This is a genomic window from Ruegeria sp. H7 (assembly GCF_056532945.1).
Genome location: NZ_JBQFNZ010000009.1, coordinates 55371 through 110290, shown reverse-complemented (window position 1 = coordinate 110290; position 54920 = coordinate 55371). Strand labels below are relative to the sequence as shown.

58 protein-coding genes (2 of these 58 cut by a window edge) are annotated in these 54920 nt (G+C 60.1%); 36 read left to right on the top strand and 22 right to left on the bottom strand.

The annotated features are described in order from the left end of the window. Positions 1–132, top strand: partial view of a saccharopine dehydrogenase family protein gene (locus tag ACR0AC_RS18105; RefSeq protein ID WP_480875280.1) — the 3' portion only. Its footprint begins 975 nt before the window's first position; only the last 132 of its 1107 coding nucleotides appear in the window; its start codon lies off the left edge, out of view; the stop codon is at positions 130–132. A gap of 18 nt (positions 133–150) precedes the next feature. Further along, complete coding sequence (amaB, locus tag ACR0AC_RS18100; RefSeq protein ID WP_480875277.1) at positions 151–1647, top strand: L-piperidine-6-carboxylate dehydrogenase; 1497 nt, start codon at positions 151–153, stop codon at positions 1645–1647. A gap of 36 nt (positions 1648–1683) precedes the next feature. On the opposite strand, the gene ACR0AC_RS18095 is transcribed toward amaB, so the two are convergent. Continuing rightward, positions 1684–3261, bottom strand: a complete 1578-nt coding sequence (locus ACR0AC_RS18095) for a DUF5928 domain-containing protein (RefSeq protein WP_480875274.1) — start codon at positions 3259–3261, stop codon at positions 1684–1686. 141 nt (positions 3262–3402) lie between these two features. On the opposite strand from ACR0AC_RS18095, the gene ACR0AC_RS18090 reads away from it, so the two are divergent. Further along, complete coding sequence (locus ACR0AC_RS18090) at positions 3403–4221, top strand: sulfotransferase family protein (protein ID WP_170455924.1); 819 nt, start codon at positions 3403–3405, stop codon at positions 4219–4221. Between the two features lie 154 nt (positions 4222–4375). Continuing rightward, positions 4376–4780, top strand: coding sequence for a hypothetical protein (locus ACR0AC_RS18085; RefSeq protein WP_480875271.1), 405 nt, complete (start codon positions 4376–4378; stop codon positions 4778–4780). Positions 4781–4906: 126 nt separating this feature from the next. Here the strand turns inward: ACR0AC_RS18085 and ilvD are convergent, their stop codons facing one another. Next, the gene (gene ilvD, locus ACR0AC_RS18080) at positions 4907–6739 is read right to left on the bottom strand and encodes a dihydroxy-acid dehydratase (RefSeq protein ID WP_170634564.1); all 1833 of its coding nucleotides are present in this window, start codon (positions 6737–6739) and stop codon (positions 4907–4909) included. Positions 6740–6846: 107 nt separating this feature from the next. Between ilvD and ACR0AC_RS18075 the strand changes: the two genes are divergently transcribed. The 4 genes from ACR0AC_RS18075 (at position 6847) to ACR0AC_RS18060 (ending at position 9796) form a co-directional block, all read left to right on the top strand. Next, positions 6847–7410 carry a helix-turn-helix domain-containing protein gene (locus tag ACR0AC_RS18075; protein ID WP_480875268.1) on the top strand — a complete coding sequence of 188 codons (564 nt, stop codon included), beginning with the start codon at positions 6847–6849 and terminating at the stop codon, positions 7408–7410. A 4-nt stretch (positions 7411–7414) separates the two neighbouring features. Continuing rightward, positions 7415–7687 (top strand): CBU_0592 family membrane protein, encoded by a 273-nt coding sequence (locus ACR0AC_RS18070; RefSeq protein WP_170455916.1) that lies wholly within the window; start codon positions 7415–7417, stop codon positions 7685–7687. 70 nt (positions 7688–7757) lie between these two features. Continuing rightward, positions 7758–8612 carry a 3-mercaptopyruvate sulfurtransferase gene (gene sseA / locus ACR0AC_RS18065; protein WP_480781901.1) on the top strand — a complete coding sequence of 285 codons (855 nt, stop codon included), beginning with the start codon at positions 7758–7760 and terminating at the stop codon, positions 8610–8612. After that, a complete protein-coding gene (locus ACR0AC_RS18060) occupies positions 8612–9796 on the top strand; it encodes an amino acid aminotransferase (protein ID WP_480585860.1) in 1185 nt (394 codons plus the stop codon). The genes sseA and ACR0AC_RS18060 overlap by 1 nt, the downstream gene beginning before the upstream one ends. A gap of 68 nt (positions 9797–9864) precedes the next feature. On the opposite strand, the gene amt is transcribed toward ACR0AC_RS18060, so the two are convergent. Together amt and ACR0AC_RS18050 are read right to left on the bottom strand one after the other, a co-directional pair. Beyond that, positions 9865–11175, bottom strand: coding sequence for an ammonium transporter (gene amt, locus ACR0AC_RS18055; protein ID WP_480875263.1), 1311 nt, complete (start codon positions 11173–11175; stop codon positions 9865–9867). Positions 11176–11209: 34 nt separating this feature from the next. After that, the gene (locus tag ACR0AC_RS18050) at positions 11210–11548 is read right to left on the bottom strand and encodes a P-II family nitrogen regulator (RefSeq protein ID WP_170434072.1); all 339 of its coding nucleotides are present in this window, start codon (positions 11546–11548) and stop codon (positions 11210–11212) included. 259 nt (positions 11549–11807) lie between these two features. Here ACR0AC_RS18050 and ACR0AC_RS18045 point away from each other — a divergent pair, with 259 nt between their 5' ends. Beyond that, positions 11808–13994, top strand: coding sequence for a transglycosylase domain-containing protein (locus ACR0AC_RS18045; RefSeq protein ID WP_480875260.1), 2187 nt, complete (start codon positions 11808–11810; stop codon positions 13992–13994). Positions 13995–14048: 54 nt separating this feature from the next. Here the strand turns inward: ACR0AC_RS18045 and leuB are convergent, their stop codons facing one another. Then, the gene (leuB, locus tag ACR0AC_RS18040) at positions 14049–15152 is read right to left on the bottom strand and encodes a 3-isopropylmalate dehydrogenase (RefSeq protein ID WP_170738013.1); all 1104 of its coding nucleotides are present in this window, start codon (positions 15150–15152) and stop codon (positions 14049–14051) included. 91 nt (positions 15153–15243) lie between these two features. Here leuB and ACR0AC_RS18035 point away from each other — a divergent pair, with 91 nt between their 5' ends. Beyond that, entirely contained in the window at positions 15244–15771 is a 528-nt protein-coding gene (locus ACR0AC_RS18035; RefSeq protein WP_480875258.1) for a redoxin domain-containing protein, read from the top strand. Here the strand turns inward: ACR0AC_RS18035 and ACR0AC_RS18030 are convergent. Next, positions 15768–16661: a LysR family transcriptional regulator gene (locus tag ACR0AC_RS18030; protein WP_170455902.1), complete on the bottom strand. Its 894-nt coding sequence runs from the start codon at positions 16659–16661 to the stop codon at positions 15768–15770. The two genes, ACR0AC_RS18035 and ACR0AC_RS18030, sit on opposite strands and share 4 nt — an antisense overlap. A gap of 83 nt (positions 16662–16744) precedes the next feature. Here ACR0AC_RS18030 and ACR0AC_RS18025 point away from each other — a divergent pair, with 83 nt between their 5' ends. Next, positions 16745–17659, top strand: coding sequence for a Rossmann-fold NAD(P)-binding domain-containing protein (locus ACR0AC_RS18025; RefSeq protein WP_480875255.1), 915 nt, complete (start codon positions 16745–16747; stop codon positions 17657–17659). Here the strand turns inward: ACR0AC_RS18025 and ACR0AC_RS18020 are convergent. The 6 genes from ACR0AC_RS18020 to ACR0AC_RS17995 form a co-directional block, all read right to left on the bottom strand. Then, entirely contained in the window at positions 17623–18651 is a 1029-nt protein-coding gene (locus ACR0AC_RS18020) for an endonuclease/exonuclease/phosphatase family protein (protein WP_480875252.1), read from the bottom strand. The two genes, ACR0AC_RS18025 and ACR0AC_RS18020, sit on opposite strands and share 37 nt — an antisense overlap. Further along, complete coding sequence (locus ACR0AC_RS18015) at positions 18648–19478, bottom strand: hypothetical protein (RefSeq protein ID WP_170455896.1); 831 nt, start codon at positions 19476–19478, stop codon at positions 18648–18650. The genes ACR0AC_RS18020 and ACR0AC_RS18015 overlap by 4 nt, the downstream gene beginning before the upstream one ends. A 332-nt stretch (positions 19479–19810) precedes the next feature. Then, complete coding sequence (gene leuD / locus ACR0AC_RS18010; RefSeq protein ID WP_170455894.1) at positions 19811–20416, bottom strand: 3-isopropylmalate dehydratase small subunit; 606 nt, start codon at positions 20414–20416, stop codon at positions 19811–19813. A 43-nt stretch (positions 20417–20459) separates the two neighbouring features. Further along, a complete protein-coding gene (locus ACR0AC_RS18005; protein ID WP_170455892.1) occupies positions 20460–21002 on the bottom strand; it encodes a DUF308 domain-containing protein in 543 nt (180 codons plus the stop codon). A gap of 37 nt (positions 21003–21039) precedes the next feature. Beyond that, positions 21040–22443 carry a 3-isopropylmalate dehydratase large subunit gene (gene leuC, locus ACR0AC_RS18000; protein ID WP_170455890.1) on the bottom strand — a complete coding sequence of 468 codons (1404 nt, stop codon included), beginning with the start codon at positions 22441–22443 and terminating at the stop codon, positions 21040–21042. Positions 22444–22495: 52 nt separating this feature from the next. Then, complete coding sequence (locus tag ACR0AC_RS17995) at positions 22496–22594, bottom strand: isopropylmalate isomerase (protein WP_170455888.1); 99 nt, start codon at positions 22592–22594, stop codon at positions 22496–22498. Positions 22595–22826: 232 nt separating this feature from the next. Between ACR0AC_RS17995 and rsfS the strand changes: the two genes are divergently transcribed. The 3 genes from rsfS to ACR0AC_RS17980 are packed head-to-tail and all read left to right on the top strand — an operon-like array spanning position 22827 to position 24188. Continuing rightward, the gene (gene rsfS / locus ACR0AC_RS17990; RefSeq protein WP_058276550.1) at positions 22827–23186 is read left to right on the top strand and encodes a ribosome silencing factor; all 360 of its coding nucleotides are present in this window, start codon (positions 22827–22829) and stop codon (positions 23184–23186) included. Between the two features lie 44 nt (positions 23187–23230). After that, positions 23231–23701, top strand: coding sequence for a 23S rRNA (pseudouridine(1915)-N(3))-methyltransferase RlmH (gene rlmH, locus ACR0AC_RS17985; RefSeq protein WP_480627168.1), 471 nt, complete (start codon positions 23231–23233; stop codon positions 23699–23701). A 1-nt stretch (position 23702) separates the two neighbouring features. Continuing rightward, positions 23703–24188, top strand: a complete 486-nt coding sequence (locus ACR0AC_RS17980; protein WP_480627169.1) for a flavodoxin family protein — start codon at positions 23703–23705, stop codon at positions 24186–24188. Positions 24189–24191: 3 nt separating this feature from the next. On the opposite strand, the gene ACR0AC_RS17975 is transcribed toward ACR0AC_RS17980, so the two are convergent. Both ACR0AC_RS17975 and ACR0AC_RS17970 read right to left on the bottom strand, forming a co-directional pair. Continuing rightward, positions 24192–24539 (bottom strand): hypothetical protein, encoded by a 348-nt coding sequence (locus tag ACR0AC_RS17975; RefSeq protein ID WP_170455882.1) that lies wholly within the window; start codon positions 24537–24539, stop codon positions 24192–24194. Between the two features lie 35 nt (positions 24540–24574). Next, on the bottom strand, positions 24575–25285 hold the full coding sequence (locus ACR0AC_RS17970) for a DUF599 domain-containing protein (protein ID WP_480875244.1): 711 nt from the start codon (positions 25283–25285) through the stop codon (positions 24575–24577). Positions 25286–25367: 82 nt separating this feature from the next. On the opposite strand from ACR0AC_RS17970, the gene ACR0AC_RS17965 reads away from it, so the two are divergent. The 7 genes from ACR0AC_RS17965 (at position 25368) to ACR0AC_RS17935 (ending at position 32237) form a co-directional block, all read left to right on the top strand. Next, on the top strand, positions 25368–26807 hold the full coding sequence (locus ACR0AC_RS17965; protein WP_480875242.1) for an FAD-linked oxidase C-terminal domain-containing protein: 1440 nt from the start codon (positions 25368–25370) through the stop codon (positions 26805–26807). A gap of 67 nt (positions 26808–26874) precedes the next feature. Further along, positions 26875–27975: a glycolate oxidase subunit GlcE gene (gene glcE / locus ACR0AC_RS17960; RefSeq protein ID WP_170455876.1), complete on the top strand. Its 1101-nt coding sequence runs from the start codon at positions 26875–26877 to the stop codon at positions 27973–27975. Positions 27976–27979: 4 nt separating this feature from the next. Beyond that, positions 27980–29299, top strand: coding sequence for a glycolate oxidase subunit GlcF (gene glcF / locus ACR0AC_RS17955; protein ID WP_480875239.1), 1320 nt, complete (start codon positions 27980–27982; stop codon positions 29297–29299). 110 nt (positions 29300–29409) lie between these two features. Further along, complete coding sequence (locus ACR0AC_RS17950; protein WP_480585895.1) at positions 29410–30201, top strand: trypsin-like serine peptidase; 792 nt, start codon at positions 29410–29412, stop codon at positions 30199–30201. Beyond that, complete coding sequence (locus ACR0AC_RS17945; RefSeq protein WP_170455872.1) at positions 30198–31013, top strand: trypsin-like serine protease; 816 nt, start codon at positions 30198–30200, stop codon at positions 31011–31013. Before ACR0AC_RS17950 ends, ACR0AC_RS17945 begins: the two co-directional genes overlap by 4 nt. A 124-nt stretch (positions 31014–31137) precedes the next feature. Beyond that, positions 31138–31605, top strand: a complete 468-nt coding sequence (locus ACR0AC_RS17940) for an Hsp20 family protein (protein WP_480875235.1) — start codon at positions 31138–31140, stop codon at positions 31603–31605. Between the two features lie 218 nt (positions 31606–31823). Then, positions 31824–32237, top strand: a complete 414-nt coding sequence (locus tag ACR0AC_RS17935; protein WP_170455868.1) for a DUF7684 family protein — start codon at positions 31824–31826, stop codon at positions 32235–32237. A 116-nt stretch (positions 32238–32353) separates the two neighbouring features. On the opposite strand, the gene ACR0AC_RS17930 is transcribed toward ACR0AC_RS17935, so the two are convergent. Both ACR0AC_RS17930 and ACR0AC_RS17925 read right to left on the bottom strand, forming a co-directional pair. Further along, on the bottom strand, positions 32354–34537 hold the full coding sequence (locus ACR0AC_RS17930; RefSeq protein WP_480875233.1) for an esterase-like activity of phytase family protein: 2184 nt from the start codon (positions 34535–34537) through the stop codon (positions 32354–32356). Between the two features lie 133 nt (positions 34538–34670). Further along, the gene (locus ACR0AC_RS17925) at positions 34671–36146 is read right to left on the bottom strand and encodes an NAD-dependent succinate-semialdehyde dehydrogenase (RefSeq protein ID WP_170455864.1); all 1476 of its coding nucleotides are present in this window, start codon (positions 36144–36146) and stop codon (positions 34671–34673) included. 283 nt (positions 36147–36429) lie between these two features. Here ACR0AC_RS17925 and ACR0AC_RS17920 point away from each other — a divergent pair, with 283 nt between their 5' ends. The 7 genes from ACR0AC_RS17920 (at position 36430) to ACR0AC_RS17890 (ending at position 43736) form a co-directional block, all read left to right on the top strand. Then, entirely contained in the window at positions 36430–37509 is a 1080-nt protein-coding gene (locus tag ACR0AC_RS17920) for a coiled-coil domain-containing protein (protein ID WP_170524229.1), read from the top strand. Between the two features lie 270 nt (positions 37510–37779). Continuing rightward, positions 37780–38898, top strand: a complete 1119-nt coding sequence (locus tag ACR0AC_RS17915; RefSeq protein ID WP_480875230.1) for a hypothetical protein — start codon at positions 37780–37782, stop codon at positions 38896–38898. 56 nt (positions 38899–38954) lie between these two features. Then, entirely contained in the window at positions 38955–40886 is a 1932-nt protein-coding gene (locus tag ACR0AC_RS17910) for an AAA family ATPase (protein ID WP_480875227.1), read from the top strand. Further along, positions 40883–41479 carry a hypothetical protein gene (locus ACR0AC_RS17905; protein ID WP_480875224.1) on the top strand — a complete coding sequence of 199 codons (597 nt, stop codon included), beginning with the start codon at positions 40883–40885 and terminating at the stop codon, positions 41477–41479. The genes ACR0AC_RS17910 and ACR0AC_RS17905 overlap by 4 nt, the downstream gene beginning before the upstream one ends. Next, on the top strand, positions 41476–42813 hold the full coding sequence (locus ACR0AC_RS17900; RefSeq protein WP_480875221.1) for a DUF6638 family protein: 1338 nt from the start codon (positions 41476–41478) through the stop codon (positions 42811–42813). The genes ACR0AC_RS17905 and ACR0AC_RS17900 overlap by 4 nt, the downstream gene beginning before the upstream one ends. Position 42814: 1 nt before the next feature. After that, positions 42815–43081, top strand: coding sequence for a hypothetical protein (locus ACR0AC_RS17895; protein WP_170455850.1), 267 nt, complete (start codon positions 42815–42817; stop codon positions 43079–43081). Between the two features lie 10 nt (positions 43082–43091). Continuing rightward, the gene (locus ACR0AC_RS17890) at positions 43092–43736 is read left to right on the top strand and encodes a DUF1523 family protein (protein ID WP_170455848.1); all 645 of its coding nucleotides are present in this window, start codon (positions 43092–43094) and stop codon (positions 43734–43736) included. A 6-nt stretch (positions 43737–43742) separates the two neighbouring features. Here ACR0AC_RS17890 and ACR0AC_RS17885 read toward each other — a convergent pair whose 3' ends face one another. The 6 genes from ACR0AC_RS17885 to ACR0AC_RS17860 all read right to left on the bottom strand — a co-directional run bounded on the left by ACR0AC_RS17885 (position 43743) and on the right by ACR0AC_RS17860 (position 50982). Continuing rightward, positions 43743–44840, bottom strand: coding sequence for a flagellar basal body P-ring protein FlgI (locus ACR0AC_RS17885; RefSeq protein ID WP_170634505.1), 1098 nt, complete (start codon positions 44838–44840; stop codon positions 43743–43745). Beyond that, positions 44837–45844 carry a flagellin gene (locus ACR0AC_RS17880; protein WP_170455844.1) on the bottom strand — a complete coding sequence of 336 codons (1008 nt, stop codon included), beginning with the start codon at positions 45842–45844 and terminating at the stop codon, positions 44837–44839. Before ACR0AC_RS17880 ends, ACR0AC_RS17885 begins: the two co-directional genes overlap by 4 nt. A gap of 2 nt (positions 45845–45846) precedes the next feature. Continuing rightward, positions 45847–47298 carry a flagellar hook-associated protein FlgK gene (gene flgK / locus ACR0AC_RS17875; protein ID WP_480875217.1) on the bottom strand — a complete coding sequence of 484 codons (1452 nt, stop codon included), beginning with the start codon at positions 47296–47298 and terminating at the stop codon, positions 45847–45849. Positions 47299–47331: 33 nt separating this feature from the next. After that, positions 47332–48627, bottom strand: a complete 1296-nt coding sequence (locus tag ACR0AC_RS17870) for a flagellar hook protein FlgE (RefSeq protein ID WP_480875214.1) — start codon at positions 48625–48627, stop codon at positions 47332–47334. Between the two features lie 90 nt (positions 48628–48717). Further along, the gene (locus ACR0AC_RS17865) at positions 48718–49557 is read right to left on the bottom strand and encodes a flagellar motor protein MotB (protein WP_170524260.1); all 840 of its coding nucleotides are present in this window, start codon (positions 49555–49557) and stop codon (positions 48718–48720) included. A gap of 87 nt (positions 49558–49644) precedes the next feature. Next, entirely contained in the window at positions 49645–50982 is a 1338-nt protein-coding gene (locus tag ACR0AC_RS17860; RefSeq protein ID WP_480875211.1) for a FliI/YscN family ATPase, read from the bottom strand. 87 nt (positions 50983–51069) lie between these two features. Between ACR0AC_RS17860 and ACR0AC_RS17855 the strand changes: the two genes are divergently transcribed. The 8 genes in view from ACR0AC_RS17855 to flgH are tightly spaced (at most 21 nt apart) and all read left to right on the top strand, a layout consistent with a single transcriptional unit that may run on beyond the window. Further along, positions 51070–51456 carry a FlgB family protein gene (locus tag ACR0AC_RS17855; RefSeq protein ID WP_170455834.1) on the top strand — a complete coding sequence of 129 codons (387 nt, stop codon included), beginning with the start codon at positions 51070–51072 and terminating at the stop codon, positions 51454–51456. Positions 51457–51462: 6 nt separating this feature from the next. Continuing rightward, positions 51463–51849: a flagellar basal body rod protein FlgC gene (gene flgC / locus ACR0AC_RS17850; protein WP_170455832.1), complete on the top strand. Its 387-nt coding sequence runs from the start codon at positions 51463–51465 to the stop codon at positions 51847–51849. A 12-nt stretch (positions 51850–51861) separates the two neighbouring features. Beyond that, entirely contained in the window at positions 51862–52152 is a 291-nt protein-coding gene (gene fliE / locus ACR0AC_RS17845; protein WP_170455830.1) for a flagellar hook-basal body complex protein FliE, read from the top strand. A gap of 3 nt (positions 52153–52155) precedes the next feature. Beyond that, positions 52156–52428 carry a flagellar biosynthetic protein FliQ gene (locus ACR0AC_RS17840; protein WP_170455828.1) on the top strand — a complete coding sequence of 91 codons (273 nt, stop codon included), beginning with the start codon at positions 52156–52158 and terminating at the stop codon, positions 52426–52428. Next, positions 52428–53138: a flagellar hook-basal body complex protein gene (locus tag ACR0AC_RS17835; protein ID WP_480875205.1), complete on the top strand. Its 711-nt coding sequence runs from the start codon at positions 52428–52430 to the stop codon at positions 53136–53138. Before ACR0AC_RS17840 ends, ACR0AC_RS17835 begins: the two co-directional genes overlap by 1 nt. Positions 53139–53159: 21 nt before the next feature. Continuing rightward, the gene (flgG, locus tag ACR0AC_RS17830) at positions 53160–53945 is read left to right on the top strand and encodes a flagellar basal-body rod protein FlgG (protein ID WP_170455824.1); all 786 of its coding nucleotides are present in this window, start codon (positions 53160–53162) and stop codon (positions 53943–53945) included. Next, positions 53945–54361, top strand: a complete 417-nt coding sequence (gene flgA / locus ACR0AC_RS17825; protein ID WP_480875202.1) for a flagellar basal body P-ring formation chaperone FlgA — start codon at positions 53945–53947, stop codon at positions 54359–54361. Before flgG ends, flgA begins: the two co-directional genes overlap by 1 nt. Beyond that, on the top strand, positions 54361–54920 hold the 5' portion of the coding sequence (gene flgH, locus ACR0AC_RS17820; protein ID WP_170455820.1) for a flagellar basal body L-ring protein FlgH. Its footprint extends 172 nt past the window's final position; the window shows 560 of its 732 coding nt (coding positions 1–560); it begins with the start codon at positions 54361–54363; its stop codon lies off the right edge, out of view. Before flgA ends, flgH begins: the two co-directional genes overlap by 1 nt.

Sequence of the window (54920 nt, the reverse complement as noted above, 5' to 3'; positions counted from 1 at the left end):
ATGCGCACCGGCGTTCTGCCTTCGACCGGGTTTGTCCGGCAAGAGCAGGTGAAGCTGTCCGATTTCCTGAACACCGAATTTGGCCGGCTCTATCGGGCCGGTGACGTAACCCCACAGAACAAGGCGGCCTGAGATATGAAAGATGTTGTGATGACTGCAGAAACCACTCTGGCAAACCTCGACCTGACCGCAGCAGACCTGACAGGCGGCACGCTGACGGTGCAATCCCCAATTGACGGGCGCGTTCTGGCCGAAGTGCACGAAACCCCGGCCTCTGAGATGGAGACCATCTTTGCCAATGCCAAAACCGCGTTCAAAGCGTGGCGCACGGTCCCAGCCCCGCGTCGGGGTGAGTTGATCCGACTGCTGGGCGAAGAACTGCGCGCCGCCAAGGACGACCTGGGCGCGCTGGTCAGTTGGGAGGCGGGAAAGATTACGTCCGAAGGTCTGGGCGAAGTGCAGGAGATGATCGATATCTGCGACTTTGCCGTTGGCCTCTCGCGGCAGCTGTACGGTCTGACCATCGCGTCCGAACGCCCCGGCCACCGGATGATGGAAACGTGGCATCCGGCAGGGCCGGTCGGGGTGATCTCGGCCTTCAACTTCCCGGTTGCGGTCTGGTCGTGGAACGCAGCGCTGGCGATTGTCTGCGGCGATCCGGTGATCTGGAAACCGTCCGAAAAATCGCCGCTGACGGCAATGGCCTGTCAGAAAATATTCGAACGCGCACTGGCCCGGTTTGGCGACGCACCCGACAACCTGCTGCAAACCCTGATCGGCGGGGCCGTTTTGGGTGAGACGCTGGTGGCCAGCGAAAACGTTCCGATCATCTCGGCCACCGGGTCAACCCGCATGGGCCGCGCAGTTGCGCCCATCGTCGCGGCGCGGTTCGGCAAGTGCATTCTGGAACTTGGCGGCAATAATGCAATGATCGTTGGCCCCTCGGCGGATCTGGAAATGGCGGTGCGGGCGATTGTGTTCTCGGCTGTTGGAACCGCAGGGCAACGCTGTACCACGCTGCGGCGGTTGATCGTGCATAACTCGATCAAGGATGAACTGGTTGCGCGCCTCAAGAAAGCCTATGCCGGTCTTCCCATTGGCGATCCGTTGGCCGAAGGGACTTTGGTTGGCCCCTTGGTGGACGAGGCATCGGGTGCCGCGATGACTGCTGCGCTGAAGGCGGCTGAGTCCGAAGGCGGCACCGTGTTTGGTGGCAAACGCGTGACCGCAGGGGTGCCTGGCGGTGTCTACATGGAACCTGCCATTGTAGAGATGCCCGGTCAGACAGACGTGGTTAAAACCGAAACCTTCGCCCCGATCCTCTATGTGATGGGCTATGACGAATTCGATCACGCGCTGGACTTGCAAAACGACGTCCCGCAGGGCCTGTCCTCGTGCGTGTTCACTCTGAACATGCGCGAGGCCGAGCAATTCCTGGCCGCAGCTGGATCGGATTGCGGCATCGCCAACGTGAATATCGGGCCGTCCGGGGCCGAGATTGGCGGTGCCTTCGGGGGCGAAAAAGAAACCGGTGGCGGGCGCGAAAGCGGCTCGGATGCCTGGAAAGCCTATATGCGCCGTCAGACCAACACCGTGAATTATTCGGCGGAACTGTCGCTGGCGCAGGGCGTCAAGTTCGACATCTGATCACGGTCCCGGCGGTGCGGATCGTGCCGCCGGGCCTTAGTCTGAAAACAGGTAATCCAGCTTCATGATGGACTGCGCCTTGTCGCTTTCCACACCCAGAAAGCGGGCAATGGCGGCCTCATTTTCGGCGCGGTCGGCGCTTTCGCGCAGGCGCAGATAGCCATCGATCCCGGCCTCGCGGATTTGCTGGGATTCATAGGCCAGATCATTGCGCAAGGTGGGCAACAGGCGGGAAACCGTCTCTGCCGGGCTGTTTTCACCCGCCAGCCCGACGCGGCGGGCGTGGCCAATCAGGTAGTCGTCGGAATAGTCGCACTCGATCTCCAGCACATGAGTCTTGGCCGCGTCACCGCAGAAATCCTGAATGACGTCCAGATTGGACGGGTCCAGACACAGCGCCAGTTGGGTTGACTCGAAATGCTGAAATAGCATTTGGACAACCGCCCGGCGATGGCGCGAGCGTTTGTTGAGTGTCGTCTCGATCCCGCCCAGATCGGGCAGGGGCGTGTCCTGTTCGTTGAACAGATACTCGACGCACGGGATGTCGGTTTCCGAGGCGATCTGATCCACCAGCCGTTTGGCCACGTGCCACTTTTTGCAGACGATCAGAAACAGTTCACGCTCGGGACCCAGCGTATTTCCGGCCTCCCAGAACCGCTGCCCGAACCGGCGGCCGACGCGGCCCCGCCCGGTCAGGAAGGCGTACAGGTTGCGCCCCTCATCCGAGATCGGGAAATCAACACCGGTGCTGGCATACAGCGCGCCCAGCCGGTCCTTCAACTCATGCGCCTCGGGGCTGATTTTGCGGGCAAACAGATAGTTCTGCCCCAACAGCATGTCGAAATGATCGTTATAGAACGTCACCGGCATTCCGTAATCCGAGAACATCAGGAAGGTCGGCGTGCGGTTTTCGATCTCACCCTTCGGGATCAGATGACGGACAAGCGTCTGAAAGAACGTCTCATCCGGGATCCAGGTGGTCGAGAAGAACCGGATCACGTCGCGGCGCTGTTGCAGGAACTCGAGGATCATCTCGACGGTGCGGCGGCGCAGGCACCACCATTGGCTGCCGATCATGACCTGAATGTCCTCGGGAATCTCGCGCGTCAGCTTGAAACGTTTTTGCAACTCGTAGGCCGCATAGAACCGTTTGGCCTGCGTACGTTCGTTGAAATAGTGGCGATAGATCAGCCGGTCTTCTTTCATCCCGGTCTTGATCCAGTTGCTGGCAAAGAAATCGTGGCTTTCGATGAAATCCCTGTCCTGCTCGTCCAGAAAATTATGCGTGTATTCCGCTGTCTTGATCGCCATGCAATCGCCCGACAGCATGTAGAAATGCGTGGCGCGGGGGAATGTCTCGACAGCCGCTTGCAGCGCATAAAGCGTGGCCTGCACCAAAGACCACTCACCCCAACCGCATTTGATGCGCTTGTCGGCGAAGGTGACATTCGGGTTGCCCTTCAGCGCGGTGCGGATCTTGTCATAATCCGCCTCACGCGCGCGGGCATCGAAATGGATCGCCATGCAATCGCCGGCAGCCGTCAACTGCTCGGCCTGCGCGATGATCGCGTCAGGGTCTTTGTGGCACAGCAGGATATAGGCAATCTTTGCCATTTGGTGTCGCGATTTCCGTTTTTGCCCGATTGCACCTGTGATACTGAGGATGAGCGATTGAATAAACAGAGTATTTTTGGTTTTTTGATTTCAAAAGCTGGCCTATCAACCTGATACCCGACCAGCATAGGAGGCACGCAGATGGGGTTTCCCGGCACCTGGATGACCGAGAGCGAAAGCATGGTTTACCGTGTGGTGCCGAAATGCGCGTGCTCGACCATTGGTCAGATCATGTATTACTCGGATCACGGGCAGTTCTTTGACGGCGATATCCACGACGCCAAGGACGGGATGCACAAATGGGCCTTCGATCAAAGCCAGGGTATGATCGCGGAAAATGTGCGCAATCACGGGTCGTATTCCTTTACCTGTGTGCGCAATCCGTACACCCGGATTCTGAGTTCCTTTTTCGACAAGATTTGCGGCATCCAGCGCAATGGCAAGAGGTATCGGGGCAATCTGGTGCCGACGCTGGTGTATAATTACGGGATCGAAGTGGGCGGAGATGATGGCAAGGGTGAGTTCGACCAGATCGCCAGCTTCCGCCGGTTCCTGCTGTTTGCCCGCGATACGATCCGCTGGCGGCGCCCGATGGATCCGGATATTCACTGGTCCGCCATGTCGGGGCATGTGTCGACCTTCATCGTGAATGGCGGGCGGTATGATCGCATCTTTTGGACCGAAAAGTTCAACGATGGGATGCAGGGCGTGCTGGACAGTCTTGAGACCCCACACGCCATTGATCTGTCCGCAATCCCCCGTTTCAACGAATCCGAAGGCCACGGCCCCAAACGCGCGCATCCGGTCGAGGACTATTTCGACGATCTATCGATGCATCTGGTCTATGAAATCTACAAACAGGATTTCGAGCTGTTCAAATACGATTTCGAAAACCCGGCCAACAAGATGCCCGTGGGTGAGATCGATCTGGACGAAGTGCACGCCAAACTGGGTGATTGAGGTGAAATAGTACCTCTGGCAGGGATGCATCTGCTTAGAACATGATTTGCACGTGAGTGTTTGCTTTTGAGCCCTTCGCAACAAATGCTGCGAACGGAACGAATGGCTGGTACTACGATTTGGCTAGGATGCAGTAAGAGGTTTACCAAACTCAATGCTCGAAAAGGTTCTGTGTCTTTGGGCGTGGGGATCACCTGAAACACCTATGCAGCGATTAGGTGCATTCTTGATGATGTTGGTGTCTGTTTTTGCCGCCGCAATCACTTTGGGTGCTGTTTCTCAGGCTCTCGACAAAACTTGGACCGTCTCAGGAGTAGCCACAAGTGTATTTGGTGTCGGAGTGATGTCACTCTTACTACCTACCGGGTTGGCTCACGGTCTTGCGGCGGCTTTTCCTCTGATTTTTGATCGTTGGAAGCATAAGCGAAACATGCAGTTGGGAGACTATGTGATGCTACAGCTGGATGGTCTTAAGTTCTTTTATTCGCTTTTAGGTTGGACTAGCTCACTTGGATTGGTCGCACTTATTGCGCATCAGCTAATGTCCTGGGTCGCATAGACCGTCGCGTTTCGTCAAACACTGCAGCCATTTGAGGGTTTGTTCCAAACGACCGCAAAGTCCGCACAGCAGAACAAAAACAGCCCACCGGATGGGTGGACCGTTTTTTGTTGAGCAGTTTGTAACTCAAACCTGACGCACCGCCCCTTTCGCGGCGCTGGTGGTCAGTTTGGCATAGGCTTTCAGCGCGGTAGAAACCTTGCGCTTGCGTGGTTCTGCCGGTTCCCAGCCCTTTTCGTCCTGCTCTGCGCGACGAGTGGCCAGTTCCTCATCCGACACCGCCAGATGGATCGAGCGTTTGGGGATGTCGATCTCGATCTTGTCACCCTGACGGACCAGACCGATCACGCCGCCTTCGGCCGCCTCGGGTGAGACATGGCCGATGGACAGGCCCGAGGTGCCGCCCGAGAAACGGCCATCGGTCAGCAGCGCGCAGGCTTTGCCCAGACCTTTGGATTTCAGATATGAGGTCGGATACAGCATTTCCTGCATCCCCGGCCCCCCGCGGGGACCTTCGTAGCGGATGACGACCACGTCGCCCTCTTTCACCTTGCCGGTCAGGATGTCACTGACCGCCTGATCCTGGCTTTCGCAGACATAAGCCGAGCCGGTGAAGGTCAGGCTGCTGGCATCCACACCTGCTGTTTTCACGATACAGCCGTCCCGGGCGATGTTGCCGAACAGCACCGCAAGGCCTCCGTCCTGAGAAAACGCGTGCTCCTTGGACCGGATCACACCGCCTTCGCGGTCGGTATCCAACTCCTTGTACCGGTTCGACTGGCTGAACGCCTGTGTGGTGCGCACACCGCCGGGGGCAGCTTTGAACAACTCCTGCGCGGCGGGGTTGTTGGCGATCTTGATGTCCCAATTGGCAATCGCCTCGCCCATGGTTGGCGTGTGCACCGTGCTGCAATGTTCGTGGAACAACCCGGCGCGGCTAAGCTCGCCAAGGATCGAGAAGATGCCACCGGCGCGGTGGACGTCCTCCATATGCACGTTCTCGGTGTTGGGCGCGACCTTACACAGGCAGGGGACATTGCGGCTGAGGCGGTCCATGTCGGACATGGTGAAATCGACGCCGCCTTCGTGGGCGATGGCCAGCAGGTGCAGAACCGTGTTGGTTGACCCGCCCATAGCGATATCCAGGCTCATCGCGTTCTCAAATGCATCGAAGGTTGCGATTTCGCGCGGCAGGAAGCCTTTTTCGTCCAGCTCATAATGCCGCTTGGTGATCTCGACGATGCGCCGACCAGCCTCAAGGAACAGGTTCTTGCGGTCTGCATGGGTGGCGAGGGTCGAGCCGTTGCCCGGCAGCGCCAGACCCAGCGCCTCGGCCAGACAGTTCATCGAGTTCGCGGTGAACATGCCCGAGCATGACCCGCAGGTGGGGCAGGCGTTTTCTTCGATATGCTGCACCTGCTCATCGGTAAAGCGGTCATCAGCGGCGGCGACCATGGCATCCACAAGGTCGATCTTTTTGGCGTCCAGATCGGCAATATCGATCTTGCCCGCCTCCATCGGCCCGCCCGAGACGAAAATGGCCGGGATATTCAGGCGCATCGCGGCCATCAGCATACCCGGGGTGATCTTGTCGCAGTTCGAGATGCAGACCATCGCATCGGCGCAATGGGCGTTGACCATGTATTCGACCGAATCCGCAATCACCTCACGCGAGGGCAGCGAATACAGCATCCCGTCATGGCCCATGGCGATGCCGTCATCCACGGCGATGGTGTTGAATTCCTTGGCAACGCCGCCTGCGGCCTCAACCTCGCGCGCGACCATCTGGCCCAGATCCTTCAGGTGGACGTGGCCTGGCACAAATTGCGTGAACGAGTTGACGATGGCGATGATCGGCTTGCCGAAATCGTCATCCTGCATGCCCGTGGCGCGCCACAGGCCACGGGCACCGGCCATGTTGCGGCCATGGGTGGAGGTTCTGGATCGGTACATTGGCATGATGCTGTTTCCCTATTGCCTCGGGTTGCATTGCGTCGAGATTGTGCGTTATAGCGCACGTATCACATGTGCGCTATAACGCACAAGAGGATTCGAAAGACAGCGATATGGCACCGGACGATATTACTCTGAAACTACGGGATGTGCGCGCGGCCTCGGGGCTGAGCCTGTCGAAAGTGGCTGAAATGACCGGTGTCAGCAAAGCCATGCTGGGCCAGATCGAACGGGGCGAATCCAGCCCGACCATTGCGACCCTGTGGAAGATCGCCAAGGGGTTCCAATTGCCGCTGAGCGCGTTGATCGGGTCGTCCGTTCTGCGCGATCCGGCCAAAGCGGGCGTGTTCCAGACCGTCACCTTTCCCGGCAGTCTCGAGGTCAAGATCGTCTTTCCCTTCGACCCGGCGCTGGGCGCGGAAACCTTTCACGTCCAGCTTGCCCCCAATCAAAGCCACGAGTCGCCCCCCCACGCCGCTGGCGTCACCGAAGAGGTCTTTGTCCTCAGCGGAGATCTGGAGATTCTGCGCGATGGGGAATGGCTGCCCTTGCAGACCGGGCAGGGCCTGCGCTTTGCCGCCGATCTGGCGCATGGATACCGGGCCGGTGCCCAAGGGGCAGCTTTTCTGAATATGCACCACTATTCGCAACAGCCTGACCATCTGAACGGAACCTGACCGCATGACCGCCTTGCTGGAAACCCTGACCATCGTGGACGCCATCGGGTCCTTCGGGGCGCTGATCGTGGTGGCGGCCTATTTTGCAACGCAGATGCGGATGATGAATTCCGACGATCTGACCTTTCCGGTCGTGAACCTGTTGGGCTCGGTGCTGATCGTCTATTCGCTGGTGCATAATTTCAACCTTGCCTCGATGCTGATCGAAGGGTTCTGGATTCTGATCAGTCTGATCGGGATTATTCAGCATTTTCGCCTGCGCCGGGCGTCAGAATAGGCCTATCCAGCCTTGAACCCCTATCCTGCCGGGTATAGGGAAAATTCAAGCTCGCTGAGGAGAGGCTTTGATGCAGGACGATCCGAAAACCCTGGTATCTACCGAATGGCTGGCCGCACATATCAAGAACCCGGATCTGCGGATTCTGGACGGGTCGTGGTATCTGCCTGCGCAGAACCGTGACGCCAGGGCCGAATATGAGGCGGGCCACATTCCCGGCGCGCGCTTCTTCGACATTGACGAGATTTCCGACCACCGTTCGGATCTGCCGCATATGGCACCGCCGGTGGAAAAGTTCATGTCGCGCCTGCGGGCCATGGGCGTGGGTGACGGCCATCAGGTGGTGGTCTATGACGGCGCGGGGCTTTTCTCGGCGGCGCGGGTCTGGTGGCTGTTCCGCCTGATGGGGCAAGAGAACGTCGCCGTGCTGGATGGCGGTCTGCCCAAGTGGCAAGCCGAAGAACGTGAGATCGAGGATCTGCCCCCCGTTATTCGCGACCGCCACATGACCGTACGGGTGCAGAACCAGATGGTGCGCGATGTTACGCAGGTCTCTGCTGCTGCCAAGCTGGCCGATCACCAGATCATCGATGCCCGTTCCGCCGCCCGTTTCGCCGGAACCGAGGCCGAGCCGCGCGAAGGCTTGCGCTCGGGCCATATTCCGGGATCGCACAACGTGCCCTTTGGCGACCTGCTGAATGGGGACGGCACGATGAAATCGCCCGACGATTGCCGTGCCGTGTTCGAGGCCGCAGGCGTGGACCTGTCGAAACCTGCGATCACCAGTTGCGGGTCAGGCGTGACCGCCGCAATCCTCAGCCTTGCGCTCGAGCGCATGGGCAAGAAAGACCACTCGCTTTATGACGGCTCCTGGGCGGAATGGGGTGCCTTCCCGACCCTGCCCGTCGCAACCGGAGAGACCTGATGTTCGAGAACCTCAAACCGCAGCCCGCCGACAAGATTCTGGCGCTGATGCAGATGTACCGCGAAGACCCGCGCGATCAGAAGATCGACCTGGGCGTGGGCGTCTACAAGAATGCCGAGGGCGTAACCCCGGTGATGCGTGCGGTCAAAGCCGCTGAACAGCGCATCTGGCAAGAGCAGGAGAGCAAGGCCTATACTGGTCTGGCCGGTGATCCGGCCTATTCGGATGCGATGATCGGCCTGATCCTTGGCAATGCAGTTCCGCGCGGCAATATCGCCGCCGTGGCGACCCCCGGCGGCACCGGCGCGTGTCGGCAGGCGTTTGAGATGATCCGTATGGCCAACCCCTCGGCCCGTGTATTTGTGTCGAACCCGACATGGCCCAACCACCTGTCGATCCTGAACTATCTGGGGATGGAGACGGTCCAGTACCGCTATTTCGACGGCGAAACGCGCGGCGTTGATTTCGATGGCATGATCGAGGACCTGAAAACCGCCACCGCAGGCGATGTGGTTCTGCTGCATGGTTGTTGCCACAACCCGACCGGTGCAAACCTGAACATGGTGCAATGGCAAGAGGTCGTGAACCTGATCAACGAGCGTGGCCTTGTGGCGATGATCGACATTGCCTATCAGGGTTTTGGCGACGGGCTTGAAGAAGACGCACAGGCAACCCGCCTGGTGGCCTCGTCCGTCAAGCGCTGCCTGATCGCGGCGTCCTGTTCGAAGAATTTCGGCGTTTATCGCGAGCGTACCGGCCTGCTGATGGCAATCAGCGATGATCCGGCGCAGACGGCGTTGAATCAAGCGACCCTGGCCTTCCTCAACCGTCAGAACTATTCCTTCCCGCCCGATCACGGTGCGCGGGTTGTGACCACGATCCTGAACGACGACGCCCTGCGTGCCGATTGGGCCGCCGAGTTGGAAGAGGTGCGCCTGTCCATGCTGGGCCTGCGTCAGCAACTGGCCGACGAATTGCAACGCCTGACAGGATCGGACCGCTTTGGCTTTGTCGCCCAGCATCGGGGCATGTTCTCGCGTCTTGGTGCCGCGCCGGAACTGGTCGAGAAACTGCGCGCCGATCACGGCATCTACATGGTTGGCGACAGCCGCCTGAACATCGCCGGTCTGAACGCAACAACCGTGCCGATTCTGGCACAGGCGATTGTTGACGTTGGGGTTTAGTCCAAACAACATTCCAAAAAGAAACCCGGGCACGAGCGCCCGGGTTTTTTTGTTGAGCAGATTGCAGCTTAGCCTTTCGAGAACTCCGGGTAGGCTTCCATACCCAGTTCTGCCATGTCCAGACCGTTGATCTCGTCTTCTTCGCTCACGCGGATGCCGACGGTTGCTTTCAGAACCATCCACAGGATCAGCGCGGCGACGAAGGTGAAGACACCGTAGGCAACGATACCGGTCAGCTGGGTGATCAGGTTGGCCTCGCCGTAGAAGATCACGGCGATGGTGCCCCAGATGCCTGCGAACAGGTGGACCGGGATGGCACCGACCACGTCGTCGATCTTGAACTTGTCCAGCATCGGAACCGCGAAGACCACGATGATACCGCCCACGGCACCGATCCACAGCGCGCCGAACAGGGTCGGGGCCAGAGGTTCAGCAGTGATCGAGACCAGACCGGCCAGCGCGCCGTTCAGCACCATGGTCAGGTCGGGCTTTTTATACAGGACCTGGGTCATGATCAGGGCGGCAACTGCACCTGACGCGGCGGCCATGTTGGTGTTGGCGAAGATGCGCGACACGTCGGAGACGTCACCCACGGTGCCCATCGCCAGCTGCGAGCCGCCGTTGAAGCCGAACCAGCCCAGCCACAGGATGAACGTCCCCAAAGTTGCCAGCGCCAGGTTCGAACCGGGCATCGGGTGAACCTTGCCGTCCTTGTACTTGCCGATACGCGGGCCAAGGATCAGACAGCCAGCCAGAGCGGCCCAGCCCCCGACCGAGTGCACGACGGTCGAACCGGCGAAGTCGGAAAAGCCCATGGCGTCCAGCCAGCCGCCGCCCCATTTCCACGACCCCGAAATCGGATACAGGATGCCGGTCAGCACGATGACGAAGATCAGGAAGGGCCACAGCTTGATCCGCTCTGCCACGGCGCCCGACACGATGGACGCGGTCGCAGCCACAAAGACCAGCTGGAAGAAGAAGTCCGAGCCGATCGAGGCATAGTCCAGGGCGGCTGCGGCAGGATCAACACCCACCGCATCAAGCACCGTCGGACCGCCAAGGGCAAAGAACCCATTGAAGTCGCCCGGATACATCGTATTGAAGCCGACCAGCCAGTACATGATCGCGGCGCAGGAAAACAGCGCCACGTTCTTGATCATCTGCATGGCCACATTCTTGGACCGCACCAGACCGCCTTCCAGCATGGCAAAACCTGCCGCCATGAAGAAGACCAGAAAGCCCGCCATCAGGAACAGCAGGGTGGTAAAGATATACTGGGTGTGCAGCGCGGCCTCGCCTTCTGCGGCCTCTTGCGCCAAACCCATCTGCGGCAGCACAACAAGCGCGGCAGCAGGGATGAGAGATTTCATCAGGTTCATGTGTTTTCCTCGGATTGAGTGTGAGTGTCGGCGCTTACAGCGCCTCTTCGTTGGTTTCCCCGGTCCGCACGCGCAGCGCCTGCTCGACATCGAGGACGAAAATCTTGCCGTCACCGATCTTGCCGGTCTTGGCGGTTGTGGTGATGGTCTCAACGATCTGGTCGGCCATCGTGGCGGGCACCACGATCTCGAGCTTGATCTTGGGCACGAAGTTCACGGCGTATTCGGCGCCGCGATAGATTTCAGTGTGACCGGATTGCGAGCCGAAGCCCTTAATTTCGGTCACCATCATGCCGCGCACGCCAGCCTGGGTCAGTGCCTCGCGCACCTCCTCGAGCTTGAACGGCTTGATTGTCGCAATGATCAGTTTCACGTCTTTCCCCTCTGCTTCTCCGGTCTGACCGGCTTGTTTGCACCTGCAGAAAAAGAGCGTGACCCGAGGCGGTAAGAAACGGTTTTGGGGCGTAATTCGGTTCAAAAATGACGCAAAGTTGCACAATTTTTGCACAAAACCTGCCATGCGTCTAAATTTTAGGCGGATATGGGAGGGGAAATTCCGGTAAATCGGACCTCAACATAGGCAGGCCACCGGGGTATGGTGGGCCAAAAGTATAACCGGGCAGAGTTTGAGCATGACTGAGTCCAAGCGCCGCAAACCGACATTGGTCGCGGATAAACGGTACCCGTCGAAGGGGCGCAAACCTTCGGCGACCAAGCGGGCTGCGAAACCGGCGGGCAAGAAATCGACCGCCCGCAAGACAACCACGCGCAAGACCGCCCGCAAGAAGACACGCAAACGCTCGAGCGGCAATGGCGGTGGGATTTTTCGCCGTCTTTTCCGTTGGATCTGGCGTCTGATCTGGGGTGTGACCTGGCGCGTCGGGGCCGTGGTGGCGATGCTGATCGCGCTGGCGGTCGGTGTGGTCTACACCTCGCTGCCCGATGTGGATGCCTTGCTGGACGGGCGTGCGCGGGGGTCTGTGACGCTGTTGGATCGTGACGGCAAGGTCTTTGCCTGGCGCGGTGATCAGTTTGGCGGTGTGATTACGGCGGACACCGTCTCACCCCATTTGAAGAACGCGGTGATCGCCACCGAGGATAAGCGATTCTATCGCCATTTCGGCGTCAGTCCGCGCGGCGTTGCCAGCGCCGTGCGTATCAACCTGAGCGAGGGGCGCGGGCCATTGTCGGGCCATGGCGGGTCCACCATCACCCAGCAAACGGCCAAGCTGTTGTGTCTGGGCGTGCCTTACGACCCGGCTAAGTGGGAGTCAGAGGCCGCTTATGAGTCGGACTGCCGTCAGGGCTCGTTATGGCGCAAGGGTAAGGAAGCCATTTATGCGCTGGCGATGGAGGTCAAATACTCCAAGGACGAAATTCTGACGATCTATTTGAACCGGGCCTTCCTGGGTGCAGGTGCGCGCGGGTTCGAGGCTGCAAGCCAGCGCTATTTCGGCAAATCCGCGGCCGAGGTCTCGCCGGCCGAAGCGGCGATGCTGGCGGGTCTTCTGGTTGCCCCGACACGCTATGCGCCCACCAACAGCCTGCAACGCTCGCAGGATCGTGCGCGGCTTGTGGTCGGGTTGATGGAGGATCAGGGTTATCTGTCCGGCGCGCAGGCCAGCGAGGCGCGCAGCCGCCCGGCGGAACTGTCCGAGGCTGCAGCAGCAAGGGCTGGTGGCTATTTCGCCGATTGGGTCATGGCCAGCGGGCCCGAGTTTTTCACCCGCAATACCACCGAGGATGTGGTGATCCGTACGACTCTGGACCAGCGTATTCAGAGATCGGCAGAAGAGGCGCTGCAATTCATCTTTCAGGAGAAGGTTCGGGAAGGGTCCAAGGCACAGGCGGCGATTGTGGTGATGTCCGCTGATGGGGCCGTGCGCGCGATGGTCGGCGGGCGCAAGACCCGCGTGTCGGGCGCGTTCAATCGCGCGACGCAGGCGCTGCGCCAAACCGGATCGTCCTTCAAGCCATTCGTCTATGCCACAGCATTGGAGCTGGACTATTCGCCCTATGACATTGTGGTCGATGAACCCTATTGCGTCGACATTCCGGGGTCGGGCAACTGGTGCCCCAAGAACTATACGAACAAGTTTTATGGCCGCGTGACGCTGGCCGATGCCCTGAAGAACTCGCTGAACATTCCCGCTGTGAAAGTGGCCGAAGTGGCCGGGCTGGACAATGTGCGCACCGTGGCCAGCGGCTTCGGGATTGCCAGCGATCTGGCGCAGGGACCGGCGCTGGCGCTGGGCGCATCCGAAAGCACACTGATCGAGATGACCGGGGCCTATGCGGGTATCCTGAACGGTGGGTCATCTGTGGAACCATATGGTCTGACCGAGTTGAAGCTGCTGGGCGATGACACGCCGGTCATGGTGACGACCACCGGGATCGGTGAGCGGGTGATCAATGACAACGCGGCCAAACAACTGACCTGGATGATGGAGCGTGTGGTCTCCGAAGGCACCGGTGGCCGGGCGCAATTGCCCGGATGGCAGGTGGCGGGCAAGACCGGGACGACTCAGGCCGCGCGGGATGCGTGGTTCATTGGCTTCACGGCGGATTACGTGGCGGGGGTTTGGATGGGCTATGACGACAACACGCCGCTGTCCGGTGTCACAGGCGGCGGGTTGCCTGCCGAGATCTGGAAAGAAACCATGCTGCGCGTGACCGAGGGGATGACGCCAACACCTTTGCCCATGATCGTGCCGGAACCACCGGTTCAGGTCGCGCAACCGCAACCCCGACGCCGCCAAGGTGGCGGCTTTGAACGGGCTATCAATAACCTGATCCGGGATATCTTCGGCGGGAACTGATACGAAAAAAGGCGGCGCACTGGGCACCGCCTTTTTCAATTCTATTGGGGCAGCTTACAGGCTGGCATCCAGCGCCGCGATGATCGCCGCACCCATTTCCGTGGTCGAAACCGGGGTCACGCCCTCATCTGCCAGCAGGTCGCCGGTGCGAACGCCATCGGCCAGAACTTTCTCGATCGCCGTTTCCAGACGGGTGGCTTCATCGCCCTGATCAAAGCTGTAGCGCAGCGCCATGGCGAAGCTGAGGATACAGGCAATCGGGTTGGCCTTGCCTTCACCCGCGATATCGGGGGCCGAACCATGCACGGGCTCGTACATCGCCTTGGGGCGGCCGTTGGCCATCGGTGCGCCCAAGCTGGCCGAGGGCAGCATCCCCAGCGAGCCGGTCAGCATCGCGGCACAATCCGACAGGATGTCGCCGAACAGGTTGTCGGTCAGGATCACGTCAAACTGCTTGGGCGCGCGCACCAGCTGCATCGCGCCATTGTCGGCATACATATGGGACAGTTCAACCTCGGGGTAATCGGCGGCGACGCGGGTCACAACCTCACGCCACAGGATGCCCGATTCCATCACGTTGGCCTTCTCCATCGAGCACAGCTTTTTGTTCCGGCGCATCGCCAGTTCAAAGGCCGAGCGCGCGGCGCGTTCGATCTCGGATTCGGTGTAGCGCTGGGTGTTGATGCCGACGCGTTCGTTGCCTTCCTCGAAGATACCGCGCGGTTCGCCGAAATAGACGCCCGAGGTCAGCTCGCGCACGATCATGATGTCTAGGCCAGCGACGATGTCTTTCTTCAGCGACGAGAAATCGGCCAGCGCGTCAAAGCACTGGGCCGGGCGCAGGTTCGAATACAGGTCCATTTCCTTGCGCAGGCGCAGCAAGCCGCGCTCGGGCTTGAGGCTGAAATCCAGATCGTCGTATTTCGGACCGCCTACGGCACCCAGCAGCACCGCGTCGACCTCTTGCGCCTTGGCCATGGTTTCGTCCGACAGGGGTTTGCCGTGGGCATCATAGGCCGCACCACCGACCAGATCCTCGCTCACGTCAAAGTGAAGGCCGCGATTGGTGCCGAACCAGTCGATGATTTTGCGCACTTCGGCCATAACTTCCGGGCCAATTCCGTCTCCGGGCAGGATGAGGAGCGAGGGGTTGGACATGAAGGGTCTCCTTGCGTTTCACAGCTCAGGCCCTAGCGTCTGCGCCGCAGCGGGTCAATGAGACGATCCGGCAGAATCACGAGGAAAACACATGTTGATACCGGGAAATCCCGTCCCAAGCCTGAAAATCGAAACCGTGGGCCATGGAAGTTTTGATCTGGATGCCGACAAGGGCGAAAACGGCACGCTGGTGATTCAGTATCGCGGCCTGCATTGCCCGATCTGCATCAGGCAGATGGGTGAGGTTGAAGCCGCGCTGGACGACTTCGCCGCGCTGGGGCTTGAGGTCATCATGCTGAGCACCGACACCGCCGAACGCGCTGCGGAAACCGTGGCAAAAGCGGGCACGACCCGGCTGCGCGTCGGGCACAGCCTGCCGCTGGCCGCTGCGCGGGAAGACTGGGGCCTGTATCTGTCCAAAGGTCGCGAAGGCACCGCCGAGGCCGCGTTCTTTGCAGAACCGGGGCATTTCTACATCGCCCCCGACCGGACGCTGTATTTCGCCTGGCAGCAATCGACCCCGTTTGGCCGCCCCTCGGTCGCTGACATGCAGGGTGGTATCAAATACGCGCTGGACAATGGCTATCCGCCGCGCGGCACCTATACCGGCCCGCTTTAAAGGCTGGCTTTCAGCCCGTCGGCCAGCAAGTCCCAGACCCTGCGAATGCGCGGGGTCTGGCGCATCGCTTGCGGCGCGGCAAGCCAGACCGGCAGGATCGGAATCTTTACATCCAGCGGCAGAACCTCGACCAGAGGGTCCTCTTCGGCGACCTGAACCTGACTGAAGCCGATACCGCACCCGGCGCGGATCAGCTCCCAATAGGCGCTTTGCAGATCGCAGCGGGTGGCAAAGCTGTCCTTGCTGGCGGGCCATCCCTTTTCCTGCATCTTCCGGATGATGTCTTCGTTGGCGTCGAACCCGACCAGATCGTGATGGAACAGATCCTCGGGCGTCTTGGGTCGTCCGACGCGGTTCAGGTAAGTTGTGGCCGCGCAGAAACACAGCGGGACATCACCAAGGTAGCGCGACACGATATCCATCTGTTCGGGACGATACATGCGCACGGCGATATCGGCCTCGCGATAGAGCAGGTTTTCAGTTGCGTCCGTTGCGACCAGTTCCAGCTGAATGGCCGGTTCCTGCTGTCGGATATGCGCCAATATGGGCGGCAACAGGTGGTGAGAGGCAAAGACGGAAGCGGTGATCCGCACCGTGCCCTCCAGCTCTTGCGACTGGCCTGCCGCCGTCATGCTGAACGCGTTCATCGCCTGATGCATCTGCCGCGCCATGGGCAGCAGCTGGTTGCCCACATCGCTGAGTTTCAGCCCCCGCGCGTGCCGGTCAAACAGCGACACGCCAAGTTCCTCCTCCAGCGCATGAATCTGCCGGCCCAGTGTCGGCTGGCTGCGGTCCAGTTGCCGCGCGGCGGCGGACAGAGACCCGGTTTCGGCCACCGCCAGAAAGCTTTGGATCAGCGACCAATCGGCATGGGTAAGCGCTTTGTCCATTCAGACATGAATACATGATCTGCGTTTGCCGGCAATTCCCTGAATCATGTGCAAGGTTAAGTTGGTCCCCACAGGAGGGCACCATGCAACACACCGTACTGATACTCGGCGCCAGTGGCCGGTTTGGCCGCAATGCCGAACTTGCATTTCGCAAAGCCGGTTGGACCGTGCGGAAATTCAATCGCGAGGCTGACAAGCTGGATCAGGCGGCGCGTGGCGCGGACTTGATCGTCAACGCCTGGAACCCGCCATATACTCAGTGGGCCCGTCTGGTGCCGGGCCTGCACCGGCGGGTGATTGACGTGGCTGAACGCACCGGCGCAACGGTCATCGTACCGGGCAATGTTTATGTATTCGGGGCGGATACTCCCGACCCGTGGTCCGCGGACAGTCCGCATTTGGCCCGGAACCCTTTGGGTCGTATCCGAATCGATATGGAGGACGCCTATCGCCGTTCAAGCGCGCGGGTGATCATCCTGCGGGCCGGGGATTTCATCGACACGTGTGCGTCGGGGAACTGGTTTGATCAGGTGATGATCAAGGGTCTGTCGAAAGGGCGACTGACCTATCCGGGCAACCCCGATATTCCCCATGCATGGGCGTACCTGCCTGACCTTGCAGCGACGGCCGTCATGTTGGCCGAGATGCGGCAAGACTTGCCTCGGTTCTGCGATCTGCCATTTGCCGGATATACGCTGACCGGGCGCGAGATTGCGCAGTCTCTGTCGCGGGTGACGGGGGGTGATGTGGCGCTCAAACGGATGCAATGGTGGCCCCTGCAGCTTGCCTGTCCTTTCTGGCGCATGGCCCCGCATCTGCTTGAGATGCGATATTTGTGGGATGTGCCGCACCGGCTGGACGATACGGCCTTGACCACGTTGATCGGCCCGGTGCCGCATACCGATCTGGATCAGGCGATGCGTACAGCGATACCATCAGAGCAGACCGCGACTGCGGTGCCTCATGGCATCGAGACATCCACCCAGACCAGCCGATGACGGCTGGCCCGTTCGGCGCTGTCCCTTTTCGCATCACTCGGCGCGGGCCAGAAGACACCGGCATCAACAACCTTCAGATCGGCTGAGGGCAGAACGTAATCCACCCGCAACTCCCCCACCGCCTTCCAATGGACCGTGGCCCTGTCGCCCGCGAGGGATTTCGGCTGCGGATCCTGCAGGCGCGGGTCCGAGAGAAGGTTGGCGATGGTCTCTCTGCGCCCATCGCTGTGATTGGGATCCAGATTGGCATCCCCAGCGATCACAAACGGATCGGTCGGGGCTGGGCCAATGCCACCATCCATCAGCACCGACCAGAGCCGGATCTCATCCCGGTTGCGCAGGCCGTTGCGATCCTCGGGGCCGTCGAACACGGGCGGGGTTGCGTGAAAGGTCATCAGGTTCAGACGGCCCGAGGGGGTGTTGATCGGCACGACCCAATGGCCGGTCGACGACAGGCGCTGCGCCGCTTGTGCCTGCTCGGACGGGTACGGTGCACCCTCGGCCACGGGCAACTCGGCCCCCGGTAGATCGCGCCACAGAAGGTCCGAGAAATTCCGCACCTCGGACATCGCAATCTCATAACGCGACAACACCGCCAGCCCGCCATGCCCGGTAAACAAGCCCCATCCCTGCGAGTCTCCCGGACCTTGCGTGCGGCCATCCCCATCCAGATCAAGCCCGCTGTCCTGCCCGGTATTGGGCTGCGCGGTAAACTGATAGGGGTAATCCAGCCCGGCCTCTCTGAGGCTTTCTGCCAGAGCCGTCAGGGCCATCGCGTTCATGTCCCAGTCGATGCCTTGCAGCGCCACGATGTCGGGCCCCGTGGCCACAAGCACATCGATGACCGCAAGCACCTGCGCCTCGTCGCGCTGAATGTCGCGCAGCAGCAGGCCGGGGCCTTTCCGGCTGAGCTCGGTGTTGAAGCTGGCAATGCGCACCACATCTGCCTGCGCCGCGACGGGCAGCAACAGCAGGATCAGGGCGCGGATCATGCGGCCTGAGTTGTCTCGGATGTTGAGTAAGCGCGGCGCTTTTCCACGATCAGCCCGGCGATACGCAGGGTCGCCATGCCACGCATGATCATGCTGGCGGGCAGGAAGGCCCAGGCGCTCATGGTCCAGATCAGGGTCTGCGGGTTGTTCAGCGAAATCGGCGTCACGAAATTGGTCAACAGCTTGATCACGGCCGGGATCAGGAACGGCAGCAGGATACCGATGCAGATGTTCAGACGACCGTCACGCTGCAGGCGGCTGACCACGTCACCGCCTTTGGTGGGGTCGAACAGCGGCAGGTTGGTCCAGACGTTGAAGGCCCCGTTGCCAGTGGGCCAGCCGCGCAGTTTCACCGCATAGGCAAAGCTGGCAATCGTGACCAGAGCGGCGACATAGGCGACACTCGCTGTGATCCGCACCAGTTCAACCAGCGGCGCGCTGGCGTCGGCAGGCAACATCAGAACGATCAGCCGGACGGGTGAGTACGGGAAGTCCACCACATTGGCGACGGCCAGACCCATAGAATACGAGAATGTGGTCAGATCGGTTGGTGCATAGCCATTCTTGCAGACCAAAGTCAGGAACGTGACCATCGACATCAGGCCGACAAAACGCAGCCGATTCACCGGCGGGGCGTCGCGGAATTCGATAAAGCTGGGAAAGGCAGAGTTGTATTCGGCAAAGGTCAGGATGAACGCGAGGATCGCGAGGAAGACCACTATCTCGGTCCCGTTCGTCGATGATACAGGCAGGTACAACGCGGGTGTCAGCACCAGAAGTGCAACCAATATTCCACGTATCGCCGCCCCAGTTGTGCGCGCAATCACTATCCGAACCCTTTTTCAAACTGGATCAGCCGATCTTTGCCGACTTGATTTCCAACTTGTGCCCGCCCGTTTCTTAATTCTGACGGATGCCTCTTTCCGTCACCATGGACGATAAGCGACATTTCGCTCAAGTCAGGGTGCAGATAACATGTGATTTCGGGCAAAATGATGGCGCAACTGGTGCGGGATTGCATCATTTTGGACGCAAATCCGACGTGTATCTCAATTTGATACCTAGATGTTGTGGTTTGGGAAAAATCAACCCCAAGAATGCGAACGGGGCCGCGTGCGCGACCCCGTTAGGTTGAGTGTCAACAGATTCGTCCCCAGAATCACACCCAGGGGCGCGCCTGACCTGCATGTTCTTCGAATTTGTCGATGTGGTGGTCTTTCTCCATCGTCAGGCCGATATCGTCCAAACCGTTCAGCAGGCAGTGCTTGCGGTGCGGGTCGATGTCAAACTCGATGACAACACCGTCCGAGGTGGTGATCTGCTGATCTTCCAGATGCACGGTCATGCGGGCGTTCTCGCCCTTGTGCGCGTCTTCCATCAGAATCGCGTGGTGTTCTTCTTCGACCACGATGGGCAGGATGCCGTTCTTGAAGCAGTTGTTGAAGAAGATGTCGGCAAAGCTGGTCGAGATCACGACCTTGATGCCGAAATCCTTGATCGCCCAGGGCGCGTGTTCGCGGGACGAGCCGCAGCCGAAATTGTCACCCGCGACCAGAATCTCGGTCTGGCGATAGGCGGGTTTGTTCAGAACGAAATCCTCGTTCTCGCCGCCATGGTCGTGATAGCGCATCTCGTCAAACAGCACGACGCCCAGGCCGGACCGTTTGATGGTTTTCAGGTGCACCTTCGGAATGATCATATCGGTATCGATATTGATCAAAGGCATTGGGGCGGCCACCCCGTGGACTTTTTCAAACTTTTCCATGTTCACACTCCGTGCGGGAGAGGGCCGCGCCCATGTCCCGCGGTTAAGCTTGTTTCGTTTCGTTGGGTGCGTTTTTGACAAAGAACGCCATGAAGACCAATCCGAACCCGTTGAACAGCATCTCGATGCCCAGCAGGATGCCCAGCAAGCTCAGCAGAGCTGCGGGTTCCGATGCCGCGTAAGACCAGATGATACCGGCCAGCACGATGGACAAGATGCCCGAGATCAGCGTGGGCCAGAAAAACTGCGTTCCGCGCATCTGGAACGACAGGATGACCCGCGCGATGCCGCCTGCCATGAACAGGATCAGCATCACGGTCGCCAGCGTCAGCGTGCCTTGCAGCGGGTGATCCAGAAAGGACCAGCCCAGAAACAGCATCACCGCACCCATGATGAGTGACAGGATCTTGTTACCGGTGCCTTCAACCGTGAGGCCGCCGACGATTTGTAGCCCGCCTGCAATCAGCAGCAACACGCCGGTCACCACCGTCACGGCAACAGACGCCACCACCGGCGCACCCAGCACAAAGATGCCGAACGCGATGGACAGCAGTCCAAGCAAGAGCCATTTGATCCAGTCACTCATGTCTTCAATCCCTCAAATATCTAGATATGAGGAGACCTTACATCAATTCACGGACGTCTGTCAGCCGTCCTGTGATTGCCGCTGCGGCAGCCATTGCCGGGCTCAGCAGGTGTGTGCGTCCACCACGGCCCTGACGGCCTTCGAAGTTGCGGTTCGAGGTCGCGGCACAGCGCTCGCCCGGTTGCAACTGGTCGGGGTTCATCGCCAGACACATCGAACATCCAGCCAGACGCCATTCGAACCCGGCCTCTTTGAAGATGTCCGCCAGACCCTCTTCCTCGGCCTGTGCACGGACCAGACCGGAACCGGGCACGACCATGGCGCGCATCCCGTCCTTGATCTTCTTGCCCTTCAGAATCTCAGCCGCGGCGCGCAGGTCTTCGATGCGGCCATTGGTGCAGGACCCGATAAAGACGGTGTCAATCTCGACATCGCTCAGCTTCTGCCCCGCTTCCAGACCCATGTATTCGATGGATCGACGGGCCGCGTCGACCTTGCCGCCTTCGAAATCCTCGGGATGAGGAACCGATGCGGTGATCGGCAGCACATCCTCGGGGCTGGTGCCCCAGGTGACGACCGGCGCGATATCTTCGCCGCGCAGGGTGATGACTTTGTCGAAATGCGCGCCTTCGTCGGTGAAAAGGGTTTTCCACCAGTCCATCGCGGCTTCCCATTGCGCGCCTTTTGGCGCGTGCGGCCGGCCTTTGACGTATTCAAAGGTGGTTTCGTCCGGCGCAATCAGGCCAGCGCGGGCGCCGCCTTCGATGGCCATGTTGCAGACGGTCATGCGGCCTTCCATTGACAGATCACGGATCGCTTCGCCGCAATATTCGATGACATAGCCGGTACCGCCAGCGGTGCCGGTCTCGCCGATTACGGCCAGAGTGATATCCTTGGCGGTCACGCCCGGCTGCAATTTGCCGGTGATTTCCACCTTCATGTTCTTGGATTTCTTCTGGATCAGGGTCTGCGTGGCCAGCACATGCTCGACCTCGGAGGTACCGATGCCGTGGGCCAGCGCGCCAAACGCGCCGTGGGTGGCGGTGTGGCTGTCGCCGCAGACAACGGTCATGCCGGGCAAGGTCCAGCCCTGTTCCGGGCCGACAATGTGGACGATGCCCTGACGGACGTCATTCACCGGGTAATAGTGAATGCCGAAATCCTTGGCGTTCTTGTCCAGCGCCTCGACCTGAATACGCGATTCGGGGTTTTCGATCCCGTTCACGCGGTCCGGCGTGGTCGGCACGTTGTGATCCGGCACGGCAATCGTCTTTTCCGGCGCGCGCACCTTGCGGCCCGCCATGCGCAGGCCTTCGAACGCCTGCGGGCTGGTCACTTCGTGCACCAGATGGCGGTCGATATACAGCAGGCAGGTGCCATCATCGGCTTCATGCGCGACATGGGCATCCCAGATCTTGTCATAGAGTGTTTTGGGGGACATCGGTCCTCTCCCGTATTTAGATGAGAATAGCTGGCGAGTGGCTGGACGCCGCCTATAGGCGGGCCAGAACCGTGCGGGCAGCCCCAAAGAACCGTTCACGCAGGCGCGCGCGGTCTTGCAGGTCGATATTCGGGGCCGTATGAGGTCTCATAAGCGGTCAGATATAGATACTGGCCGAGTCTATCAAGGTCCCTTGCGACCCCGCAGATGCCATCAGGGCACAATGCTGTGTGGGTTCCGGGGCCTTCATTGAAATGTCACGGGGTGCTTGTTACCTTATAAGTATCCCTGCGCCGGGGATCTGACGGCGCGCAGCAAAGGAGGACTATGTCCTGTCTCTACATACTCAGGCGGGTTTGCCTGCCGAAGATGGGGCCAGCGTGATGGCCCACTCTCAGTCAATCAGCGACAAGCTGCTTGAACGTATCCTTTCCTCACTTTCCGATGACAAGGCCGAAGACGTTGTGCAGATTAACCTGCAGGGCAAGTCTTCTGTTGCGGATCACATGGTGATTGCCTCGGGTCGGTCGACCCGGCAGGTTTCGGCCATGGCGGAAAAGCTGACGGATCGCATCAAGCAGGAATTCGGTTTCACCTCGAAGGTCGAAGGCAAGGATGCCGGCGACTGGGTGCTGATCGATACGGGCGACGTGATCGTCCATATCTTCCGCCCCGAAGTGCGCGAATTCTACCAGCTGGAAAAGATGTGGCTGCCTCAGGGCGGCAGCGCCTCGGCGAACTGAGGCGCCATCCCGGCCCGTATTAAGGGGCCGGAGGCGAGAGAGATATGCGTATCAGCATAGTTGCGGTCGGGCGATTGCGCGCCGGGCCCGAGAAGTCCCTGCTTGACGATTACCTGACCCGATTTGACCGGACCGGCCGTAGCCTGGGCCTTGGTCCTGCGCGGGTGATCGAGGTTGAGGACAAGAAAAGCGCAGGCATGGGGGCCGAGGCCGCTTTGCTGCGCAAGGCGCTGCCCAAAGGTGCGGTGATCTGCACGCTGGATGAACGCGGGCGGGTCATGTCCTCGCCCGATTTTGCGCAAAAACTGGGCGGCTGGCGGGATGCCGGACGGCAGGATCTGGCGCTGATCATCGGCGGGGCGGACGGGATCGACCCCAGCCTGCGGGCCGAGGCGGACTTTTCCATCTCATTCGGGTCGATGGTCTGGCCCCATATGCTGGTCCGTGTGATGCTGGCCGAGCAACTGTATCGGGCCGCAACCATCCTGTCGGGCGGCCCTTATCACCGGGTCTGACATGGCGCAGCTTCTGATCGTTTACCATTCGCGCACCGGCGGAGCCCGGCAGATGGCCGAAGCGGCGGCTGAGGCCGGGCGTGACGAGGCCGAGGTTGTTCTGAAATTCGCGGATCAGGCGGGGCCCGAGGATTTGCTCTCCGCCGATGGCTATATCTTCTGCGCGCCCGAGAATCTGGCGGCGATTTCGGGTCTGATGAAGGAGTTTTTCGACCGAAGCTACTATCCGGTGCTGGGCCGGATCGAGGGCCGCCCCTATGCCCAGATGATCTGCGCCGGGTCAGACGGAGAGAACGCCGCCCGTCAAACTGCCCGCATCGCCACCGGCTGGCGGTTGAAAGAGGTTCAGCCGCCGCTGATCATCTGCACCCATGCGCAGACGCCCGAGGCAATTCTGGCCGAAAAGACAATCCCCGACGAACAGCTTGAGCACTGTCGTGAGATCGGTGCTGCGATGGCCGCTGGGCTAAGCCTTGGGGTGTTCTGAGCGTCAGTTCAGATCGATGACCGTGGTGTCTTCGGCCCAGCCGCCGACATTGTCACGCGCCTGTATCTGCACCTGCGCGGTGCCTTCGGGAATGGCGACGCCGCCAAGTGACCGGGTAAAGGGCTGCTCATCCACATGCGGGTGATGCAGCACGCGCATCCCCAGCTCATTTCCGTCCATGTCCAGCACACGCCAGCCATCTGCGTAATCGTCCCAGCCGGTATCGGGGTGCCGGATGGTGACGTCAAACCGCCATGTGTCGCCGCTTTGGCGAGCCGAAACCTCTTCGATTGTCGGCGGATCGGCCAGGACCGGCGTGGCAAACAGGGCGGTAAGAATCAGATAACGCATGGGCAGACCATAATTTGTTAAGCGCAGTATTGCGATCACGTCTTGGTGTCAGGCGGCAAGGTCAAAAGAACCGAGCGAGAGTGCGAGGCGAACTCACGCCGGTACAGAACGCCAACCGTGATGGCCGTGCCAATGATCAGCGTGACGGGCCCCAGGAACCAGGCCAAAGAGGCGAGAGCGAAATAGGTGGCCCGCAGCGCGCGGTTGAAGCTGCGGGCGGCGGTCACGCAAATCTCGGCCGACTGGGCCGCGCGAGGGTAGGCCTGTGCGTCCTCGGGGTCGTTCGGAACAGCAGCCATCAGCACGGCGCAATAGCCAAACAGACGGTGCGCCCAAACATATTTCAGAAAGGCATTGGCCAGAAACAGGATCACGACCAGTATCTTGATCTCCCACACCAGCGCAGGCGCGCTGCCGATGGCCAGATCGCTGGCGACACCGGCCAGTTGTTCGGTATTGCCCAGCAGGGCCAGCCCGCCGCCAATGGCGATCATCGTGGTCGAGGCGAAGAATGTACTGCCCTGCCGCATCGCCGCCACAACCTGTGCGTCGAACATGCGCGGTTGCCGGGTGACCATCTCGCGCATCCAGTCCCGGCGGAAATCGTCCATCATCATGGAAACGGATCGCCTGTTGGGTGAGGGATGCTCGATTTTCCAGCCGATCCCCTGCCAGGCCCCGATCAGCAACAGGATGGCGACATAGTCCAGTGTCGAAAACAGAAGCGCGCGATCAATCCAAGTCATGGGCGCGACAGTAGGCACAGATCATTGAACTTGCCAGATCGATAAATTGGTAATATTATTTTACCAAATTGGAGGATCAGCAATGGACATGCCCCAGCCAAATCCCGATGTGCTTGCACGCAAGCAAAGCGTTCTGGCGCGTTTGCTGCAGGTTTTGCCCGAGGATGCGGTGATTCACGACCCGGCGGAAACACGCGCTTATGAATGTGATGCGCTGACCGCCTATCGCTGTCCGCCGATGCTGGCGGTGTTGCCATCAACCACGCAAGAGGTCTCGGACGTTTTGCGCATCTGCCATGATGAGGGCGTGCCGGTGGTCCCGCGCGGGTCCGGCACATCGCTGGCGGGCGGAGCGCTGCCCACGGCGGATTGCGTGATTCTGGGTGTGGCGCGCATGAATGAGGTGCTGGAGACGGATTACGACAACCGCTTCATCCGCGTTCAGACCGGTCGCACCAATCTGAGTGTGACCGGCGCGGTCGAGGAGGAGGATTTCTTCTATGCGCCCGATCCGTCCTCGCAACTGGCTTGCGCGATTGCGGGGAACATCGCGATGAACTCGGGCGGGGCGCATTGTCTGAAATACGGTGTGACCACCAATAACCTGTTAGGCGTCAAGATGGTGATGATGGATGGCAGCGTTGTCGAGATCGGCGGCGCGCATCTGGATTCCGGTGGGCTGGACCTGTTGGGTGTGATCTGCGGCTCTGAAGGGCAGTTGGGCGTCGTGACCGAGGCAACGCTGCGCATTCTGCGCAAGCCCGAAGGCGCGCGGCCTGTGCTGATGGGGTTCGATGACAATGAGGTGGCCGGGCAATGCGTTTCGGACATTATCAAGTCGGGCATCCTGCCGGTGGCGATCGAGTTCATGGATACGCTGTGCATCAAGGCCTGCGAGAACTTCGCCCATGCGGGTTATCCCGATTGCACGGCTTTGCTGATAGTCGAAGTCGAGGGGTCCGAGGCCGAGATCGACTATCAGCTTTCGAAGATCATCGAGATTGCCAAGCGTCACAACCCGGTCGAATTGCGCGAGAGCCAGTCGGCGGAAGAAAGCGCCAAGATTTGGCTGGGGCGGAAGTCGGCCTTTGGGGCGATGGGGCAGATGAATGACTATATGTGCCTGGACGGGACGATCCCCGTGTCGTCCTTACCCGAGGTGTTGCGCCGGATCGGTGAGTTGAGCGAGGAATATGGCCTGCCCGTAGGCAATGTCTTCCATGCGGGCGATGGCAACATGCACCCCTTGATCCTGTTCGATGCCAACAAGCCCGGTGATCTTGAGAAATGCGAGGCGTTTGGCGCGGATATCCTGAAGCTGTGCGTCGATGTCGGCGGGTGCCTGACCGGAGAGCATGGGGTGGGAATCGAAAAGCGGGATCTGATGTCGCATCAATACATGCCCGCCGATCTTGAGGCGCAGATGGCGGTAAAGGATGTGTTCGACCCACGGTGGCTGCTGAATCCGGCCAAGGTGTTTCCATTGGATGCGTCGCAAGGGCGGCGGATGGCGGCGGAATGAGGGGCCAGCCCCTCTTGGCCCTGCGGGCCAATTCACCCCGCCGTATTTTTGAACAAGAAGAAGTATCATGAGACCTGAGACAGAGATGGAACTGGCCGAGATCGTGGCCGGGCTGAACGGGCCGGTGCGTATTGAGGGCGGCGGCACGCGCGGCGTGCAGGGACCCGAGCCGGTTTTGAGCACGGCCGCTCTGAGCGGAATAACGCTTTATGAGCCGGGTGCGCTGACCTTGGTGGCGCGGGCGGGGACCCCGGTGGCTGAGATCGAGGCTGCATTGGCAGCGGAAGGGCAGCAACTGGCGTTTGAGCCTGCGGATTATCGGGTACTGCTTAGACATTCGGGAGAGCCGACGATTGGTGGGGTCGTGGCCGCCAATATCTCGGGCCCGCGCCGGGTGCAGGCCGGGGCGTGCCGGGATTTTCTGCTTGGGGTGCGCTTTGTCGATGGGCGCGGCCAGGTGGTCAAGAATGGCGGGCGGGTGATGAAGAACGTCACCGGTTATGATCTGGTCAAGCTGATGGCCGGGTCCTGGGGCACTTTGGGCGTGTTGACCGAGGTATCGTTGAAGGTGCTGCCCATGCCCAAGGCGACGGCGACTTTGGGCGTTTCGGCCCCCCATGTCGCGAGTGCGATTGAGGTTCTGTCTGCGGCGTTGAAATCCCCCTTCGAGGTCAGCGGCGCCGCGTATGATCCAGCGATGGGGCAGGCTCTGCTACGGGTTGAGGGGTTTGAGGATTCGGTTGCCTATCGCGCGGAGCGGTTGCAGACGGTTTTATCCGGGTTTGGCGAGGTTTCGCGCATGGAAAACCCTGAAGATATTTGGTGCGCGATCCGGGATGCCCGCGCGTTTGCGGGCAAGGATGGCGATGTCTGGCGTATCTCGGTCAAGCCGAGCGACGCACCTGAGATTTCTGCGCGGCTTGAGGCCAGCGGGCTGTTGCTGGATTGGGGTGGCGGATTGATCTGGGCGCTGGTGGATGACGGGTCGGACGTTCGGGCGCGATTGGGGGATTTTTCAGGCCATGCAACGCTGGTGCGGGCGGCCCCGGAGACGGTGAATGCTCTGGGCCGGTTTCAGCCTGAACCCGCACAGGTTGCAGCCTTGACCCGTGGGTTGCGGCAGCGGTTCGACCCGCATGGCCGTTTCAATCCGGGCCTGATGGGGTAGACAGATGCAGACGACATTTACCGAAAAGCAACTGCAGGACCCGGCGATCCAGCGTTCGAACGACATCCTGCGCAGTTGCGTGCATTGCGGGTTCTGCACGGCCACGTGTCCGACCTATCAGGTGCTGGGCGATGAGCTCGACAGCCCCCGGGGTCGCATCTACCTGATCAAGGACATGCTTGAGAATGACCGTGTGCCGGATGAGAAAACGGTCAAGCATATCGATCGTTGTCTGTCTTGCCTCGCTTGTATGACCACCTGCCCATCCGGAGTGCACTATATGCACTTGGTCGATCACGCGCGGGAATATATCGAGAACAATTACAAGCGCCCTCTGTCGGATCGGGTGTTGCGCTGGGTGCTGGCGCAAATTCTGCCCTATCCGATACGGTTTCGCTGGGCCCTGATCGGGGCCAAGCTGGGCCGTCCGTTTCGGTTCCTGATGCCGGATGCGCGGTTGCGGGCGATGCTGGACATGGCACCGAAACACATCCCTCCGGTCAGTCGCAATGACGATCCGCAGAGCTTTGCGCCCATCGGCCCGCGCAGAAAACGCGTTGCGCTGATGACGGGCTGCGCACAGAAGGCTCTGAACACCGATATCAACGACGCCACGATCCGGTTGCTGACCCGTTTGGGCTGTGAGGTTGTGGTGGCCGAAGGGGCCGGGTGTTGCGGGGCGCTGACCCATCACATGGGCAAAAGTCGTGACAGTCACGTTGCGGCGGCGGCCAACATACGGGCCTGGGCCCGCGAAATGGATCGAGACGGGCTGGATGCCATCGTCATCAACACCTCGGGCTGCGGCACAACGGTCAAGGATTACGGGCATATGTTCCGCAATGATATCCTGGCCGATGATGCTGCGCGTGTCTCGGGTATTGCGATGGATATCAGCGAGGTACTGATGCAGTTGGACCTGCCTGAACAAAGGGATCAGGGCCTGACCGTTGCCTATCACGCGGCCTGTTCGCTTCAGCATGGGCAGAAGATCAAGACCTACCCGAAAGACCTGCTGAAGCGGGCCGGGTTCAAGGTGGTGGAACCCGCAGACAGCCATTTGTGCTGCGGCAGTGCCGGTACCTATAACCTGATGCAGCCCGAAATCTCGGGCCAGTTGAAGCAGCGCAAGGTCAAAACGCTTGAGGCGAAACGGCCCGATATTATCGCTGCGGGGAATATCGGCTGCATGATGCAGATCGGCTCGGCCACCGAGGTTCCGATTGTGCATACGGTCGAGCTGTTGGACTGGGCAACCGGCGGGCCGAAGCCCCGGGCACTGACCACCAGCCGGGCAAATCAAGACGTGCCAATCCTGCGCTGAAACCGCGTGATGCCCGGTGGCATCATATCGGTCACAAAACCCAATCCGCCCTATTTTCGCCGCACGCGCCCCATAAGACAGTGGGCCGGAGGAAACGGGCGGAGTACCGCGTGCGCAAATGGATCAAAGCGATGGCGCTGTGCGTGTTGCCTTTCACGGCAGCGGCACAGGACACCGGGCTAAAAAGCCTGGAAACCTCTGATTCCGGTCGGGATTGGATGGCTGTCGGTCGGTTGAACATCAAGGGCGTGGGGTTTTGCACAGGAACGCTGGTTGCGCCGAATCTGGTCCTGACCGCCGCGCATTGTCTTTTCAACAAAGGCACCGGCCAGATCATCGATCTGGCGGATATCGAGTTTCTAGCAGGCTGGCGTCTGGGGCGGGCCTTGGCCTATCGCGATGCACGGCAGGCGGTGATTCATCCGGGCTATAGCTTTGGTGCCGACGCGTCGCCTGACCGTGTCAGCACGGATATTGCCTTGATCGAGCTTTGGCAGCCAATTCGAAACACCTCCGTGACCCCGTTTGACACCGGCGCGCAGCCGAAACGCGGCGAAGAGGTCGGCGTGGTGTCCTACGCGGCGGATCGGGCCGAGGCCCCGTCACTGCAAGAGGTCTGTTCGGTCATGAACCGGCAGGCGGGTATTCTGGTCATGTCCTGCGATGTGGATTTCGGGGCTTCCGGCGCGCCGGTCTTTTCCTTCTCGGGGCCCGAGCCGCGCATCGTCTCGGTCGTGGCCGCCAAGGCCAGCATGGACGGGCAAAGCGTGGCCATTGGCACCGCAGTCGAACACGCGCTTGAGCTGTTGCAGGCCGAGCTTGCGGCAGGGCGCGGGTTCACATCCTCGGCGTCAGGAAACGGTGGGGGCAAAAACGTAGGGGCGAGGTTCGTCAAGCCATGATCAGGGTCATTCTTTGTTTTCTTCTCGGTCTATCCGTCATTGCAACCACCGCGCAGGCCCAGACCAACAAGCGCAAACTGACAGATCGAGAGGATCTGTACGGGTGGGAAGCGATCGGCCGGCTGGATGTCGGCACGCGTTCCTTCTGTACCGGAACGCTGATTGCGCAGGATCTGGTTTTGACTGCCGCACATTGCGCTTTGGACAAGCGAACCGGCAAACCCTATGTGCCGGGCGAGGTTACGTTTCGCGCGGGCCTAAGCAACGGCACCGCATTGGCTGAACGCAAGGTGGTGCAGATCGCCGCCCATCCCGGTTATGTCGCAAACGCGCCCCTGTCCGTTCAAAGTATTCAGGACGATGTCGCCCTGATGCGGCTGGAAGAACCGATCCCCTATGACATCGCTGACCCATTTGCCCTGCATAACGGGCGGGTGGCGAATGGTGAGATCAGCATCGCCTCATACGGGCGCGGACGGGCCGAGGCGATTACGCGCGAACGCTCGTGCCGTATTCTGCAACGGCGGCAGGGGCTGATCACCTTTGATTGCGACATCACCTTCGGCTCGTCCGGGTCAGCCATTCTGGCCAAGAACGGCTCGCGCTGGCAGATTTTGTCCGTGGTTTCGGCCGTCAGTGTGCAGGGTGGCCGAAAGACCGGATTTGGGATGGAGCTTGAGGGCGTGGTCTCGGACCTCAAAGCAATCATGCGCCGCGACGCGCCCCAGCCCAAAGCGTCGATCCGCCGGTTGCAGGTCGGAACGGGCAAGTCCAGTTCCGGCGCGAAATTCATCAGCTCGGGCGGGGGTTGAACTTGGTCAAAATGCTACCCATGTGAACTGTACCGGGTCGCCACAAACGGGGCCTGGCAGTTGAAATCGCCCGTCCGTTCGGAGGGCATATATCGTAAATCGCTCAAGGATGAGGATACGACACATGCGTACTTTTGATTTTGCACCGCTGCACCGCGCCACCATTGGCTTTGACCAGATCGCCGACATGATGGATCGCGTTCTGGCCAACGACGTGGCTCAGCCCAGCTATCCCCCATACAATATCGAGAAAACCGACGCCGACACCTACCGGATTTCGGTCGCTGTCGCCGGTTTTTCCGAAGCAGACCTGTCCGTCGAAGTGAAGGAAAACTCGCTTGTCGTGGCCGGTAAGAAAGCCGCCGAGGATCAGGAGCGCAGCTACCTGCACCGTGGCATCGCCACCCGCGCATTCGAGCGTCGTTTCGCGCTGGCCGACCACGTCCGCGTCACCGGCGCGAGCCACGAAAACGGCATGCTGAACATCGACCTGAAGCGCGAAGTGCCCGAAGCCCTGAAACCGCGCCGGATCGAGATTTCTTCGGCCAAATCCATCGAGAAGGACGTGGTTGACGCCAAGGCGGTCAACTAACGCCTGAAAGTCCCGCGACAGTCGCCTCCTCCCAGACTGTCGCAACCCACGCCCCGCGTTCCTCCAGACGCGGGGCGTTGTTTTTGTGTCTGGAGGTTCGCTATGCGGACAAACCTGCCGTTCGCAAAGGCTGTTAGATGTCTGTTTTGACATCAATCCATACATCTCATAGTTGATACGAACTTGACTTTGGCGCGTTTACATCGCCCAATTTTATGATGTTCAAGTACCTGTTTCTCCCTGCCGATATTCCAATTTCGGTTCCGAAAGAAATGACGAGCTTCAAGTGCCTCATACTTATTGAGCGCGAGGTGGATGCTGACTACAGGCACGAAGTCAGCGGGGCTCTCGTGAAAGCTGGGTGTCTCTTTGCTTTGGCGTGGGGTCTAGACTGCACCTTGTGGGACGATAGCGTGGATTGGGCTTTTCTTGAACTCTATGACTACGGCGAATACCCCGAAGAAAAGTTCGTAATGACTTCGTGGCATGACGAAGAAACGCTTGAAGAAGCCGTGGAGTTCGCGAAGCATTGCACCAAGTATTCTGACGTAAAACTAGACGACATTCTGGTTCTCGATTTTGGGCCCCAGGAGCGCGGGGACTTTATCGAGAAGCTTTACCTGAACATGTGATGGCCGCCATTCGTCTGTCACGCAGCATCCGGTAGTTTGGGCTCAAAGCTGACGTCAAAAAACAAGATGACCCCGCACAAATTCGCGCGGGGTCATCCAACGTGTTGCAAGTGGGTTCAATTCCCAGCCGTTACCGACCCGATCGACCAGAACATCGTCTCGCCCGAGGCATCGTCGACGCCGTCATTGTCGGTCATAACAAATGCCTCGCCCGAGGGCAGGATGGCCAGACCTTCGATCTTGTCCAGAACGTAACCGCCGGTCGAGGTCAGGTCGGGCAGCAGGTCGCGGACCTCTTCCTTGCTGACCACAGGCAGTGGGCCGCCCAGCGGGGCCGGGGTCATTTCGGACAGCGGGATGCGGTAGATCTTTTTGGTCACGGCGCGGTGGTCGTGCTGGTTGTCGCGTTCGATGACATAGACATGGTCACCGAAGGCCACGATTTCCGACAGGCCAACCCAGCCTGTTTCCGGATCCGCCTTGGGATAATGCACCGCTCCCCATTCCTGGGTCTCCAGATTGTAGGCGACCAGTTTCACGTGGTTTTCCGGGTCGTCCTGCCATTCGCGCTGAACCGCCATCCACAGGGTGTCGCCAGTCTTGGTGATGCCCTCAAAACCAAAGCGCTTTTCGACGGCCATCAATTCCGGCGGCAGACCGATCTCGCCCTTGCGGTCCTTAATCAAACCATCTGCCGAGACGTGATAGATCGCGTGCGGGATCACCCGGTCAGTGCGACCTTCCGAGGCGACGTAGAAACCGCCCTTGCCGTCCAGCGTGATGCCTTCCAGGTCCAGCTTCTGCGCCGGGTTGCCGTCTTGACGGTGAATGCGGATCACGTCCACGATACGGGCAGGTTGCTGGCTGGGGTCGATCTTGAAGATCGACGGCTGGAAACCGTAGAAGCTGTCATTGACCGCATAGATCATGCCGTCCTCATCCGCGACCAGGCCGGACAGCGCGCCCCATCCGATCAGTTCATCCGCGCCTTCCGAAGTGAGGTGCGGATAGCTGGCGGGGGCGTCCTGATACTCGAAGATCGAGACATGCGCGCGCGGGCCGCCATCTTCGATCAAGTCCTTTTCGTTGGCCGAGATCAGCAGGTTACGCTCGGGGATCGCCACATAGCCTTCCGGGCCAACACCCGAGGGCAGCAGTTGTTTCAACACCGGATTGGCCGGGTCGGTGGCGTCATAGACACCTACGACCGAGGCACGCTCGGCCCCGACAAAGATCATCGGCGTGCCGCCAAAGGTTGCTGCGGTTACGCTTTCAGGCTCAACGCCCTTGGCGTCTGAACGCTTATCCGGGTAGTGGCCGATCTGGATGATGGCCTTCTCGAACTCGGTGCCGTTTTCATAAACGACGGTGCCGTCCTTGTGGAAGATCGTCCAGCCGCGCGAGCCGCCCTGATAGTCGCCTTCGTTGGCGGTGGCGAAGTGGCTGTCGTCGATCCATTTCACTGCATCGGGTTCGCGCAGGCGACCCGGTTGGCTTTCGGTGAAAATCAGCGCGCCGCGTTCGTCGGTGGCGTCGATGCCTTCCAGATCCACGCTGCCTGCCGAGAAATGACTGACCACATTGCCGTCCTTGTCGACAACCGCGATGTGGTTGTTTTCCTGCAAGGTAACGACGGTTTCGCCAAGGGCGTTGATGTCAACAAACTCCGGTTCGGGGTCGGTGGGCGCAACTTCGGCCAAACCGGTCAGCGAGGCCATTTTCATGCCCGTGCACTCCAGTGCGCCGTCTTTCAGTGGCACCAGTGCCAGCGATCCGGCGGGCAGTTGCGGGATGATGCCGTCGTTCAGGTCTTCGTCCCGCTCATTCTCGATCGCCACGGCGACAAAGCTGCCATCGGGTGCGATCGCCACGCTGTCGGGCTGACCGCCCAGATCACAAGCACCGGTTTCGGCCTTACCCGCGATATCGACCGAGATCAGCTTGCCCGACGGCGCGGTGTAGCTTTCCGACGTGTTCACGCCCACAAAAGCCGTGTCGCCAATGATCCCAACCGAGGTCGGTTCACCCCCCACTTCCATCGCACCCAACGGCGCATGGTTCGCGGGGTCGCTGATGTCGATCATGCCGATCACGCCCAACGGGCTGTCGGTATAGACCAGCGTCATGCCATCCGCAGTGGCCGCGATGATCTCGGGCGAGGTTTCGCGAGTGGTATCGGCCCCTTCGGCCATGTTCTTGACGACGGGGAAAGACGCAATTCGGTTGAAATTCATCTCTGCCATGGCCTGACCGGCAGTCAGGGCAAGGGCAGATGTCAGGCAGACACAGCGCAATGACATCGGTTGGGATCCTCTCTGGGTTGGTCGCCAGAGGGATGACCCCGGTTCATTGCGGTATTGTGACGATTTCGATTCAGTTTGATGACAAGCGCATCCGGGTCGGCCACCGCCCGAAGGCGATGGCCGGATTGGATCAGACCGACAGGCAGACGTATTTCATTTCAAGATAGTCTTCCATGCCGTGATGGCTGCCTTCGCGGCCCAGACCGGATTGTTTGACGCCGCCGAACGGGCCAAGCTCGGTCGAGATGATGCCAGTGTTCACGCCGACGATGCCGTATTCCAGCGCCTCGGCCACTTTGTAAACGCGGCTCAGGTCCTTGGCGTAGAAATACGAGGCCAGACCGAAGATTGTGTCATTGGCCATTGCGATCACGTCATCTTCGTCTTCGAACTTGAACAGCGGGGCCAGCGGGCCAAAGGTTTCGTCCTGCGCCACCATCATGTCCTGCGTTACGCCGGTCACGATGGTCGGCTGGAAGAAGGTGCCGCCCAGATCATGGGGCAGACCGCCGGTCAGCACCGCACCGCCTTTGGATGTGACGTCCTCGATATGCTCTTTGACCTTCTCGACAGCTTCGGCGTTGATCAGCGGGCCGGTTGTGGTGCCCTCGGTCAGGCCATCGCCAATCTTCAGCGCTTCGACTGCGGCCTTCAGCTTGGCTGCGAATGCGTCGTAAACACCGGCCTGAACGTAGATACGGTTGGCACAAACGCAGGTCTGACCGTTGTTGCGGAACTTGCACAGCATCGCGCCTTCGACAGCCGCATCCAGATCCGCGTCGTCGAACACGATGAACGGCGCGTTGCCGCCCAGCTCCATCGAGCATTTCATGACCTGATCGGCGGCCTGTTTCAGCAGAATGCGCCCCACCTCGGTCGAGCCGGTAAAGGTCAGCTTGCGCACACCGGGGTTTTCACAGAACTCCTTGCCAATCTCACTGGCGCGCGACGATGGCACCACGTTGAACACGCCCGCCGGGATGCCCGCCTGTTCCGCCAGAACCGCCAGAACGATCGCGGACAGAGGCGTTTCTTTGGCTGGGCGCGCAACAAAGGCACAGCCCGCAGCCAGCGCAGGCCCGGCCTTGCGGGTGATCATCGCGTTGGGGAAGTTCCACGGGGTGATCGAGGCCGCCACGCCAATGGGCTGCTTCATCACCATGATCCGCTTGTCGCGCTGGTGGCCCGGGATCGTCTCGCCATAGATGCGCTTGGCTTCTTCCCCGAAGAACTCGATGAAAGACGCGCCATAGGCGATCTCGCCCACCGCTTCGGCCAGCGGTTTGCCCTGTTCGGCGGTCAGGATCTTGCCCAGATCCTCGGCGTTTTCCATCATCAGATCGTACCAGCGCCGCAGGATTGCCGCGCGTTCTTTGCCGGTCAGCTTGGCCCATTCCTTTTGTGCCGCCTCGGCCTGCGCAATTGCACCCGCCACCTGCGCGCGGCTGACATCGGCCACCTCGGCGACCACATCGCCCCGCGCAGGGTTGGTCACGGTGAAGGTGCCATTGTCGCCATCCACCCACTGACCGCCGATATAGGCCTTGGTTGCCAGAAGATCGGGGTTCTTGAGCAGGGATTTCAGATCGGTTGTTGCGTCCAGCATAGGTTAGCCTCCGGCAGATGTGGTTTGCGCGCACCCAAACAGGTGTTGCGGGCTTTGTCTATGGCCACTGTGGCGGGCGGATCATCCCAGTTGGCGTTCCTTTCTGTCGGGGATAGCGTTGCAGCTGCGCCGCAGTGCCGGGTTCACCGTCTGGTTGCGCCTGCTTGCCTTTCAATTCGGGTGCGAGTTTGCCAAAGTTTCCGGGATTTTGGACGTCAAGGGGATGTAAATGACCGTAACATTCCCTATCTTATTGGGTATATAAGGAAAAAGGGATAGCAAGATGTCGAACCAGCAGTTTGAGGCGTTGATTCAGGAAACTCAGACCAAGGTGCGCGAGTCGCAATCGCAGATCGAAGGCCTGACCTCGCGCATTGAAGCCGCCCGCGCCAAGATTGGCACCGCCGAGGCGGATATCGACATCGAAAACGCCACGCTTGAAGATGTGCACGCTCATACAGAAGTGATGAACGCCAATATCGCCGAGTTGATCATGGGTCTGGACGACGTGACCAGCGCGTTTTCCAAGGATTTCGACGAGATGCGCTCGAAAACCGGGTGGGAGTCGTTTGTCGGCGTCTTCTCCAAAGGTAAATCCGAGTCGATGCGGCAGGAACGGATGCGCACCGCCAATATCGACGACAAGCTGCAGGATCTGATCGCCAAATCGGACGTGATCGTGAAGCTGCTGGAAGGGCAGTTGGCCGTGCTGGAAGAACAGCGCGTCAAGGTCGAGGACAACCTGACCGTCACGCTGGATGATCGCGAGGCCACTGTTGCCGAACTGGAGGCTCTGCGCACCGAGATTCAGGGCATGGACCCGACGATTATCACGCTGGAGAACAAGATTTCGGTCGAACAGGACGCCGCCGCGCGGACCCAGCTGGAAACCGAACTGGCCGAATTGAACAAGCAATACAACGCCAAGGTTCAGGAAGAACAGGTCAAGCTGGCCAAATCGCAAACGCTGGAGCGCTATATCGAAAAGGGCAAAACCTGGGTCGATTCACTGCAGAACCAGGCGGCGACGCAGATGGTGCTGATCAACAAGCTGCAGACGGACACGCAACAGCGCGTGGTGCTGTATGACGCTCTGACCAAATCACTTAAAACCGCGCAGCAGCAGGACGTGGCCCACCGCATCAACGAGATCGGCGTGCAGACGGATCAAGAGGCGCAAACCGCCATGGCCGCCATCGGCACCGCGACCAACCAAAAAATGGCCGACATGCTTGAGGCGCATGAGGACCACATGGTCTTTGCCCGCGACGTGCTGGAGAAAAAGGCCAAGGCGGACGAACGCTTTGCCCGCCGGTTCGCCTCGATTGTCGAGAAGCATGATAAGAACTTGTATGGCGGATGAGGTGGTTCAACCGAAAAGACCGTAAGTTGCTTGGGATTGGCCTCTTTCTCGTGATTTGGCCGATCCCGATATATGGCCTCACTCTTCTTTTCGACAGAGTGAATGCGGAAGGTGGAGTATTAAAACTGTTAGGTTTCCTAGCCGTTTACATTGGGCCTGGGAGCATAATCTTCGGGCTGATGATTTTCGGATTGTATCTAATCTCGGAAGTTCTTCTTTTGCCTTGGCGACTTCATCAATGCCGCACAATCGGGTGTAATAAATCTGCCAATGACTAACCCCACCCAAGACCATGTCGGTCTGACCGACACTTTCGCCTCGCGCCGCTATTTCCGCAAATTCGAGGTGATCACCGTCCACCTCCTGCGTGTGGCCGCGACGATGGAGGCCGAGGGCGCGATCAGCAAGCAAGAGGTGCGGATCGTGTCGCGGTACCTCTCGGGGCTGCTCTACACCTTCCGCGCGCTTTCCATGAAATACCTGCTGGTCGGGCGCGATACGGGGCGGTTCTTTGGCAGCCTCGCCATGGACAAGCGCGACAGCGGGTTTCCCGTGGCGGCCGAGCTGCTGACCATGGCCAATGACGCGCAGCAGGCGCAGGTGCATCTGGCGAATATGCCCTCGGAAGACGACCTGAAAACCGACATGGTCCGCACCATCATTGGCGACCGCGAAATTCCCACCAAGCTGCAATTTGCGCTGTCGCAAAGGCTCTATTACGAGGAATTGTTGAAAGGTCAGCTGTTCTGGGTCCGCAACGATCCCGAATGCCACTGGATCGGAAACGAAGGCGAGCGGCGCAAATTCATGATCCACTGGGCGGTCTATGACAGCCAGATCAACCTGCCGGTCATTTACCTGATGCAGTTGGAGGACAGCGGCAAGACGGCCCTGCCCAAGGACCAGCGCCGCTGGCCCGAGGTGCAGGCCCATCTGATGGCGCAATCTCTGGGCGGGTTGAAACTGGTGACGATTGCCAAAGGCTTCGATCAGGATTTCGACGACCTGCACCCCAAACACCTGCGCCGTATCCATGTGGGTCCGATGTATTCCTCGGCCTATACCGAGCAATCCGGCCCGCTGCGGCAGGTGCTGGAGGACGCGCAATCTCCGCAGGGGCAGGACTGGGCGCTGGCCTGGACCATGGAAGAGTTGGAGAGCGAAGACGTGACCCGCGAACGCGCCGGGTGGTTTTCCACCGTCGAGCGCGAGGTCTTTGCGCTGGACCCGTTCGGCGGGCAGGGGGCCGAGACCGGGGCGACGCGCACGCAACGCTCGATCATCCTGCCTCAGCGACCCTTTCAGGTGCTGGCCGAGCGCAACCCGCCGGGTTTTGCCGATGTGCGCAAGTTTGTGGTCAGCAAGTCGGGGCAGGTGTTGCGGTATTAGAATTTTTGCCTCCGGCGGGAGTATTTTAGAAAAGATGAAGCAAGGGCTGTTATGAAATGAGTTTGACGTCAGATCAGATGGAATTACGCGAGGCGGATATTCGCAAGCACTATCCGGCAGCGACTGCCTTGCTGAACGGGTTCGAACATGCGCCGCGGATTGCCAAGGCGGTTGAGGCCGCCGTTGAGCGGTCTCCGGGCGTGTCAACGGGGCGGCGGTTTCGCTCCACGACGCCGGGACTGGTGACGCGGCGCACCGTGCGGGCCGATGGCGTGCATCTGGTCGAACGGATTGAGGCCTCGGATGATGGCGATACGCTGGTCTCTCCGCCGCAGGCGACCACTCAGCAGGCGATCCGACGCGCCATTGCCATCGCTTTGGCCGTGGCCGAGGCCTATGCGGAACAGACCCCGCTGGCTGATCTGAAGCGGGCGAATTTGGCCGGGGATTTGCATGCCGCCCGCAAGACGGAATTCTCGGAATTGCTGACGGCCGAGGCTCTGATTACGTCGCACGTGTTCGGCAATGCGCTGGCTTATCTGATGTCCTCGCATCTGGGCGAAACCACCGTCGATATTGGTGAGGTCGAAGAGGTTCTGACCGACAATGGCCAGCTCGCCCTGCATGGCGCTTTGTGGGAGCTGGACCAGACCCTTGCCAAACACGCCCCCGACGATACCCACCTGATCGCCGCAACCAGTGCCTATGCCGAGCAATTGATGGATAAGGCCGCCCTGCGTGCCCAGACCGCAGGTCATCTGGCCCCGTTCCAGAACGCCGCCTGGCATATTGAGGCTGATGATCTGACGATCCGGGGCTTTGAACCCGCCTCAAAGGCCAAATCCACCACCCTGACCATGACGTTCAAGAAACCGAACGAGGTGGTCGGCAACCATATCGCCAAGTATCAGGCGATGAAGCTGGCCAAAATGCTGATGGCCTATGATTTCGACCGTCGCCTGAACCCGTTCGCGGAACTCGGCGGGTTCATCTTTACCTTCATGGGCGACGGCAAACCGGGCACCGGCAAGACCACCCTGATCCAGATGATGGCCGGGCTGATCAACGACTATTGCCAGAACGCAGGCTATCCGTTCCGCTACCAGAACCTGAGCACCGACAATATTGACAGCTATCAGGGCAAGTCCGGCCAGAACGCCAAGGCCTTTATCAACACGGTTCAAGACCCCTCGGTCATCGGTTTCGGCACCATCGACGATATCGACCAGTTAGCGGGCAAACGCGGCGACCGGCAGTCCTCAGCCGGGCAACTGGAAATCACCGCCGTTCTGATGGAGAGCTTTGCGGGCGCCAACACTGTCGTGCGCGGCAATTGCACCTTTGGCATGTTCTCGAACTACCCCGAGAATGTGGACGACGCCCTGCGCCAGCGGGCAGGCGCGCGGTTTCTGGTGGACGGGCCGCAAACGCGCGAGGATTACATCGACATTCTGCACCTGCTGATGGGCCGCAACCACGACATCCCGCTGGGCGAACACGACGCCTATGCCGCGCAGGAGATCAAAAAGGCCGTCGCCGCCAGTTTCGAAAGCCACTCCCGCCCGCACGAAGACGCCTTGTTGCAAGTCTATGACCGGGTCTCTGGCGAGATCGGCCAGATGGACACGATCGCCAAGCTGGGCACCTACCTCAAGGCGATCCAACAGGCGGATGAGCGGTTCACCGGTCGCGCAATCAAGAACATCACCGATGCGGTCAAGGTCCGCGCGATGGATTTCGAACTGCCCGACGAGTGGATGGAAAACCCCGACCTGTTCCTGTTCCGGGACTACGACACCAAGAAGGCCATGATCGAGGACCTGCGCCAGCCGATCACGGTCGAGATGGTGATGCAAGAGATCAACCGCTACGCTGACAGCGAGTTCCGCTATGCCGACAAGAGCGACGAGGTCGCCATCGAAAACGCGGTGCGAGAGATGAGCCGGATGGAAGAGGCCAAGCGGCGGTATCTGGAGGGGAAGGGGTGATAGCGCTAGTTTTAGTTCTTGCCGTTTTAACTTTTTTGGCGACTACCCCAGTCGTCCTTGCAGCCCTTTCAAAGTACCCGGGTGGATTGATTGATAAGATTGAGCTTTTTGTATCGGAATTCGATGGCATACTGATCTCAATAGGCACTCTCAGCTTGGTTTCTATGCTGGCTGTTTTGACGGCGAGGTTAACGAACCAGTCAGCTGAAAGAAGGGAAAAAGCCAACAGAAAAGTTCAATCTGAGTTGAAAATCGCGGAATTCAGAAGACAGTGGATCGACGAAATGCGTTCCGACTTAACCGAGTTTTCGCGTCTAGTTTTTCATCGTGACGGAATAGACGACATTAGCCAACTCTTTGCGATTAGAACGAAAATTTACATGCGTTTGAACTTGGAAGAGAAAAAAGCGCTAGCCGTCGTTCAAGCTATGGATGAAGCGTATACAGCGGACTTTAATGAAGCGGACACTGAGACGCTAATGAAAACGCAAACACGACTCTCTAGAGTTAGCAATGAATTTTTGAGAGGCGAGTGGCGAAGACTTAAACAGGATATACTAGACGCTCAAGTTCTTGCTGAGAATGAAACATGATCCGCCTCATCGAAAAAGGCCTGATGTTCGGCAACCTCGTCCACATCTCCAGCCCGGCTCTGGTCGAGCGGTATAACCGAGCGTTGCAGCATCTGGCGGGCAAAACCACGGCGCTGACGGATTTCCATGTCGATATCTCGGGCTATTCGCCAGAGGTTGGGATTGAGCTAGAGGATGAGCTCTACCTCAACCCCAACGGGGTCAATCGGCAGTTCATTCTGCTGACGACCGAACAGAAACGCGCGCCTTTGTTGAACGTCAAATTCTCGACCTCGCGCGATATCCTGCGCGAATTTATCGAGATGAACGAGGCGCAGTTGTTTGCCCTGACCGCCACCGATGCAGTGGCCGGAGAGCTGGTGAACTCGGTCATCAAACTCACCACGCCCCGCGATCTGCTGAACCTGCGCAAGATCGAGATTGAGGCTGACACCGCCGGCGGCACCTTGCGCAAGGCACAGCAACTGGCGGGGATGGTCGAACGGTTCAAGACCGAAGAGGATGCGTGGTTCGACGACGTATTGATCGCAAAAATGATCGAAACGGCCAAGGAAACCGGCGACGTCACTCGCAACCCGGTCCACCTGCGCCATACTGCGTTCGAGCAACGCAACTTCTGGACGGCGCATTTCGGTGGACTCTATCTGTTCCCCGATCTGGACCACCCGGCGGCGATTTGCATGGGCAAAAAACCAGACGACCTGCCGATCAAATATGTCTTTGGCCCTTCGCAACGAAACCAGATTGCCAAGTTCCTGGACTATAACGATCTGGTTGAACCCATCGTCAAGGCGCGCAGTGTAGATGCCGCCGCGATCCTGCAACAGAAGATGGATTTCCTGACCATCGCCGCCGCCGCAGATGCCGATGTCGATCTGACCGGGCTGGATCGCAGCGACATGCGACGTCTGGCGCGCAATCATTCGGATCGCCTGCCCGAGGCGTATCACGGTCTGGCGCAACTGCTGCGCTGGGCGACGGATGGCGGGCCATGGCCGCGCATCACCTCGGACCATCCGGCCTATTTCTACACACTGCGGGCCGCCGATACGCCAAACCGGGACCTTGTGAATATGCTATTGTCGGAACTGGCCCCACTGGACCCGCGCCAGATGTTCATCTGCCATAAAGAGCTGTTCTACAGCACGTATAAGACGTGGCCCGAGGCCAAGAAAGCCTATGTTGCCGACTTCCTCGCGCGCGAGTATCAGGTGGACAAGGCCGGGGCCCGCGCGGCCCTGTTCGGGCATGAGCCGGATATGTCCGGCGAAGATCGGATCAGCGAGGCAGTGATCGCGCGGGTCGGGCCCTGGGGATCGGTGAGGAAGGGCTGAGATGTTCGGAGCGATGCGCCTGTTTCTGATCCTGCTGGTGATCCAGACGGTTGCCTATGTTGCGCTGTCGCTCTATTCGCGCAATGCACGCCGCCGCAAGCTGGAAAGTTGGTGGGACGAAAAGGGCAAGCGCGGCAACAAACAGGCCTTTGTGGAACGCGGTCTGCACGTCTACGATAATTCGTTCCGGCGCAAACTGATCCTGGGCGTTTATGTCGTGCCTTGGGTGGCAATCGGCGTGCTGATCTATATTGTGAATTATATGTGAGGGTTAGGGCATGGCCTATTTGAAATGGGCATTGATCATCATCTTCTGGGGCACGATTGCGGTGGTCCTGCAATACTCTCTGCCGCAGCGCGATATCGTGCGGATCGTAAACACATACGAAGAGCGGCAGGACCTGAACGACTGGACCCGTATCTTCTGGTCCGAGCCAGATGATCAATCCACCAGCCTGTCGAACCGCGATGTGCAGTTCATTCAGGCCGTGCGCGCCAATGGCAAGCCGATTGTCTACCGGAACGAGGATACCAGCTGGGGCTGGCCGCCCTATTTCAAGTTCGACACGGCAAACCTGTATACCGAAGCGAATGACGCGATATCTGATAAAGCGGACCCGGATTGGGTGGCGGTCACGCATTACGGCTGGCGGAACGAGTTCATGTCGATCTTTCCCAATGCGGTCTCCATCAAGCATGTGGACGGGCCGGATGTGCGCCTGATCCCGTGGTTCAACATCATTTTCCTGACCGTCTTCTTCGCCATGCTCTGGGCGATCTGGGTACGCTGGCGCAGGTTCCGCCAGCGTCGCATCGACCCGATGCTGGAAAATGTCGAAGACAGCCTCTATGCCGCTGGTGATGCGATCGAGGAAAGGCGCAACGGCTTCCGCCGCTGGCTGGACAGCTGGAAATCGAAATAGGCCACCTCAGCGTACTATGAATTCCGCATGAAGCGCCCCGGCGGCCTTGATCGTTTTCAGAATGTCGATCATGTCGCGGGGCGAGACGCCAAGGGCGTTCAGCCCGGCCACGACCTCGGACAATGTGGTGGCTTCGGGTATCTCGGCCAGACCGGTGCCCTCTTCTTCTTCGATGCCAGCAACGGTACGTGGGACCACGACAGTTTCACCTCGGGCGAAGGGGTTGGGTTGCACGGCAATCGGTGCCTCTTCGACCGTCAGGGTCAGGTTACCCTGCGACACCGCCACGCGCGAAATGCGAACCTCCTGCCCCATGACAATCGTGCCGGACCGTTGATCGACAACAACCCGCGCCTTGGTTTCCGGTTCGACAAGGATGTTTTCGATCCGACCAAGGGCATGCGCGGTTGAGACAGATTGCGTCGCCGCAATGTTCAACTCGACCGTCCCCGAGTCGCGCATGATTGCCACGGCGCGATTGAATTCCGTGTTGATGGCGGCCTCGATCCGTCCGGCGGTGGTGAAATCCGGCTCACGCAGGGCAAGGCGCATCTGGGTCAGGGTTGAAAGGTCGAAGTCAATCTCACGCTCGACCCGTGCGCCCGATGGGATCACGCCGGAGGTTGGAACCCCTTGCACGACAGATGCCGCATCGCCTTCCGCCACGGCGCCGCCTGCCAGAACCGTGCCCTGCGCTACGGCGTAAATCTGACCATCCGCCGCGTTCAGAGGGGTCATGATCAGGGTGCCGCCCAAAAGACTGTTGGAATCGCCAATCGCAGAAACGGTGACGTCAATCTGCCCCCCGACGCGGGCAAAGGGCGGTAGGCTGGCGGTCACCAGCACGGCGGCCACATTCTTGGGCCGAAAATCCTCACCCGTGACATTCACGCCCAGCCGTTCAAGGATGTTCGACATGATCTCTTCGGTGAAGGGCGAGTTGCGCAGACCGTCCCCGGTGCCATTCAGACCAACAACCAGACCGTAGCCAACCAGATCGTTGCCGCGCACACCGTCGAAATCCACCAGGTCCTTCAGGCGGATTGCCCCGGCAGAGGCGAAACCGGGCAGAAGCAGTATCAGAAGGAAAACAAGAACTCTCATCTCAGGAAGTTTACCAGCGACAGGTTGGCGTTGCGCACAGTGACCGAATAGAGGCTTTCCAGTTGGAACTGCACGGTTTGCAACTGCGCTGCCGTTTCATACGGGTCTGCCTCGATCAACGCGTTGCGGCTGTATTCCAGACTGACGCGCGCCGAGGCGTTGCGCGTGGCCGCCTGCTCCACCCGTGCCTCGGCCGCGCCCACTTCGGCCCGGAGTTTCACCGTTTCGTCCTTGGCGTTGGCCAGATCGACACCCAGCTGCGTGAACATGCTGGTGCGCAGGGTCGGCGACCAGGCCAGCGCATCCTCGGACGCCAGTGCGGCCAGGGCCGTATCCCGCAGCGCGGCCTTGAACGTTGGGTCGGTGGCGGTGATCGGGAGGGTGATCCGCTCATTCTCGGCAATCTGCATGGGGGCGAGGGGGGTGTCCGATCCTTGGTAGATCACGGCATCGAACCCTGCGGGGTCGTTGAACCAATCCTCGGCTGCGGTGCGGATATCGGTCATGGTGGTGAGGCCTGAAAGCTCGGTTTCCAGTGCGGCCAGCAAGGTTTCGGCGGATGCCAAAGGTGAGATGTCGGTTGCATTTCCGGCATACAGGCTGCGCCCGGCAACCCGTGTGTTCAAGGCCGACATCATCGTGTCCAGCTCATTCCGGGCCTGAACCGAGGCCTGTTCGTGCGTGACCGTCTGATTGGCCGTACCAAAGGCCAACAGCGTGGCGGATACCTCGGCCAAGGACGTATCAAACGTGTCCAGGCTTTGCTGCATCACATCGGTGAACAGCCCGGCCTCGGTCGTGGCGATCTTGAAGGCGTCCAGCCGGGCAAGGCTGCGGTCCAGATCCAGAAGATGGGAATAATCGCCCCCCAGATGCCCCGAGATATCCTGCACCTTGCCGGTCGACATCTCGTGGGACAGGGTTTCGATCTGGGTTTTGATCTCGGTGGCGCGGCTGCGCAGGGTCATGCCGCGCGCCAGATCGCCTATAGCGGTCAAGTTCATTGTCATAACCTCAGCAGTGTTTCCATAAGCTCATCAACGACGGTGATGACCCGAGCATTTGCGGAATAGATCTGTTCGATCTGCATCAGGCGTTGCAGTTCCTGATCGGTATCAACACCTTGTTCAGCCTCGATCTGCGCCATCTGTTGCTGCGCGCCATTGGCGAAAGCGCGGCGCTGATCGGCGCGATGGGCGTTTGCGCCAGCTTCGGACAGCAGTGCTTGGGTCACTTCGGCGGCGCGCATATTGCCGGTTCCGAACAACGCGCCGGGAACAGGCCGGGCGTCATTCAGCACGGTGCCAAAGGCCTGCAATTGCGATGAATCGCCCGGGCTTCCCGGTGTTGCCGCCCCCAGACCCGCGCGCAGCCTCCAACTGTCGCCGCCTGCATCCGGGTCCACGATTGCGTTCAATGATATGCGAGAGGCCAGCCCTGTCACCATTGTTGCATCGAACCGGTTTCCATCGTCAGTGAACAGGCCCGGATCGGTTGCGGCTACGGTTGGGTCCAGCCCCGGCGTTTCGTACCGTTCGATCAGGTCGCGCGCGACGGTGTCCAGCTGTAGCTGCGCCTCAACGGCCAGATCATCCCGAATGGCAAACTGTGCCGCCAAGGCCCCGCCCCGTATCTGCGCCGCGTCACCGCCGGTGCGCACCGGGTTGCCGTTCATTTCCAGCCCCGAGAGCAGCCCGTTTGCCGCTGTCATATGCGGTTTTGTCTCACCCGTGGTGGTAAAGGCGAACTCTGCCGCCTTGCCTTCCAGCAGGATCAGCCCGCCATCGGAATAGAGCGAGACCTGATCATTGTCGCGCGGGATCACGTTCACCGGGATCAGATCGTTGACCTGATCAATCAGCACCTGTCGCTGGTCCAGCAACGCGCCAATGTCGCCACCCGAATAGCGAATGGCGGGGATCTTGGCGTTCAGCTCTTCGATGTCCTGCAGCGTCTGGTTCAGGCTGTCGATCTGAGCGCCAATCCTGCGATCCGCATCCGATCGCGCCTGACGCACCCCTTCCGAGACCCTATTGAGCTCGCGCGCCAGATCATCCCCGGCACGGGCGGCCTGATCCAGACGCTGCGCCGAGTCCGGCAAGCTGGCCGCCGTTATCAGGCTGCTGTCAAAGGCAGACAAACGGGCGGCCAGCGATGTTGCCTCATCCGGTGTTCCCACAAGGCGTTCGAACTGAGTATGGAACGCCGCAAGCGCCGATTGCTGCGCCAGATCCGCGTCCGTGGCGCGTCGGTTGGCGGTCAGAACGGGATTGTCGTGGCGGATCACACCAGCAGCGCGCACACCATGGCCCGAGATCGGACTGGTGGTCAGTTCCAGAGACCGGCGTGCATAGCCGGGCGTCAGGGCATTGGCGATATTGCCGGACACAACGGCAGCCCCTCGACTGGCTGCGGTCAGCCCGCCCAAGGCATTGTTCAAAGCTGTCGACATATTCATGAGGCCATACCTTTCCCGTGACCGAAACCCGGATTACCGTTTGATATTCGTGGTTTCCTGCAACATCTCATCCACCGTCTGGATCACGGTCGCGCCCGAGGAATAGGCGTGCTGCGTCTGGATCAGCGAGGTCAGCTCGGTCGCGACGTCGGTGGTGGATTCCTCGCGCGCGAAGGAAATCAGGTTGCCGGTCGGGCCTTCGCCTGCATTCCAAAGGAAGAACGTGCCGCTGTCGCGCGATGGGGCATAGGTCTGGCTGTCCAGCGCGGTCAGGCCGTTGGGATTTGGAACGTCCGCCAGCGGGATCTGGAACATCCGGCGGCTGACACCTGTATCGTAGAACGCAAAGACATAGCCGTTTTCATCCACTTCGACGCTGGTCATGGTGCCCACAGCCGAGCCATCGCGCGTGATCGAAACCGGTGCAAAGGTATCGGACAGCTGCGTAATACCATCGGCGTCGCCGATCTGGCCGATATTCACCTCCATCGGGCCACCTGCGACGTTGACGACAACGCTGCCCGTAGTCGGATCATAGGCCCCGCCCGAAACGGTCGTCACGCTGGCGAGGGTTCCCCCGGCGGTGCGGCTGTCGGTGAAGGTCAGCGTGTACTCTCCGATCACCGCGCCACCCGAGGCCGAATCGCGCAGGACCATCGTCCATTCATTGCTGGACCCGGTGGCCGGTACCGTCGGCACCAGCTCAATATCGACGCTTTCGGATTTGCCCAGATTGTCGAAATATTCGACCGACAAGGGCTGCACGTCACCGGGCGCACCCGCATCGGTCGCTGTTGCAGGCAGGTTCATGCGCAGGTTCATCTGCGTCGTTGGTGCGCCGGACAGCTGATTGACGCTCAGCTGCACGGGCTCAAGCGCGGCGGGGGTGTCGCGCGGCACGGCTGGGATCGACCCATCGGGATTCGCGCGCCAGCCCAGCAGCACCAGGCCGCTTTCGGTCACAAGATACCCTTCGTCATTAGTGCGGAACGACCCGGTTGTGGTCAGCAGCATCTCGTTCGATCCGCCCGCGATCTGCGAACTTGGGCGCACAGGGATCATTCCCCGCCCCCGCACCGCCAGATCGGTCGAATTGTTGGTCGTCACCAGCGAGCCACGCTGATCGATCAGCCGTTGGCTGGTGGTCCTGACGCCGCCGGCGGAGTAGCTGCCGCCCTGACCAGACGTAACCATCGAATGAAAATCCGTCTCGACCCGTTTGTAGCCGAAGGTCGAAGAGTTCGCGATATTGTCGGATATGGTGGCCAGCCTGTTGGCATTGGCCCTCAGCGCCGCCACACCGGCATTCAGCGAAGAGGAAATTGTCATCGGCGCGCCCTTCTGTTGCGTCAATTGTTGATGCAACAGCTAACGCACTGCCCCTTAACAGCGCGCTAACAGGTAAAATGCGCCCTACCTTTAGGGGCCGCGCAGAAAGATCACCTCGATCCGGTTGTTGCGCGGGGCCATCGGGTTGTCACTGTGCAGCTTGCGATCGGCATGTCCCGTGACCCGGTCAAGTCGCTGTGCCACAACGCCTTTGTCCTGCAGCATCTGACGCACCGCCTGCGCGCGCGAGGTCGACAGATCCCAGGCAGGATTACGCGCCAGCACGACGGGCGAAGCGCCGACATGCCCCTCCACGGCAATGGAATTCGTAACCAGATCCGAGGCGCGTGCGATCAGCAAACTCAAAGCCCGCAGGATCGGCGTCGGTGTATCCGAGCCCGATTCGAACAGCGGCTGATCCTCGGTATCGAACAGCTCGACAATCAGGCCTTCGTCGGTGACGCGGGTGACAATGTGCTTGAGCAGCTTGTCCGACACCGCGCTTTCACCGGTACGCCCCAGCAACTGCGCCTCAAGCGTCGAGAAATCCTGCTGCGCGCCTTTGCCGCCGCCATCCGCGTCCAGACCGGTTGTGCCGCGCGCCTTGCGCGCCTCGGTCGGAAAGCGGTTGGTTGCGCCCTTGCCGTCCGAGACCAGAGTGTTTTCTGAGAACATGCTGTCGCCGCCAAAGGCTCCGTCACCGCCGCCGGAATCGGGGCTGATCGGGATTGTTGGCGAGAAGTAATCCGCCAGCCCCTTGCGTTGCGTTTCGGTCGTTGCGTTCAACAGCCACATCAACATGAAGAAGGCCATCATGGCCGTGACAAAGTCCGCATACGCGACCTTCCACGCGCCACCGTGATGGCCATCGCCACCTGACACACGCTTCTTCTTGATGATGATTGGCGCCGCATTGGTCTGCGCACCCATCTCCACCACCTTTTTATCACCCAAGCTCAGAGGTAGCAGCGCAGGTCTTAAGGTGGGCTTAACACTTAAAACTGTTCAGAGTTCGCTTTACCTTGGCAGCCCAGCCGAGGCGCGGCGCAGGATCAGGGACAGGCGGTTGAAGCTGTTTTCAATCCCGTCCGGGTCGGTTTTGCCAAAGAAACCATCCAGATCGTCATGTACCCGGACCGCCTGATCCAGCAGGGGATCAGAGCCTTCTGTATAAAGCCCGGCTTTGATCATCACCTCGGACTGCTCATAGCTGCCGACCAGTTTCCGGGCCTCGGCGATCATCTGATTCTCGGCCTCGGTCGCCGCCCCCGGCAGACTGCGCGAAACCGACCGGCTGAGGTCAATCGCCGGAAAGCGGCCGCGTTCGGCGATCTCGCGGCTCAGCACGATATGGCCGTCCAGCACGCCGCGCAGGATGTCGGCGATGGGTTCGTCCATATCCGATCCGGCGACCAGAACGCTGAACACCGCAGTAATGTCGCCCTGTTCATGCGTGCCCGGCCCGGCGCGTTCGCACAGCTTTGAAATCAGCGGCGTGACCGATGGTGGGAAGCCGCGCAGCGAGGGGGCCTCACCCATCGCAACGGCAATTTCCCGATGCGCCTCGGCAAAGCGGGTGACGGAATCGGCCAGAAACAGGACGTTCTGACCCTGATCGCGCATGTATTCGGCCACGGACATGGCCGACCACGCGCAACGCCGTCGCGCCAATGCGGATTGGTCCGAAGTGGCCGCCACAACGACTGCACGTTTCATGGCCTCGGGCCCTAGGGCATGGGTGACAAACTCATTCACTTCGCGCCCGCGCTCGCCCACCAGTGCCACGACGACCACGTCAGCCTGCATCGACCGCGCCATCGTTGCCAACAGGGTGGATTTCCCGACACCCGAACCCGCAAACAATCCGACCCGCTGCCCACGCACAATCGGCAGCATGGTATTGAGCGCCGCCAGACCGGTCGCCATCCGTGCGCCAAGTGGCTTGCGATTTACGGCCGGGGGCGGGGCTTGCACGATGTCCCTCTCCTGCGGTCCGCCCAGCAGCGGTTTGCCATCAAGCGGGGCACCAAACGGATCGATCACCCGCCCCAGCCAATGCATCCCCGGCGCAAATCCGGGTGAGGGGTTCAGAATCACTCGGTCCCCAAGGCTGACCCCATCCGGTGCGCCGCCGGGCATCATGTGAATATGATCGGAGCCCACATGCAGCACCTCACCCGTCAGATCGGGGCCCGAGCGGCGTTTCAGCGTCAGCAGATCCCCGATTCGTGCCTGCCGGGTCAAACCGCTGATTTCTATGACGCCTTGCGCGACACCGGACACCAGCCCGACATGCCGCGCCATGGCCATCCGGTCGAATTCGCATTTCAGAAGCATCGGGTCGAGATCTGACATCGTGGGTTCTCCAACTGAGTTCTGAAAACTGTTTCTAAAGGAATCGGGGTTAAGCCTTGATTGAAATTGATCGAGGGAGAAGCCCCGATGTTCTATGACCTGAACGTCTTTAAGACAGCGTACGCAATGGCAACCCATGCCGGGCAACGGCAGGCCGTCATCGCGCGCAACATGGCCAACGCAGATACGCCGGGCTATCAGCCGCGCGATATCGAAGCCTTTCAAACAGCATTCGAAAACACCGGGTCCGGGGCCGAAATGACGGCCACCCGGCAGGGGCATCTGAACGGCGGCATGTCCGGGCAAAACTGGGCTGAATACACTGCCGAGCCGAAAGGGGATCCCAACGGCAACGGTGTGTCGCTGGAAGAGGAAATGCTGAAAGCGGTTGACGTCAAACGGCAGCATGATCGGGCGCTGACGATCTACAAGTCCTCGATGGGCATTCTGCGCACCAGTTTGGGTCGGGGTTAATCGGAGATGAGCGATTTTTCCCACTCTCTTACTGCGTCGGCCAGTGCCCTGCGGGCGCAGGCGGCCCGGCTGCGTCATGTGTCCGAGAATATCTCGAACGCGGATACGCCCGGCTACCGGCGCAAAACGGTCCCGTTCGAGACGGTGCAGAAGGACGGCAAGGAGATGGTGCAGGCCGGGCGCGTGCAACTGGATCGCCGCGATTTGCAGCGCGTTCACGACCCCAGCCATCCGATGGCGGATGAAAGCGGTCATTATCTGGGCTCGAATGTCGATCTGATGATCGAGATCGCCGACGCGCGCGAGGCGCAGCGCAGTTACGAGGCCAATCTCAAGATGTTCGACCAGACGCGCAAAATGTCGTCGTCGCTGATGGAATTACTCCGGAAATAAAGGAACGCCAGAATGGATATCCGATCACTTACCGCCGCACAGAACTATGCTGGCGCGCGCCCCGCAACGCAGGCCGACCCGGATCATGCCGGCATGGCGCAGGGAATGCGCGCGACGTTTCAGGACTTTGCGGCAACGCTGAAACACAGCGAGCAAATGTCTCAGGCCGCGATGACCGGACAGGCTGATCCGCATGCCTTGGTGCAGGCACTGGCGCAGACCGAACTGGCCGTCGAAACCGCCGTTATCGTGCGCAACAAGGTGGTCGAAGCCTATCAGGAAATCCTGCGGATGCCGGTCTGAACGATGCTGAGCGAAGGTCTGTTCTACGACATCGTGCGTCAGGCGCTGTGGGTCGCGGTGATCACCTCGGTCCCGATTCTGGCCGTGGCGCTGGTGTCCGGTCTGATCGTCGGCCTGTTCCAGGCACTGACCTCGGTGCAGGAGATGACGTTGACCTTCGTTCCCAAACTGATCGCCATTGTCGTCGTGTTCTGGATTTCGATGGGCTTCATGACCCAGACGCTTGTCACGTTTTTCACAGGCACTCTGGTGCCGCTGATCGCAGGAGGTCGCTGATGGATACCGCCTATGTCACCCTGTCCCGTCAATCCGGGCTGATGAACGAAATGCGGCTGGTAGCGAACAATATCGCCAATGCCAATACCACCGGCTACCGCGCACAAGGGTTGGTGTTCTCGGAATTCGTGCGCGACATGCCGGGCAATCCGTCCCTGTCGATGAGCCGGGCCGAGGCGCGCAATACGTCCCTGCAACAGGGCGTTCTGACCGAGACTGGCGGGCAGTTCGATTTTGCCATCGAAGGCGAGGGGTTCTTCATGGTTGAAACCCCCGAGGGCAATCGCCTGACGCGGGCGGGCAGTTTCACCCCAAACGCGCAGGGTGATCTGGTGGCGATGGACGGCGCGCGTGTTCTGGACAGCAACGGCTCACCCGTTTTCATCCCGCCCGATGCGGCCTCGATCGACGTCGGTGCTGATGGCACGCTGAGTGTCGAGGGGCAGCTTCTGGGCCAGATCGGTGTCTATCAGGTGGACGACCCCGAGACTCTGGTCCGCGAAGGCAACACGCGGTTCCGTGCCGATGGTGGGATCGACGCCGTCGATGAACCCGTGGTCGTGCATCGGTTCCTCGAGGGCTCGAACGTCAATGCAATCCAGCAGGTCGCGCGTCTGGTCGAAATCCAGCGCGCCTATGAGCTGGGACAAAGCTTTCTGGAAACCGAGGATGAGCGCGTACGCGGGGCCCTCGACGCGCTGATGCGCTGATCTGAACAAGGAGATTTTGAAATGCGTGCTTTGAAAATCGCAGCCACAGGTATGACGGCGCAGCAGATGCGGGTCGAGACGATCTCGAACAATCTCGCCAACATGAACACCACCGGTTACAATGCCCGCCGTGCGGAGTTTGCCGATCTGCACTATCAGCAGATGGCCCGCGCAGGCGCGGTCAACGCATCGGACGGAACCGTATTGCCGACCGGTATTCAACTGGGCCTTGGCGTCCGGCCTGCCGCCGTCACGGTGCAACTGGCACAGGGTGCGCTGTCGGCCACGGGCAGCGATCTGGACGTGGCCATCGAAGGCCGTGGTTATCTGGAGGTGGCGCTACCCAACGGTCAGTCCGCCTATACGCGCGATGGCAGCCTGAAACGCTCGGCCGAAGGTCTGATCGTGACCTCGGACGGCTTTGCCGTAGCCCCAGAGATCACAATCCCGGATGATGCCCGGTCGATTTCGATCAACGCCTCGGGCGAGGTTTATGCCTATTTTGACGATACGCCCGAAGGGCAATTGCTGGGTGAATTCTCGCTGGCCAGTTTCTCGAATGCCAAGGGGCTTGAGGCCATTGGCAGCAACCTGTTCCGCGAAACCGAAGCCTCGGGCGCGCCGATCCTGGGCCTGCCCGGTGAGGACGGGTTGGGCACGCTGCGACAAGGCTATCTGGAAGACAGCTCGGTCGATGCCGTGCGCGAAGTGACCGAGTTGATCGAGGCGCAGCGTGGCTATGAGATGAATGCCAAGGTTATCACCGCCGTCGATCAGATGATGGGCGCGACAACACAGGTGCGGTGATGCGGTTCGTGATTCTGATCTGCCTGATGGGCGCACCCCTGGCTGCATTGGCGGATATCGTGGTCCCGACCCGCACGATCCGCGCGAAAGAGGTGATCTCGGCCGCGGACCTTGAACTGAAAGCGACGGATTTGCCCGGCGCCATCAGTGATCCGGACGCGTTGATCGGGCTAGAGGCGCGGATCGCCCTTTATCCCGGTCGCCCCGTGCGCGCGGTGGATGTAGGCCCGCCTGCCATCGTGGATCGCAATGATCTGGTTGTTTTGGTGTTCAACCGCCAACCCCTGTCGATCTCCACCGAAGGCCGGGCGCTGGGGCGCGGCGCGGTGGGTGAGCGTATCCGCGTCATGAACCTGTCCTCCCGCACAACGGTCACCGGCCTGATCCGGCCCGACGGACAAATCGAGGTGAAATAATGACTGGACTGTCAAAACCCCTTCTGCTGACGATCTTTGCGCTTTCCGCCTGCGGTCGATTGGATCATCTGGGCAAACCGCCAAGCTTCACCCCGAACGAGGAGTCACCGGAACAGGTGGCAATGCTTTGGCCGGGCCTGCCCCTTCACACACAGACGCAACGGGTGGTCGACAGATCCTCGCTATGGAGCGGCGGGCAGCAATCCCTGCTGGGCGATCAGCGGGCGATCAAGAAAGGCGATATTCTGACCGTTGTGATCGAACTGGACGAAGAGGCCGAGTTTTCCAACAACACCAGCCGGTCCCGCTCCGGTTCGGAAAGCCTTGAGATCCCTAACCTGTTCGGGCTGCCGCAACGGGCCGAAGAACATCTGCCCGAGGGGGCGACCCTGGACGATGCAGTCGGGATCGAGTCGGATTCCTCAAGCTCGGGCCGGGGGTCGGTGCGGCGCAACGAAAAGCTGACTTTGCGGGTCGCGGCCACGGTGCTGGACGTGTTGCCAAACGGGGTTCTTTCGATCTCGGGTTCACAAGAACTGCGCGTGAACTTCGAATTGCG

What these genes read in the sequence shown, in the direction of transcription:
- flgK (WP_480875217.1), bottom strand. Translation starts at nt 47,298, where the DNA reads ATGAATATGTCGACAGCTTTGAACAATGCCTTGGGCGGGCTGACCGCA.
- leuC (WP_170455890.1), bottom strand. Translation starts at nt 22,443, where the DNA reads ATGTCCCCCAAAACACTCTATGACAAGATCTGGGATGCCCATGTCGCG.
- ACR0AC_RS17935 (WP_170455868.1), top strand. Translation starts at nt 31,824, where the DNA reads ATGTTCAAGTACCTGTTTCTCCCTGCCGATATTCCAATTTCGGTTCCG.
- ACR0AC_RS17840 (WP_170455828.1), top strand. Translation starts at nt 52,156, where the DNA reads ATGCTGAGCGAAGGTCTGTTCTACGACATCGTGCGTCAGGCGCTGTGG.
- sseA (WP_480781901.1), top strand. Translation starts at nt 7,758, where the DNA reads ATGCAGGACGATCCGAAAACCCTGGTATCTACCGAATGGCTGGCCGCA.
- ACR0AC_RS18095 (WP_480875274.1), bottom strand. Translation starts at nt 3,261, where the DNA reads ATGGCAAAGATTGCCTATATCCTGCTGTGCCACAAAGACCCTGACGCG.
- ACR0AC_RS18005 (WP_170455892.1), bottom strand. Translation starts at nt 21,002, where the DNA reads ATGAGTGACTGGATCAAATGGCTCTTGCTTGGACTGCTGTCCATCGCG.
- ACR0AC_RS17915 (WP_480875230.1), top strand. Translation starts at nt 37,780, where the DNA reads ATGACTAACCCCACCCAAGACCATGTCGGTCTGACCGACACTTTCGCC.
- ACR0AC_RS17910 (WP_480875227.1), top strand. Translation starts at nt 38,955, where the DNA reads ATGAGTTTGACGTCAGATCAGATGGAATTACGCGAGGCGGATATTCGC.
- flgA (WP_480875202.1), top strand. Translation starts at nt 53,945, where the DNA reads ATGCGGTTCGTGATTCTGATCTGCCTGATGGGCGCACCCCTGGCTGCA.
- flgC (WP_170455832.1), top strand. Translation starts at nt 51,463, where the DNA reads ATGAGCGATTTTTCCCACTCTCTTACTGCGTCGGCCAGTGCCCTGCGG.
- ACR0AC_RS17945 (WP_170455872.1), top strand. Translation starts at nt 30,198, where the DNA reads ATGATCAGGGTCATTCTTTGTTTTCTTCTCGGTCTATCCGTCATTGCA.
- ACR0AC_RS18060 (WP_480585860.1), top strand. Translation starts at nt 8,612, where the DNA reads ATGTTCGAGAACCTCAAACCGCAGCCCGCCGACAAGATTCTGGCGCTG.
- leuD (WP_170455894.1), bottom strand. Translation starts at nt 20,416, where the DNA reads ATGGAAAAGTTTGAAAAAGTCCACGGGGTGGCCGCCCCAATGCCTTTG.
- flgG (WP_170455824.1), top strand. Translation starts at nt 53,160, where the DNA reads ATGCGTGCTTTGAAAATCGCAGCCACAGGTATGACGGCGCAGCAGATG.
- ACR0AC_RS18085 (WP_480875271.1), top strand. Translation starts at nt 4,376, where the DNA reads ATGCTCGAAAAGGTTCTGTGTCTTTGGGCGTGGGGATCACCTGAAACA.
- ACR0AC_RS18090 (WP_170455924.1), top strand. Translation starts at nt 3,403, where the DNA reads ATGGGGTTTCCCGGCACCTGGATGACCGAGAGCGAAAGCATGGTTTAC.
- rlmH (WP_480627168.1), top strand. Translation starts at nt 23,231, where the DNA reads ATGCGTATCAGCATAGTTGCGGTCGGGCGATTGCGCGCCGGGCCCGAG.
- ACR0AC_RS17865 (WP_170524260.1), bottom strand. Translation starts at nt 49,557, where the DNA reads ATGGGTGCGCAGACCAATGCGGCGCCAATCATCATCAAGAAGAAGCGT.
- leuB (WP_170738013.1), bottom strand. Translation starts at nt 15,152, where the DNA reads ATGTCCAACCCCTCGCTCCTCATCCTGCCCGGAGACGGAATTGGCCCG.
- ACR0AC_RS17880 (WP_170455844.1), bottom strand. Translation starts at nt 45,844, where the DNA reads ATGAACTTGACCGCTATAGGCGATCTGGCGCGCGGCATGACCCTGCGC.
- ACR0AC_RS17870 (WP_480875214.1), bottom strand. Translation starts at nt 48,627, where the DNA reads ATGACAATTTCCTCTTCGCTGAATGCCGGTGTGGCGGCGCTGAGGGCC.
- fliE (WP_170455830.1), top strand. Translation starts at nt 51,862, where the DNA reads ATGGATATCCGATCACTTACCGCCGCACAGAACTATGCTGGCGCGCGC.
- glcF (WP_480875239.1), top strand. Translation starts at nt 27,980, where the DNA reads ATGCAGACGACATTTACCGAAAAGCAACTGCAGGACCCGGCGATCCAG.
- ACR0AC_RS17995 (WP_170455888.1), bottom strand. Translation starts at nt 22,594, where the DNA reads ATGAGACCTCATACGGCCCCGAATATCGACCTGCAAGACCGCGCGCGC.
- ACR0AC_RS17980 (WP_480627169.1), top strand. Translation starts at nt 23,703, where the DNA reads ATGGCGCAGCTTCTGATCGTTTACCATTCGCGCACCGGCGGAGCCCGG.
- ACR0AC_RS18045 (WP_480875260.1), top strand. Translation starts at nt 11,808, where the DNA reads ATGACTGAGTCCAAGCGCCGCAAACCGACATTGGTCGCGGATAAACGG.
- ACR0AC_RS18030 (WP_170455902.1), bottom strand. Translation starts at nt 16,661, where the DNA reads ATGGACAAAGCGCTTACCCATGCCGATTGGTCGCTGATCCAAAGCTTT.
- ACR0AC_RS17885 (WP_170634505.1), bottom strand. Translation starts at nt 44,840, where the DNA reads ATGAGAGTTCTTGTTTTCCTTCTGATACTGCTTCTGCCCGGTTTCGCC.
- ACR0AC_RS18070 (WP_170455916.1), top strand. Translation starts at nt 7,415, where the DNA reads ATGACCGCCTTGCTGGAAACCCTGACCATCGTGGACGCCATCGGGTCC.
- ACR0AC_RS17900 (WP_480875221.1), top strand. Translation starts at nt 41,476, where the DNA reads ATGATCCGCCTCATCGAAAAAGGCCTGATGTTCGGCAACCTCGTCCAC.
- ACR0AC_RS17925 (WP_170455864.1), bottom strand. Translation starts at nt 36,146, where the DNA reads ATGCTGGACGCAACAACCGATCTGAAATCCCTGCTCAAGAACCCCGAT.
- ACR0AC_RS17855 (WP_170455834.1), top strand. Translation starts at nt 51,070, where the DNA reads ATGTTCTATGACCTGAACGTCTTTAAGACAGCGTACGCAATGGCAACC.
- ACR0AC_RS17965 (WP_480875242.1), top strand. Translation starts at nt 25,368, where the DNA reads ATGGACATGCCCCAGCCAAATCCCGATGTGCTTGCACGCAAGCAAAGC.
- ACR0AC_RS17890 (WP_170455848.1), top strand. Translation starts at nt 43,092, where the DNA reads ATGGCCTATTTGAAATGGGCATTGATCATCATCTTCTGGGGCACGATT.
- ACR0AC_RS17940 (WP_480875235.1), top strand. Translation starts at nt 31,138, where the DNA reads ATGCGTACTTTTGATTTTGCACCGCTGCACCGCGCCACCATTGGCTTT.
- ACR0AC_RS18075 (WP_480875268.1), top strand. Translation starts at nt 6,847, where the DNA reads ATGGCACCGGACGATATTACTCTGAAACTACGGGATGTGCGCGCGGCC.
- ACR0AC_RS17895 (WP_170455850.1), top strand. Translation starts at nt 42,815, where the DNA reads ATGTTCGGAGCGATGCGCCTGTTTCTGATCCTGCTGGTGATCCAGACG.
- ACR0AC_RS18020 (WP_480875252.1), bottom strand. Translation starts at nt 18,651, where the DNA reads ATGATCCGCGCCCTGATCCTGCTGTTGCTGCCCGTCGCGGCGCAGGCA.
- rsfS (WP_058276550.1), top strand. Translation starts at nt 22,827, where the DNA reads ATGGCCCACTCTCAGTCAATCAGCGACAAGCTGCTTGAACGTATCCTT.
- ACR0AC_RS17860 (WP_480875211.1), bottom strand. Translation starts at nt 50,982, where the DNA reads ATGTCAGATCTCGACCCGATGCTTCTGAAATGCGAATTCGACCGGATG.
- ilvD (WP_170634564.1), bottom strand. Translation starts at nt 6,739, where the DNA reads ATGCCAATGTACCGATCCAGAACCTCCACCCATGGCCGCAACATGGCC.
- ACR0AC_RS17975 (WP_170455882.1), bottom strand. Translation starts at nt 24,539, where the DNA reads ATGCGTTATCTGATTCTTACCGCCCTGTTTGCCACGCCGGTCCTGGCC.
- amt (WP_480875263.1), bottom strand. Translation starts at nt 11,175, where the DNA reads ATGAACCTGATGAAATCTCTCATCCCTGCTGCCGCGCTTGTTGTGCTG.
- amaB (WP_480875277.1), top strand. Translation starts at nt 151, where the DNA reads ATGACTGCAGAAACCACTCTGGCAAACCTCGACCTGACCGCAGCAGAC.
- ACR0AC_RS17970 (WP_480875244.1), bottom strand. Translation starts at nt 25,285, where the DNA reads ATGACTTGGATTGATCGCGCGCTTCTGTTTTCGACACTGGACTATGTC.
- ACR0AC_RS17930 (WP_480875233.1), bottom strand. Translation starts at nt 34,537, where the DNA reads ATGTCATTGCGCTGTGTCTGCCTGACATCTGCCCTTGCCCTGACTGCC.
- ACR0AC_RS18025 (WP_480875255.1), top strand. Translation starts at nt 16,745, where the DNA reads ATGCAACACACCGTACTGATACTCGGCGCCAGTGGCCGGTTTGGCCGC.
- glcE (WP_170455876.1), top strand. Translation starts at nt 26,875, where the DNA reads ATGAGACCTGAGACAGAGATGGAACTGGCCGAGATCGTGGCCGGGCTG.
- ACR0AC_RS18035 (WP_480875258.1), top strand. Translation starts at nt 15,244, where the DNA reads ATGTTGATACCGGGAAATCCCGTCCCAAGCCTGAAAATCGAAACCGTG.
- ACR0AC_RS17920 (WP_170524229.1), top strand. Translation starts at nt 36,430, where the DNA reads ATGTCGAACCAGCAGTTTGAGGCGTTGATTCAGGAAACTCAGACCAAG.
- ACR0AC_RS17835 (WP_480875205.1), top strand. Translation starts at nt 52,428, where the DNA reads ATGGATACCGCCTATGTCACCCTGTCCCGTCAATCCGGGCTGATGAAC.